At 69.8% G+C, this 53,061-nt stretch carries 64 protein-coding genes, 1 tRNA gene and 1 riboswitch (2 of these 66 cut by a window edge); of the genes, 19 read left to right on the plus strand and 46 right to left on the minus strand.

Annotation, left to right across the window (positions count from 1 at the left end):
* From CBF90_RS06740 to prmC, 12 genes are all read right to left on the minus strand, one after another.
* A protein-coding gene (locus CBF90_RS06740) for a F0F1 ATP synthase subunit epsilon (protein ID WP_023955192.1) crosses the window boundary here: on the minus strand, positions 1-98 show its beginning. 160 nt of this gene lie to the left of the window's left edge; 98 of the gene's 258 nt are visible here — the first part of the coding sequence; its start codon is at positions 96-98; its stop codon lies off the left edge, out of view.
* Position 99: 1 nt separating this feature from the next.
* Positions 100-1,545 (minus strand): F0F1 ATP synthase subunit beta, encoded by a 1,446-nt coding sequence (atpD, locus tag CBF90_RS06745; protein ID WP_023955194.1) that lies wholly within the window; start codon positions 1,543-1,545, stop codon positions 100-102.
* 21 nt (positions 1,546-1,566) lie between these two features.
* Positions 1,567-2,469, minus strand: coding sequence for a F0F1 ATP synthase subunit gamma (locus tag CBF90_RS06750; protein ID WP_023955196.1), 903 nt, complete (start codon positions 2,467-2,469; stop codon positions 1,567-1,569).
* Between the two features lie 19 nt (positions 2,470-2,488).
* Positions 2,489-4,129, minus strand: a complete 1,641-nt coding sequence (atpA, locus tag CBF90_RS06755) for a F0F1 ATP synthase subunit alpha (protein ID WP_023955198.1) — start codon at positions 4,127-4,129, stop codon at positions 2,489-2,491.
* Positions 4,130-4,202: 73 nt separating this feature from the next.
* Positions 4,203-4,991: a F0F1 ATP synthase subunit delta gene (locus CBF90_RS06760; protein WP_023955200.1), complete on the minus strand. Its 789-nt coding sequence runs from the start codon at positions 4,989-4,991 to the stop codon at positions 4,203-4,205.
* Positions 4,991-5,545, minus strand: coding sequence for a F0F1 ATP synthase subunit B (locus tag CBF90_RS06765; RefSeq protein ID WP_023955201.1), 555 nt, complete (start codon positions 5,543-5,545; stop codon positions 4,991-4,993). The genes CBF90_RS06760 and CBF90_RS06765 overlap by 1 nt, the downstream gene beginning before the upstream one ends.
* 31 nt (positions 5,546-5,576) lie before the next feature.
* Positions 5,577-5,816: an ATP synthase F0 subunit C gene (gene atpE, locus CBF90_RS06770; RefSeq protein ID WP_023955203.1), complete on the minus strand. Its 240-nt coding sequence runs from the start codon at positions 5,814-5,816 to the stop codon at positions 5,577-5,579.
* 43 nt (positions 5,817-5,859) lie between these two features.
* A complete protein-coding gene (gene atpB / locus CBF90_RS06775; protein WP_023955205.1) occupies positions 5,860-6,666 on the minus strand; it encodes a F0F1 ATP synthase subunit A in 807 nt (268 codons plus the stop codon).
* 141 nt (positions 6,667-6,807) lie between these two features.
* On the minus strand, positions 6,808-7,293 hold the full coding sequence (locus CBF90_RS06780; protein WP_088380207.1) for a hypothetical protein: 486 nt from the start codon (positions 7,291-7,293) through the stop codon (positions 6,808-6,810).
* Positions 7,290-8,447, minus strand: a complete 1,158-nt coding sequence (locus tag CBF90_RS06785) for an MraY family glycosyltransferase (protein ID WP_088380208.1) — start codon at positions 8,445-8,447, stop codon at positions 7,290-7,292. Before CBF90_RS06785 ends, CBF90_RS06780 begins: the two co-directional genes overlap by 4 nt.
* Positions 8,444-9,202 (minus strand): L-threonylcarbamoyladenylate synthase, encoded by a 759-nt coding sequence (locus CBF90_RS06790; protein ID WP_088380209.1) that lies wholly within the window; start codon positions 9,200-9,202, stop codon positions 8,444-8,446. The genes CBF90_RS06785 and CBF90_RS06790 overlap by 4 nt, the downstream gene beginning before the upstream one ends.
* 34 nt (positions 9,203-9,236) lie before the next feature.
* The gene (prmC, locus tag CBF90_RS06795) at positions 9,237-10,118 is read right to left on the minus strand and encodes a peptide chain release factor N(5)-glutamine methyltransferase (RefSeq protein WP_088380210.1); all 882 of its coding nucleotides are present in this window, start codon (positions 10,116-10,118) and stop codon (positions 9,237-9,239) included.
* A 126-nt stretch (positions 10,119-10,244) separates the two neighbouring features.
* Here prmC and cysK point away from each other — a divergent pair, with 126 nt between their 5' ends.
* Positions 10,245-11,198 (plus strand): cysteine synthase A, encoded by a 954-nt coding sequence (gene cysK / locus CBF90_RS06800; protein WP_023955215.1) that lies wholly within the window; start codon positions 10,245-10,247, stop codon positions 11,196-11,198.
* Positions 11,198-11,770: a serine O-acetyltransferase EpsC gene (gene epsC / locus CBF90_RS06805; RefSeq protein WP_023955217.1), complete on the plus strand. Its 573-nt coding sequence runs from the start codon at positions 11,198-11,200 to the stop codon at positions 11,768-11,770. The genes cysK and epsC overlap by 1 nt, the downstream gene beginning before the upstream one ends.
* Positions 11,771-11,875: 105 nt before the next feature.
* Here epsC and prfA read toward each other — a convergent pair whose 3' ends face one another.
* From prfA to CBF90_RS06840, 7 genes are all read right to left on the minus strand, one after another.
* Positions 11,876-12,952 (minus strand): peptide chain release factor 1, encoded by a 1,077-nt coding sequence (prfA, locus tag CBF90_RS06810; protein ID WP_088380211.1) that lies wholly within the window; start codon positions 12,950-12,952, stop codon positions 11,876-11,878.
* Positions 12,953-12,954: 2 nt separating this feature from the next.
* Positions 12,955-15,111, minus strand: a complete 2,157-nt coding sequence (gene rho / locus CBF90_RS06815) for a transcription termination factor Rho (RefSeq protein WP_172407798.1) — start codon at positions 15,109-15,111, stop codon at positions 12,955-12,957.
* A 152-nt stretch (positions 15,112-15,263) separates the two neighbouring features.
* Entirely contained in the window at positions 15,264-16,193 is a 930-nt protein-coding gene (thrB, locus tag CBF90_RS06820) for a homoserine kinase (protein WP_036305916.1), read from the minus strand.
* Positions 16,190-17,275: a threonine synthase gene (gene thrC / locus CBF90_RS06825; protein ID WP_088380213.1), complete on the minus strand. Its 1,086-nt coding sequence runs from the start codon at positions 17,273-17,275 to the stop codon at positions 16,190-16,192. Before thrC ends, thrB begins: the two co-directional genes overlap by 4 nt.
* 1 nt (position 17,276) lies before the next feature.
* A complete protein-coding gene (locus CBF90_RS06830) occupies positions 17,277-18,596 on the minus strand; it encodes a homoserine dehydrogenase (RefSeq protein WP_023955227.1) in 1,320 nt (439 codons plus the stop codon).
* Positions 18,593-20,002 carry a diaminopimelate decarboxylase gene (gene lysA / locus CBF90_RS06835; protein WP_088380214.1) on the minus strand — a complete coding sequence of 470 codons (1,410 nt, stop codon included), beginning with the start codon at positions 20,000-20,002 and terminating at the stop codon, positions 18,593-18,595. The genes CBF90_RS06830 and lysA overlap by 4 nt, the downstream gene beginning before the upstream one ends.
* Before the next feature lie 129 nt (positions 20,003-20,131).
* On the minus strand, positions 20,132-20,725 hold the full coding sequence (locus CBF90_RS06840; protein WP_071919283.1) for a YdeI family protein: 594 nt from the start codon (positions 20,723-20,725) through the stop codon (positions 20,132-20,134).
* Positions 20,726-20,763: 38 nt separating this feature from the next.
* On the opposite strand from CBF90_RS06840, the gene CBF90_RS06845 reads away from it, so the two are divergent.
* Complete coding sequence (locus CBF90_RS06845; protein ID WP_023955233.1) at positions 20,764-21,276, plus strand: hypothetical protein; 513 nt, start codon at positions 20,764-20,766, stop codon at positions 21,274-21,276.
* 19 nt (positions 21,277-21,295) lie between these two features.
* Here the strand turns inward: CBF90_RS06845 and CBF90_RS06850 are convergent, their stop codons facing one another.
* The 3 genes from CBF90_RS06850 to CBF90_RS06860 are packed head-to-tail and all read right to left on the minus strand — an operon-like array spanning position 21,296 to position 24,671.
* Entirely contained in the window at positions 21,296-22,111 is an 816-nt protein-coding gene (locus CBF90_RS06850) for a DUF2993 domain-containing protein (protein WP_023955235.1), read from the minus strand.
* A 5-nt stretch (positions 22,112-22,116) separates the two neighbouring features.
* A complete protein-coding gene (locus CBF90_RS06855; protein ID WP_088380215.1) occupies positions 22,117-23,784 on the minus strand; it encodes an arginine--tRNA ligase in 1,668 nt (555 codons plus the stop codon).
* 59 nt (positions 23,785-23,843) lie between these two features.
* Positions 23,844-24,671, minus strand: coding sequence for a transglutaminase family protein (locus tag CBF90_RS06860; protein WP_064955621.1), 828 nt, complete (start codon positions 24,669-24,671; stop codon positions 23,844-23,846).
* Positions 24,672-24,775: 104 nt separating this feature from the next.
* Here CBF90_RS06860 and CBF90_RS06865 point away from each other — a divergent pair, with 104 nt between their 5' ends.
* Positions 24,776-25,183, plus strand: coding sequence for a RidA family protein (locus tag CBF90_RS06865; RefSeq protein ID WP_023955241.1), 408 nt, complete (start codon positions 24,776-24,778; stop codon positions 25,181-25,183).
* A 5-nt stretch (positions 25,184-25,188) separates the two neighbouring features.
* Here the strand turns inward: CBF90_RS06865 and CBF90_RS06870 are convergent, their stop codons facing one another.
* A complete protein-coding gene (locus CBF90_RS06870; protein WP_023955243.1) occupies positions 25,189-25,641 on the minus strand; it encodes a GNAT family N-acetyltransferase in 453 nt (150 codons plus the stop codon).
* A 39-nt stretch (positions 25,642-25,680) separates the two neighbouring features.
* Here CBF90_RS06870 and CBF90_RS06875 point away from each other — a divergent pair, with 39 nt between their 5' ends.
* Positions 25,681-26,487: an SGNH/GDSL hydrolase family protein gene (locus CBF90_RS06875; RefSeq protein ID WP_240482592.1), complete on the plus strand. Its 807-nt coding sequence runs from the start codon at positions 25,681-25,683 to the stop codon at positions 26,485-26,487.
* A 9-nt stretch (positions 26,488-26,496) separates the two neighbouring features.
* Here CBF90_RS06875 and CBF90_RS06880 read toward each other — a convergent pair whose 3' ends face one another.
* The 4 genes from CBF90_RS06880 to CBF90_RS06895 are packed head-to-tail and all read right to left on the minus strand — an operon-like array spanning position 26,497 to position 28,233.
* Complete coding sequence (locus CBF90_RS06880; protein WP_064955624.1) at positions 26,497-26,865, minus strand: nuclear transport factor 2 family protein; 369 nt, start codon at positions 26,863-26,865, stop codon at positions 26,497-26,499.
* Complete coding sequence (locus tag CBF90_RS06885) at positions 26,862-27,461, minus strand: N-acetyltransferase (RefSeq protein WP_088380216.1); 600 nt, start codon at positions 27,459-27,461, stop codon at positions 26,862-26,864. Before CBF90_RS06885 ends, CBF90_RS06880 begins: the two co-directional genes overlap by 4 nt.
* Complete coding sequence (locus CBF90_RS06890) at positions 27,458-27,811, minus strand: transcriptional regulator (protein WP_023955251.1); 354 nt, start codon at positions 27,809-27,811, stop codon at positions 27,458-27,460. The genes CBF90_RS06885 and CBF90_RS06890 overlap by 4 nt, the downstream gene beginning before the upstream one ends.
* Positions 27,808-28,233 (minus strand): hypothetical protein, encoded by a 426-nt coding sequence (locus CBF90_RS06895; protein ID WP_088380217.1) that lies wholly within the window; start codon positions 28,231-28,233, stop codon positions 27,808-27,810. Before CBF90_RS06895 ends, CBF90_RS06890 begins: the two co-directional genes overlap by 4 nt.
* A gap of 88 nt (positions 28,234-28,321) precedes the next feature.
* On the opposite strand from CBF90_RS06895, the gene CBF90_RS06900 reads away from it, so the two are divergent.
* Positions 28,322-28,397, plus strand: a tRNA-Arg gene (locus CBF90_RS06900).
* Positions 28,398-28,452: 55 nt separating this feature from the next.
* On the opposite strand, the gene CBF90_RS06905 is transcribed toward CBF90_RS06900, so the two are convergent.
* The 4 genes from CBF90_RS06905 to CBF90_RS06920 all read right to left on the minus strand — a co-directional run bounded on the left by CBF90_RS06905 (position 28,453) and on the right by CBF90_RS06920 (position 32,419).
* A complete protein-coding gene (locus CBF90_RS06905; RefSeq protein WP_088380218.1) occupies positions 28,453-29,238 on the minus strand; it encodes an NAD(P)H-dependent oxidoreductase in 786 nt (261 codons plus the stop codon).
* Entirely contained in the window at positions 29,235-29,831 is a 597-nt protein-coding gene (locus CBF90_RS06910; protein ID WP_197690565.1) for a TetR/AcrR family transcriptional regulator, read from the minus strand. Before CBF90_RS06910 ends, CBF90_RS06905 begins: the two co-directional genes overlap by 4 nt.
* A gap of 132 nt (positions 29,832-29,963) precedes the next feature.
* The gene (locus CBF90_RS06915; RefSeq protein ID WP_023955260.1) at positions 29,964-30,992 is read right to left on the minus strand and encodes a CNNM domain-containing protein; all 1,029 of its coding nucleotides are present in this window, start codon (positions 30,990-30,992) and stop codon (positions 29,964-29,966) included.
* The gene (locus CBF90_RS06920; protein WP_088380219.1) at positions 30,989-32,419 is read right to left on the minus strand and encodes a hemolysin family protein; all 1,431 of its coding nucleotides are present in this window, start codon (positions 32,417-32,419) and stop codon (positions 30,989-30,991) included. Before CBF90_RS06920 ends, CBF90_RS06915 begins: the two co-directional genes overlap by 4 nt.
* Before the next feature lie 246 nt (positions 32,420-32,665).
* Between CBF90_RS06920 and CBF90_RS06925 the strand changes: the two genes are divergently transcribed.
* Positions 32,666-33,268, plus strand: a complete 603-nt coding sequence (locus tag CBF90_RS06925; protein ID WP_023955263.1) for a TetR/AcrR family transcriptional regulator — start codon at positions 32,666-32,668, stop codon at positions 33,266-33,268.
* Positions 33,269-33,285: 17 nt separating this feature from the next.
* On the opposite strand, the gene CBF90_RS06930 is transcribed toward CBF90_RS06925, so the two are convergent.
* Positions 33,286-34,440: a hypothetical protein gene (locus CBF90_RS06930; protein WP_088380268.1), complete on the minus strand. Its 1,155-nt coding sequence runs from the start codon at positions 34,438-34,440 to the stop codon at positions 33,286-33,288.
* A gap of 109 nt (positions 34,441-34,549) precedes the next feature.
* On the opposite strand from CBF90_RS06930, the gene CBF90_RS06935 reads away from it, so the two are divergent.
* Together CBF90_RS06935 and CBF90_RS06940 are read left to right on the plus strand one after the other, a co-directional pair.
* Complete coding sequence (locus tag CBF90_RS06935) at positions 34,550-35,629, plus strand: peptidoglycan DD-metalloendopeptidase family protein (RefSeq protein WP_088380220.1); 1,080 nt, start codon at positions 34,550-34,552, stop codon at positions 35,627-35,629.
* 15 nt (positions 35,630-35,644) lie between these two features.
* Positions 35,645-36,166: a hypothetical protein gene (locus CBF90_RS06940; protein WP_023955266.1), complete on the plus strand. Its 522-nt coding sequence runs from the start codon at positions 35,645-35,647 to the stop codon at positions 36,164-36,166.
* A 55-nt stretch (positions 36,167-36,221) separates the two neighbouring features.
* Here CBF90_RS06940 and CBF90_RS06945 read toward each other — a convergent pair whose 3' ends face one another.
* From CBF90_RS06945 to CBF90_RS06955, 3 genes are read right to left on the minus strand one after another with little or no spacing between them, the layout of a single operon-like run.
* A complete protein-coding gene (locus CBF90_RS06945) occupies positions 36,222-36,434 on the minus strand; it encodes a hypothetical protein (RefSeq protein ID WP_023955267.1) in 213 nt (70 codons plus the stop codon).
* A gap of 42 nt (positions 36,435-36,476) precedes the next feature.
* Positions 36,477-36,827: a hypothetical protein gene (locus CBF90_RS06950; protein ID WP_023955268.1), complete on the minus strand. Its 351-nt coding sequence runs from the start codon at positions 36,825-36,827 to the stop codon at positions 36,477-36,479.
* Positions 36,824-37,210: a hypothetical protein gene (locus CBF90_RS06955; RefSeq protein ID WP_023955269.1), complete on the minus strand. Its 387-nt coding sequence runs from the start codon at positions 37,208-37,210 to the stop codon at positions 36,824-36,826. The genes CBF90_RS06950 and CBF90_RS06955 overlap by 4 nt, the downstream gene beginning before the upstream one ends.
* Before the next feature lie 121 nt (positions 37,211-37,331).
* On the opposite strand from CBF90_RS06955, the gene CBF90_RS06960 reads away from it, so the two are divergent.
* Positions 37,332-37,844 carry a MarR family winged helix-turn-helix transcriptional regulator gene (locus CBF90_RS06960; protein ID WP_088380221.1) on the plus strand — a complete coding sequence of 171 codons (513 nt, stop codon included), beginning with the start codon at positions 37,332-37,334 and terminating at the stop codon, positions 37,842-37,844.
* 4 nt (positions 37,845-37,848) lie between these two features.
* Here CBF90_RS06960 and CBF90_RS06965 read toward each other — a convergent pair whose 3' ends face one another.
* Positions 37,849-38,649 carry a DNA-formamidopyrimidine glycosylase family protein gene (locus CBF90_RS06965; protein ID WP_036305919.1) on the minus strand — a complete coding sequence of 267 codons (801 nt, stop codon included), beginning with the start codon at positions 38,647-38,649 and terminating at the stop codon, positions 37,849-37,851.
* A gap of 118 nt (positions 38,650-38,767) precedes the next feature.
* On the opposite strand from CBF90_RS06965, the gene CBF90_RS06970 reads away from it, so the two are divergent.
* Positions 38,768-39,604: an alpha/beta fold hydrolase gene (locus tag CBF90_RS06970; protein ID WP_023955272.1), complete on the plus strand. Its 837-nt coding sequence runs from the start codon at positions 38,768-38,770 to the stop codon at positions 39,602-39,604.
* Between the two features lie 75 nt (positions 39,605-39,679).
* Here CBF90_RS06970 and CBF90_RS06975 read toward each other — a convergent pair whose 3' ends face one another.
* Positions 39,680-40,162 (minus strand): pyridoxamine 5'-phosphate oxidase family protein, encoded by a 483-nt coding sequence (locus CBF90_RS06975; protein ID WP_088380222.1) that lies wholly within the window; start codon positions 40,160-40,162, stop codon positions 39,680-39,682.
* A gap of 112 nt (positions 40,163-40,274) precedes the next feature.
* Positions 40,275-40,466 carry a hypothetical protein gene (locus CBF90_RS06980; protein ID WP_088380223.1) on the minus strand — a complete coding sequence of 64 codons (192 nt, stop codon included), beginning with the start codon at positions 40,464-40,466 and terminating at the stop codon, positions 40,275-40,277.
* A 159-nt stretch (positions 40,467-40,625) separates the two neighbouring features.
* Between CBF90_RS06980 and CBF90_RS06985 the strand changes: the two genes are divergently transcribed.
* A complete protein-coding gene (locus tag CBF90_RS06985; RefSeq protein WP_023955275.1) occupies positions 40,626-40,805 on the plus strand; it encodes a hypothetical protein in 180 nt (59 codons plus the stop codon).
* Here the strand turns inward: CBF90_RS06985 and CBF90_RS06990 are convergent.
* The 5 genes from CBF90_RS06990 to CBF90_RS07010 all read right to left on the minus strand — a co-directional run bounded on the left by CBF90_RS06990 (position 40,737) and on the right by CBF90_RS07010 (position 44,065).
* Entirely contained in the window at positions 40,737-41,150 is a 414-nt protein-coding gene (locus tag CBF90_RS06990) for a multidrug efflux SMR transporter (RefSeq protein ID WP_023955276.1), read from the minus strand. The two genes, CBF90_RS06985 and CBF90_RS06990, sit on opposite strands and share 69 nt — an antisense overlap.
* Before the next feature lies 1 nt (position 41,151).
* A complete protein-coding gene (locus tag CBF90_RS06995) occupies positions 41,152-41,466 on the minus strand; it encodes a multidrug efflux SMR transporter (protein WP_023955277.1) in 315 nt (104 codons plus the stop codon).
* A gap of 10 nt (positions 41,467-41,476) precedes the next feature.
* Positions 41,477-41,541, minus strand: a riboswitch (guanidine-III (ykkC-III) riboswitch).
* 17 nt (positions 41,542-41,558) lie between these two features.
* Positions 41,559-42,416 carry a CPBP family intramembrane glutamic endopeptidase gene (locus CBF90_RS07000; RefSeq protein ID WP_237049155.1) on the minus strand — a complete coding sequence of 286 codons (858 nt, stop codon included), beginning with the start codon at positions 42,414-42,416 and terminating at the stop codon, positions 41,559-41,561.
* A 16-nt stretch (positions 42,417-42,432) separates the two neighbouring features.
* Positions 42,433-43,182 carry a tRNA (guanosine(46)-N7)-methyltransferase TrmB gene (trmB, locus tag CBF90_RS07005; protein ID WP_023955279.1) on the minus strand — a complete coding sequence of 250 codons (750 nt, stop codon included), beginning with the start codon at positions 43,180-43,182 and terminating at the stop codon, positions 42,433-42,435.
* Positions 43,183-43,231: 49 nt separating this feature from the next.
* Positions 43,232-44,065: a DUF3097 domain-containing protein gene (locus CBF90_RS07010; protein ID WP_088380224.1), complete on the minus strand. Its 834-nt coding sequence runs from the start codon at positions 44,063-44,065 to the stop codon at positions 43,232-43,234.
* Positions 44,066-44,246: 181 nt separating this feature from the next.
* Here CBF90_RS07010 and CBF90_RS18760 point away from each other — a divergent pair, with 181 nt between their 5' ends.
* The 4 genes from CBF90_RS18760 to CBF90_RS07030 all read left to right on the plus strand — a co-directional run bounded on the left by CBF90_RS18760 (position 44,247) and on the right by CBF90_RS07030 (position 48,423).
* A complete protein-coding gene (locus CBF90_RS18760; protein WP_242435608.1) occupies positions 44,247-45,023 on the plus strand; it encodes a TPM domain-containing protein in 777 nt (258 codons plus the stop codon).
* A gap of 1,272 nt (positions 45,024-46,295) precedes the next feature.
* A complete protein-coding gene (locus CBF90_RS07020; protein ID WP_023955282.1) occupies positions 46,296-47,030 on the plus strand; it encodes a PspA/IM30 family protein in 735 nt (244 codons plus the stop codon).
* 83 nt (positions 47,031-47,113) lie between these two features.
* Entirely contained in the window at positions 47,114-47,962 is an 849-nt protein-coding gene (locus CBF90_RS07025) for an arginase family protein (RefSeq protein WP_088380225.1), read from the plus strand.
* A gap of 11 nt (positions 47,963-47,973) precedes the next feature.
* On the plus strand, positions 47,974-48,423 hold the full coding sequence (locus tag CBF90_RS07030; protein WP_088380269.1) for a Fe-S oxidoreductase: 450 nt from the start codon (positions 47,974-47,976) through the stop codon (positions 48,421-48,423).
* Between the two features lie 6 nt (positions 48,424-48,429).
* Here CBF90_RS07030 and CBF90_RS07035 read toward each other — a convergent pair whose 3' ends face one another.
* From CBF90_RS07035 to CBF90_RS07045, 3 genes are all read right to left on the minus strand, one after another.
* Positions 48,430-48,891, minus strand: a complete 462-nt coding sequence (locus CBF90_RS07035; protein WP_088380226.1) for an SIP domain-containing protein — start codon at positions 48,889-48,891, stop codon at positions 48,430-48,432.
* A 73-nt stretch (positions 48,892-48,964) separates the two neighbouring features.
* A complete protein-coding gene (locus tag CBF90_RS07040; protein WP_023955290.1) occupies positions 48,965-49,687 on the minus strand; it encodes a tyrosine-protein phosphatase in 723 nt (240 codons plus the stop codon).
* Complete coding sequence (locus CBF90_RS07045) at positions 49,684-50,160, minus strand: carboxymuconolactone decarboxylase family protein (RefSeq protein ID WP_071919264.1); 477 nt, start codon at positions 50,158-50,160, stop codon at positions 49,684-49,686. Before CBF90_RS07045 ends, CBF90_RS07040 begins: the two co-directional genes overlap by 4 nt.
* Positions 50,161-50,229: 69 nt before the next feature.
* Here CBF90_RS07045 and CBF90_RS07050 point away from each other — a divergent pair, with 69 nt between their 5' ends.
* The 3 genes from CBF90_RS07050 to CBF90_RS07060 all read left to right on the plus strand — a co-directional run.
* Positions 50,230-51,162, plus strand: coding sequence for an alpha/beta fold hydrolase (locus CBF90_RS07050; protein WP_242435609.1), 933 nt, complete (start codon positions 50,230-50,232; stop codon positions 51,160-51,162).
* A 180-nt stretch (positions 51,163-51,342) separates the two neighbouring features.
* The gene (locus tag CBF90_RS07055) at positions 51,343-52,854 is read left to right on the plus strand and encodes an ABC transporter substrate-binding protein (RefSeq protein ID WP_088380228.1); all 1,512 of its coding nucleotides are present in this window, start codon (positions 51,343-51,345) and stop codon (positions 52,852-52,854) included.
* A protein-coding gene (locus CBF90_RS07060) for an ABC transporter permease (RefSeq protein WP_088380229.1) crosses the window boundary here: on the plus strand, positions 52,851-53,061 show its start. The gene runs 740 nt beyond the window's last position; 211 of the gene's 951 nt are visible here — the first part of the coding sequence; its start codon is at positions 52,851-52,853; its stop codon lies off the right edge, out of view. Before CBF90_RS07055 ends, CBF90_RS07060 begins: the two co-directional genes overlap by 4 nt.

Here is a 53,061-nt window from a genome sequence, read left to right on the forward strand (position 1 = left end):
AAGCCGATCTCGCCCTCGACGGTCTTGGCCACGACGAGGGATGCCTCACCCGACCAGACCTCCGCCTCGGCGGAGACAAGCGTGACCGTCAGAGCCATGTCAGCTGTTCTCCTTCTGGATCTTCGCCCACTTCTCTTCGACGTCGCCGATACCGCCGACGTTGAAGAAGGCCTGCTCGGCCACGTGGTCGAAGTCGCCCTTGACGATCGCGTCGAACGACTCGATGGTCTCCTTGATCGGGACCGTGGAGCCCTCGACACCGGTGAACTTCTTCGCCATGTAGGTGTTCTGCGAGAGGAACTGCTGGATGCGACGTGCACGCGACACGACGATCTTGTCCTCTTCGGAGAGCTCGTCGACACCGAGGATCGCGATGATCTCCTGCAGTTCCTTGTTCTTCTGCAGGATCTGCTTCACGGCGGTGGCCACGCGGTAGTGGTCCTCACCGATGTAGCGCGGGTCGAGGATTCGGCTCGTCGAGCTCAGCGGGTCGACGGCCGGGTAGAGACCCTTCGACGCGATCTCGCGCGAGAGCTCGGTCGTCGCGTCGAGGTGAGCGAAGGTCGTCGCCGGGGCGGGGTCGGTGTAGTCGTCAGCGGGGACGTAGATCGCCTGCAGCGAGGTGATCGAGTGACCGCGCGTCGAGGTGATGCGCTCCTGGAGCACACCCATCTCGTCGGCGAGGTTGGGCTGGTAGCCCACGGCCGAGGGCATGCGGCCCAGCAGCGTGGAGACCTCGGAGCCGGCCTGCGTGAAGCGGAAGATGTTGTCGATGAAGAGCAGCACGTCCTGCTTCTGCACGTCGCGGAAGTATTCCGCCATCGTCAGGGCCGACAGGGCGACGCGCAGACGCGTCCCCGGCGGCTCGTCCATCTGGCCGAAGACGAGGGCGGTCTTGTCGAAGACGCCCGCCTCCTCCATCTCGTGGATGAGGTCGTTGCCCTCACGCGTGCGCTCACCGACACCGGCGAACACCGACACACCACCGTGGTCCTGCGCGACGCGCTGGATCATCTCCTGGATGAGGACGGTCTTGCCGACGCCGGCACCACCGAAGAGGCCGATCTTTCCACCCTGGACGTAGGGCGTGAGGAGGTCGATGACCTTGATGCCGGTCTCGAACATCTGGGTCTTCGACTCGAGCTGGTCGAAGCTCGGCGCCTGGCGGTGGATGCCCCAGCGCTCGGTGACCTCGATGGTCTCGCCCTCGGCGGCGTTGAGAACGTCGCCCGTGACGTTGAAGACCTTGCCCTTGGTGACGTCGCCGACGGGGACCGTGATGGGGCCACCGGTGTCGCGCACCTCCTGGCCGCGGACCATGCCGTCGGTCGGCTTCAGCGAGATCGCGCGGACGAGGTCGTCGCCGAGGTGCTGAGCGACCTCGAGGGTGATCTCGGTCGACGCGCCGTCGATCGTGATCGTGGTCTTGAGCGCGTTGTAGATGTCGGGGATCGAGTCGTGCGGGAACTCGATGTCGACGACGGGGCCGGTGACGCGCGCAACGCGGCCGACGACCGACGTGGCTTCGGCAGTGACGGTGGTCATGTCTGTCTCTTTCGGTTGGTCTTACTTGCCCGACGCCAGAGCGTCGGCGCCGCCGACGATCTCGGCGATCTGCTGAGTGATCTCGGCCTGGCGAGCGTTGTTGCGCAGGCGGGTGTAGTCGGTGATGAGCTTGTCGGCGTTGTCGCTCGCCGACTTCATCGCCTTCTGCGTCGCGGCGTGCTTCGCGGCGGACGACTGGAGCAGCGCGTTGAACACGCGGCTCTGGACGTAGACCGGCAGCAGCGCGTCGAGCACCGTCTCGGGGTCGGGCTCGAACTCGTACAGCGGATAGACCGGAGCCTGGTCCGCCGTCGCGGCATCGGCCTCGACGACCTCGAGGGGCAGCAGACGGACCGCTTCCGGCGTCTGCGTCATCATGCTGACGAAACGGTTGTACACGAGGTGGATCTCGTCGACGCCGCCGTCTTCGCCGCCCTGAGCGTAGGCGTCGAGGAGAGCCCCGGCGACCTGCTCGGCCGTGCTGAAGTGCGGCGTATCGGTGTCACCCGTCCACTCCCCCGCAGCCCGCATCCGGCGGAACTGGAAGTACCCGACGGCCTTGCGACCGATGAGGTAGTAGTCCACTTCCTTGCCCTGCGACCGCAGCAGCTCGGCCAGCTCGAGACCCTCACGGAGGATCTGCGAGTTGAACGCGCCGGCGAGGCCGCGGTCGGAGGCGAAGATGACGACGGCGGAACGACGGATCGTTTCGCGCTCGGTCGTCAGCGGGTGCTCGACGTCGGAGTGGGTCGCCACCGCGGAGACGGCACGCGTCACAGCCCGCGCGAAGGGAGAGGACGCGCGGACGCGTCCCATCGCCTTCTGAATGCGCGAAGCCGCGATGAGCTCCATCGCCTTCGTGATCTTCTTGGTCGTCTGAGCAGAACTGATCTTCTGCTTGTAGACCCGGAGTTGTGCGCCCATAAGTGTGTCGTCCTCCGCGTCAGCCGCGGCGGCCCTTGACGATCTGCTCCTGGTTCACGTCATCGGCCTCGGCGGCGGCGGTCTCCTCGTGGCCGGGCTTGTTGATGGCCTGGCCCTTTCCGCCCTGGAACTCGAGCACGAACTCGTCGACGACCTTCTCGAGCTCGGCGACGGTGTCGTCGCCCAGCACGTTCGTCTCACGCAGCGTGTCGAGGATCGACGTGTTGCGCTTGAGGTAGTCGAGCAGCTCGCGCTCGAAGGTCAGGACGTCCTCGACCTCGATGGTGTCGAGCTTGCCGTTGGTTCCGGCCCAGATCGAGACGACCTGCTCCTCGACGGGGTACGGCGAGTACTGCGGCTGCTTGAGCAGCTCGGTCAGACGCGCACCACGCGCCAGCTGACGACGCGACGCGGCGTCGAGGTCCGACGCGAACATCGCGAACGCCTCGAGCGAGCGGTACTGGGCGAGCTCGAGCTTCAGCGTTCCCGAGACCTTCTTGATCGACTTGACCTGAGCGTCGCCGCCGACGCGCGACACCGAGATGCCCACGTCGACCGCGGGACGCTGGTTGGCGTTGAACAGGTCGGACTGCAGGAAGATCTGGCCGTCGGTGATCGAGATCACGTTGGTCGGGATGTACGCCGAGACGTCGTTGGCCTTGGTCTCGATGATCGGCAGACCCGTCATCGAACCCGCGCCCAGGTCGTCCGAGAGCTTCGCGCAGCGCTCGAGCAGACGCGAGTGCAGGTAGAAGACGTCACCGGGGTACGCCTCGCGGCCCGGCGGACGACGCAGCAGCAGCGAGACGGCGCGGTATGCCTCGGCCTGCTTCGACAGGTCGTCGAAGATGATCAGGACGTGCTTGCCCTCGTACATCCAGTGCTGACCGATGGCCGAGCCGGTGTAGGGAGCGAGGTACTTGAAGCCGGCGGGGTCGGATGCCGGAGCCGCGACGATCGTCGTGTACTCCATGGCACCGGCGTCCTCGAGCGCGCCCTTCACCGAAGCGATGGTCGAGCCCTTCTGGCCGATGGCGACGTAGATGCAGCGAACCTGCTTGTTGACGTCGCCCGACTCCCAGTTGGCCTTCTGGTTGATGATCGTGTCGATCGCGATCGCCGTCTTGCCGGTCTGGCGGTCGCCGATGATCAGCTGACGCTGACCGCGGCCGACGGGGATCATAGCGTCGATCGCCTTGATGCCGGTCTGCATCGGCTCGTGGACCGACTTGCGCTGCATGACGCCGGGTGCCTGGAGCTCAAGGGCGCGGCGGCCGGTCGTGGCGATCTCGCCGAGACCGTCGATCGGGTTGCCGAGCGGGTCGACGACGCGGCCGAGGTAGCCCTCGCCGACACCGACCGAGAGAACCTCGCCCGTGCGGGTGACCTTCTGGCCTGCTTCGATGCCGGCGAAGTCGCCGAGGATGACGACACCGATCTCGTGCTCGTCGAGGTTCTGCGCGAGACCCTCCACGCCGTTGTCGAAGCGGACGAGCTCGTTCGCCATGACGCCGGGCAGACCCTCGACGTGGGCGATGCCGTCCGCCGCGTCGACGACGGTGCCGACCTCGGTCGCGGCGGCCCCGGTGGGCTCGTACGCGGCGACGAAGTCTTTCAGCGCGTCACGGATGACATCCGGGCTGATGGACAGTTCTGCCATGGTGTTCCTTCGGTCCTGAGTCTGAGGGTCCGGATGCATCCGGCCGGTGCGCCCCTGCGGGCGGTGAGGTGGGTCAGCCCGCCAGTCGCTGGCGGAGATCGGAGAGGCGGGAGGCGACGGTCGCGTCGATCACGTCGTCGCCGATCTCGATGCGCAGCCCGCCGACGACCGCGGGGTCGACGACGAGGTTGAGCGCGACAGGCGTGCCGTAGCGGTTCGAGAGGGTCTCGGCGAGGCGGGCGCGCTGCTGATCGTTGAGCGAGGTCGCCGTGCGGACGCTCGCGACGACGCGGCCGCGCTGGTTCGAGACGATGCGGATGGCCCGCTCGAGCAGCTGACGCACGCGGCGCTCGCGCGGACGCTGCACGATCGCCGACGCGATGAGCCGCGTGGCGGCACCGGCGCGCCCCTCGAGGAGACGATCGACGAGCGCTCCCTTGGCCGAGGCCTCACCCAGCCGGCTGCCGAGGGCGAGCTCGAGCTCGGGGTTGGCCGAGACGGTGTGCAGCACCCCGAAAAGCTCGTTCTCGAGGTCGCCCTGGTCGGCGACCGCCGCGGCGCGGATCGCCAGTTCCTCGACGGCGTCGACGAAGTCGTCGACCGAGGACCAGCGCTGCGCGACGGCGGTGCGCAGCAGCGACACGGTCTGCGGCGCGAAGGCCGGACCGAACACGTCGCCGACGACCTTGTCGCGGGCCTGCGGCGAGGCCGCGTTGTCCGTCAGCGCGCCGCTCAGCTGCGGCGAGTCCGCCAGAGCCCGCGCGGCGACGAACAGCTCACCGGACACGTCGAGCGTGAGCCCGGGGGTCTCGGCGATGGCCGCCGTCGTCGCGACGAGTGCCTGAGTGGTCGCGCTGCCCATCAGTTCGACGCCTTCTCGGAGGCCTCGAGCTCGCTGAGGAAACGGTCGACGACGGCCTGAGCCTTCTGGTCGTCGGACAGGGTCTCGCCGATGACGCCGCCGGCCAGGTCGAGGGCCAGCGTGCCGACCTCGCTGCGCAGCGAGACGACAGCCGCCTGACGCTCGGCCTCGATCTGCGTGTGCGCTGCCGCGGTGAGGCGCTCGGCCTCGGCCGATGCGTTCTGCTTCGCCTCAGCGACGATCTTGCGACCGTCCTCGCGAGCGGCGTCGCGGATCTCACCGGCCTCCTTGCGGGCCTCGGCCAGCTGAGCGGTGTACTCCTCGAGTGCCGCCTCGGCCTTGCGCTGGGCTTCATCGGCCTTGGCGATGTTGCCCTCGATGGCCGCGCTGCGCGCGTCCAGCACCGTGTTCAGGCGCGGCATCGCGTAGCGCACCACCACGAAGATGATGACGAGGAAGCAGACAGCCGACCAGATGATGTCGTAGACCGCCGGGAGGATCGGGACCTGGTTGGATCCCTCCTCCGCCGCAAGCGTGACAAGAGCGTTCAGCATCCTGTCTCCTTATCTGTGGGTCGCGTCGGGATCAGAGCGCGTTGAAGATGAACGGCGTGACGATGCCGATCAGCGCGAGGATCTCGATGAACGCGACACCGATGAACATGGTGCTCTGCAGGCGGCCTGCGAGCTCGGGCTGACGGGCGGTCGACTCGATGGTCTTGCCGATCATGATGCCGAGGCCGATGGCCGGGCCGATGGCCGCGAGGCCGTAACCCACGGTCGCGATGTTGCCGGTGACCTGGGCGAGAACCGTCGTTGCGTCCACTGGTGTTTTCCTTTCGTAGGGCGAGCAGCCGGTCAGCTGCTCGTCAGTGCTCTTCCGCGACCGCGAGCTGGATGTAGACCGCGGTGAGGATCGTGAAGACGTAGGCCTGGAGGATCGAGACGAAGATCTCGAAGAGGGTGAAGGCGAAGCCCATCGCGAGCGTTCCCGCCGCGAGCGGCGTGAAGGCGTTGAGGCCCAGGAGGAAGAACTGGGTCGCCGCGAAGAACAGCACGAGCATGAGGTGGCCGACCATCATGTTCAGCAGCAGTCGCAGGAAGAGCGACACCGGGCGCGCGATGAAGGTCGAGATGAGCTCGACGAGCGCGATGATCGGCAGCAGGTAGACCGGAACACCGCTCGGCACGAGCGAGTTCTTGATGAAGTGCCCGACGCCGTGCTTGCGGATGCCGGCGTAGATGAACATGACGTACGCCACGAGCGCGAACACCAGCGGCGCACCGGCCACCGAGGTTCCCGCGATGTTCATGCCGGGGATGACGCCGGTGAGGTTCATGAACAGGATCGTGAAGAACATCGCCGTCAGCAGAGGCAGGAAGCGGCGGCCGTCCTTCTCGCCCAGGACCTGGTACACGACCTGGTCGCGGACGAAGCCGAAGCCGAACTCGACCACGCTCTGGAACCGGCCGGGCACCACCGAGAGGCGGCGCGTGCCGACCACCAGGAAGATCACCAGCGCCACGGTCGCGATGACCTGGACCATGCTGATCCGGGTGAATTCGAAGGGCGTGCCTTCGAACAGCAGAGCCGGCGGGAAGAAGTCGGAGATGGACGGCGGGTGGAACTCGTTGTCCGATGCCGCCGCTGCGACAATCGTCGTCGCTTGAGTCAACGTATTGGCTCCAGCTTCTCGGGCCAGCCAGGACTAGCTCGGTGAGGGTTAGAAGGGGAACAACTCCAGCGGGGCCTCAGTGTCGCCACTGCACACCAGCCGCAGAGTGTAGTCCCACACTACCAAAGGTTACGGCTCGACCTAATCCTGGATCGTGTCGCGCGTCGGAAGCGCGACATCCGAGGCCCCCGAGAGCCGCATCCGGCTGAGCACGACCAGATCGACGACGAGCGACGCGATCGCCGCCACGATCACGGCGAGGGCGAAGATCCCCCGCTCGAGCCACTCCACCTGGAACAGCAGCAGCAGCGCGACGATCACGAGGACGAACTTCAGCAGCCACCCGCCGAGCACGACGGCGAAGAAGATCTGGAGCCACTGCGGGTGCCCGTACCAGTGGTTGCCGATCAGGATGCTGAGCGCGGTGAACGCCGGGAAGACGATGCCGACCAGCGCGCCCAGCACACCGCTCCACGCGCCCTCCGTGCCCGCGACGAGTCCGCCGACGAGCGCGAGCGCCGCCGCGACGACGACGCCGACGATCAATCCCCAGGTGAGCGCTGCGCGCAGGATGGGCGTGCTGGAGATGCGGCGGCGAGCGGCGGGATCGGGGGTGTTCGCAGTCACGAGGAGGGCTCTTTCACGGGGACGGCCGGGCGCTGAGGGCGCGCGGGGATGAAGGTCACGACGAGGCACGCGGCGACGCCGAGGACGAGGGAGCCGAGGCCGAAGAGGTAGTCCCCCGGCCAGGCGGCGGTGGTTCCGATGTACATCAGCAGCACCGAGAGGCTGACGACCGTCGTCCAGGCGTAGAAGATCAGCACGGCGTCGCGGTCGCTGTGACCCATGTCGAGCATGCGGTGATGCAGGTGCTTGCGGTCGGGCGAGAACGGCGACTTGCCCCGCGACATGCGGCGGATGACCGCCATCCCGAAGTCGAGCAGCGGCAGGAGGACCACGACGACCGGCAGCAGGATGGGGATGAACGCACCCAGCAGCTGCGATCGGCCGAACACGTCGTTGTCGCCCGTGGCCGGGACGAGGGTGCCCGTGACGAGAATGGCCGAGCAGCTCATGAGCAGTCCGATCATGAGCGCTCCGGAGTCGCCCATGAAGAGCTTCGCGGGGTTCCAGTTCAGCGGCAGGAACCCGGCGCACACGCCGAGGAGCACGACGGCGAGGAAGGATGCCAGGTTCGCGTAGCTGCTCGCGCCGAAGTCGCGCCCGAGCAGGTAGGTGTAGGTGAAGAAGACGCCGTTCGCGATCAGCGCGACGCCCGCCACGAGGCCGTCGAGACCGTCGATGAAGTTGACGGCGTTCATCACGACGACGATCGAGAACACCGTGATGGTGAAGCTCGCGGCGCTCGACACGACCGTCTGACCGCCGAGGGGGATCGTGTACATCTGCACTCCCCCGAAACCGACGACGATGGCCGCCGCGGCGAACTGCGCACCGAGCTTGATGAGCCAGTCGAGGTCCCACAGGTCGTCGGCGACCCCGACCACGACGATGAGGGCGGTCGCGGCGAGGATGGCCCAGATCGGTTCGGGTTTGGCCCAGAAGATCGCGAAGAACGGGATCTGCGAGGAGGTCAGGATGACCGCCGTGGCGCCGAGGAACATCCCGACGCCGCCGAGCCGCGGCGTCGGCGTCTTATGGACGTCGCGGTCGCGGATCTCGGGGTAGAGCTTGTACCGCAGGCTCACCTTGAGGACGAGCCACGTCAGCCCGAAGGTGACGAGGGCCGTGACCACGAAGGTGGCCAGGTAGAGCCTCACGCGACGCTGCCGCCGGCGGTCTCGCCGGTACCGCTCCCGGAGCCGGGCTCCATCGGCGTGCGGTTCGCCGCCTCGGCGTGCTCGGGCTCCGGGTCGGGCTCGAGCAGGTCTCCGAGCACGTCGCGCAGCGCCTCACGGCTGACAGCTCCCTCGCGCAGCACGCGCACGGGAGCGGGGTCGGAGCCGACCAGCGTCGTCGCGTCGATGATCGTCGAGGCGATGCCGGTCGCGGCCGGGCCGCCGTCGAGATAGACCGAGACGCTGTCGCCCAGCATCCGCACCGCGTCGTCGATCGTGACGGCGGCGTTCATCTTCGTGCGGTTCGCGCTCGAGACCGCCAGCGGCCCGCACTCCTCGAGAAGCTCGAGAGCGAAGCGGTCGGCGGGCATCCGCACGGCCACGGTCCCTCGGGTCTCGCCCAGATCCCACGACAGCGATGGCCGGGCCGGCAGGACGATCGTCAGGCCGCCGGGCCAGAACGCTTCGACGAGCCGTTCGACCGGTTCGGGCACCTCTGCCACGAGCGCGCGCATCGTGGCGATGCCGGCGACGAGCACGGGGGGCGGCGACTGCCGTCCCCGTCCCTTCGCGGCGAGCAGCTTGGCGACGGCCGAGGCACTGAACGCGTCGGCGGCGACACCGTAGACGGTGTCGGTGGGCAGGACGATGAGATCGCCGCGGCCGATGGCCTGGCGCGCCTGGCGCATGCCGGGGAGGACCTGGGTCTCGTCGCGGCAGTCGAAAACGGGAGACATGACCGCTCCAGTGTACGGCGGACCCCGGCCGCTCTCAGGAGCGGACGGCGGTCGTGGTGCGGTCGCGCATCGTGAGGTCGGGATGGGTGGCCGCTGCCGACCACCCGTCGGAGGCCAGGATGCTGCGGATCGCGGCCCCCTGCAGCTCGCCGTGCTCGATGACGATGCTGCCCCCGGGATGCACCAGGCGCAGCCCGACTCGCGACAGGGTCCGCACGACATCCAGGCCGTCGGCGCCGCCGTAGAGCGCCGCCGGCGGGTCCCACAGCCGCACTTCGGGGTCGCGCGGGATCGCGTCGTCGGGCACGTAGGGCGGGTTCGACACGAGCACCGAGACGGTGCCGTCGAGCTCCGCGAAAGCGCGCTCGAGGTCGATGAAGGCGAGGCGGGCGTTCGAAGCCCCGACGAGGGCGAAGTTCTCCTTCGTCCAGATGAACGCGTCGACGGAATTCTCGGCGGCGAAGACCCGGGCGTGCGGCACCTCCGTCGCCAGCGCCAGGGCGATCGCACCCGACCCGGTGCCGAGGTCGACGGCGACGGGCTCGGGGCCCGCGGCAGCACGCAGCAGGTCGATCGCGATCTGCGCGACCGATTCCGTCTCGGGACGCGGCACGAAGACGCCGGGACCGACGCGGAGCTCGAGGTGGCGGAACGGGGCGACCCCGGTCAGATGCTGCAGGGGCTCGCGCGCCGCACGGCGGGCCACGAGGTCGGCCAGTCGCGCGGCCTCTTCCTCGCCGATCGAGTCACCGCGGAAGACCGCGGCCGACAGCTCGCCCCGTCCGATGCCGAGGACGTGCGCGGCGAGGAGCTCGGCGTCGACCTGCGGGGTCGGGACGAAGGCGGCCTCGAGTTCGGCGGTCGCGGCACGCAGGACCTCGGTCAGGGTCGATGCGGGAGGGGGCGCGGTGCTCATGGCGCCGACAAGCCTAATCACGAGTGCGGATTCGTCACATTCGGCTCCCACGGCGAGGGGCGACAATAGGCTGGGGCGACGATCCCGCCGCGACGCGGCATCCGCTCGAAAACCCGAAAGGCAGACATGTCCGACCCGGTCACCCACGGCATCCACCCCGACATCACCACCGCGTACGGCAACACGCCTCTCGTGCGGTTGAACCGCGTCAGCGAGGGCCTGCCGGGCACGGTGCTCGCCAAGCTCGAGTTCTACAACCCGGCGTCGTCGGTCAAGGATCGCCTCGGCATCGCCATCGTCGACGCCGCCGAGAAGGCCGGCGCTCTCCAGCCCGGCGGCACGATCGTCGAGGGCACGAGCGGCAACACCGGCATCGCTCTGGCCATGGTGGGCGCAGCGCGCGGCTATCGCGTCATCCTCACGATGCCCTCGTCGATGTCGATGGAGCGCCGTCTGCTGCTCAAGGCGTACGGCGCCGAGCTCGTGCTCACCGACCCTTCGCTGGGCATGAAGGGCGCCGTCTCGGAGGCGGAGAAGATCGCCGCCGAGACGCCGGGAGCAGTCCTCGCGAAGCAGTTCGCCAACGAGGCCAACCCCGACATCCACCGCCGCACGACGGCCGAGGAGATCCTCCGCGACACCGACGGCCAGGTCGGCTACTTCGTCGCCGGCATCGGCACGGGCGGCACGATCACCGGCGTCGGCCAGGTGCTCAAGGAGCGCCTCGCCGATGTGAAGGTGGTCGCGGTCGAGCCGAAGGACTCCCCTCTGCTGACCGAGGGGAAGCCCGGCCCCCACAAGATCCAGGGCATCGGGCCGAACTTCATTCCGCCGATCCTCGACCAGGGCGTCATCGACGAGGTGCAGGATGTCACCTTCGACGACGCGATCCGCGTCGCGCGCGAGGTCGCGCAGAAGGAAGGCATCCTCGTCGGCATCTCGTCGGGTGCGGCCGTCTGGGCCGCGCTCCAGGTCGCAGCGCGTCCCGAGGCCGAGGGCAAGAACATCGTCGTGATCATCCCCTCGTTCGGTGAGCGCTACCTCTCGACCCCGCTGTTCGAGGACCTGCGCGAAGACTGATGGGATCGCTCCGAGCACGCATCCGCGAAGACCTGGCCGCCGCGAAGCTCCGCGACCCCGCGGCGCGCAGCGGCCTCGAGATCGCGTTGCTGTACCCGGGGCTGCACGCGGTCTGGTCGTACCGCATCATGCACCGGCTGTGGCTCCGGCGCGCGCGATTCCTCGCGCGCGCCGGGTCGCAGCTGACCCGCTGGCTCACAGGGATCGAGATCCATCCCGGAGCGCGGATCGGCAGGCGTTTCTTCATCGACCACGGCATGGGCGTCGTGATCGGCGAGACCGCCGTCGTCGGTGACGACGTCATGCTGTACCACGGGGTGACTCTGGGCGGTCGCACCCGTCACGCCGGCAAGCGGCATCCCACACTCGAGGACGGTGTCGCCGTCGGCGCCGGCGCGAAGATCCTCGGTCCGATCACGATCGGCGCCCGAAGCGTCGTCGGGGCCAACGCGGTCGTCACGAAGGACGCCCCCGCCGATTCGGTGCTCGTCGGCGTGCCCGCCCGTCCTCGTGTCCGCCGCGAGGGCGAGGACACCCGCGCGGTGCTGACCGCACCCGAGTACCACATCTGAGTCTGATCGCCGGCTCCCGTCGACTTGCCAGAAACGGCGGATGCGGGGGCCACCGGACCCGCCGATCCTGGCGAGTCGACGCGCCAGCGCGAGGAAGCGCGAGGGTCAGTCGTCGGCGAGAGCCGCCAGGCGGGCCTCTTCGTCGGCGGCGATGCAGCTGTCGATGACGGGTCCGAGGGCGCCGTCCATCACCTGATCGAGGTTGTAGGCCTTGTAGCCCGTCCGGTGATCCGCGATGCGGTTCTCGGGGAAGTTGTAGGTGCGGATGCGCTCGGACCGGTCCATCCCGCGGATCTGCGAGCGGCGGGCGTCGGATGCCGCGGCATCCCGCTCCTCCTGCTGCTTCGCCAGCAGCCGGGCGCGCAGCACGCGCATGCCGGCCTCGCGGTTCTGCAGCTGACTCTTCTCGTTCTGCATCGAGACGACGATGCCCGTGGGCACGTGCGTGATCCGCACGGCGGAGTCGGTCGTGTTGACCGACTGCCCGCCGGGGCCCGAGGAGCGGAAGACGTCGATCTTCAGGTCGTTCGGGTCGATCGTGATCTCTTCGGGCTCATCGACCTCGGGGAACACGAGCACGCCCGTCGTGGAGGTGTGGATGCGCCCCTGCGACTCGGTGGCGGGCACCCGCTGCACGCGGTGCACCCCGCCCTCGTACTTCAGGTGCGCCCACACTCCCTGCGACGGGTCGGAGGAGGATCCCTTGATGGCGACCTGAACGTCCTTGTACCCGCCGAGGTCGGACTCGTTGCGCTCGAGCAGCTCGGTCTTCCAGCCGCGCGAGGCGGCGTACTGCATGTACATCCGCAGCAGGTCGGCGGCGAACAGAGCGGATTCCGCTCCCCCCTCGCCCTGCTTGATCTCCATGATGACGTCGCGGGCGTCGTCGGGATCGCGCGGGATGAGCAGGCGACGCAGGCGCTCCTGCGCCTCGCGCAGCCCCTCCTCGAGGGCCGGCACCTCCGCCGCGAACGCGTCGTCCTCACGGGCGAGCTCGCGAGCCGCCGCGAGGTCGTCGGCTGCCGCGACCCACGCGTCGTGGGCCGCGACGATCCGCGACAGCTCGGCGTAGCGCCGGTTCACGCGCTTGGCGCGCGCGGCGTCGGCGTGCACCGCGGGATCGGAGAGCTCCTCCTGAACCGCGCGGTGCTCGTCGAGCAGCCCTCGGACCGACTCGAACACGATCAGCGGATGCTGTTGTCGTGCCCGCCCGAGTGCGTGGTCGGCGCCGGGATCGACTTCTGCATCTGAACGAGGAACTCGACGTTGGACTGCGTCTCCTTGAGCTTGTCGAGGATGACGCCGAGCGCGTGCTGCTGGTCGAGCCCGGCGAGGGCACGGCGCAGCTTCCAGGTGATCTTGACCTCGTCGGACGAGAGCAGCATCTCTTCGCGACGCGTCGACGAGGCATTGACGTCGACGGCGGGGAAGATGCGCTTGTCGGCCAGCTGACGCGACAGACGCAGCTCGCTGTTGCCCGTGCCCTTGAACTCCTCGAAGATGACCTCGTCCATCTTCGACCCGGTCTCCACCAGCGCCGTCGCGAGGATCGTGAGCGAACCACCGTTCTCGATGTTGCGCGCCGCGCCGAAGAAGCGCTTGGGCGGGTACAGCGCCGACGCGTCGACGCCACCGGTCAGGACGCGTCCCGACGTCGGAGCCGACAGGTTGTAGGCGCGGCCGAGGCGCGTGATCGAGTCGAGCAGCACGACGACGTCGCGGCCGAGCTCGACGAGACGCTTGGCGCGCTCGATCGCGAGCTCGGCGACCGTGGTGTGGTCCTCGGCGGGACGGTCGAATGTCGAGGCGATGACCTCGCCCTTGACCGTGCGCTGCATGTCGGTGACCTCTTCGGGACGCTCGTCGACGAGCACGACCATGAGGTGGACCTCGGGGTTGTTCTGCGCGATCGCGCCGGCGATCTGCTGCAGCACGATCGTCTTGCCGGCCTTGGGCGGCGCGACGATGAGACCGCGCTGTCCCTTGCCGATCGGGGCCACGAGGTCGATGATCCGCTGGGTCAGCTTCTCGGGGCCGGTCTCGAGGCGCAGGCGCTCCTGCGGGTACAGGGGCGTCAGCTTGCCGAACTCGACGCGGCCGGCGGCGTCCTCGACGGACAGGCCGTTGATCGAGTCGACCTTGACGAGCGCGTTGTACTTCTGCCGGCTCGACTGCTCGCCCTCGCGGGGCTGCTTGATCGCGCCGACGACGGCGTCGCCCTTGCGCAGGTTGTACTTCTTGACCTGGCCGAGCGAGACATAGACGTCCTGCGGGCCGGGGAGGTAGCCGGTCGTGCGGACGAAGGCGTAGTTGTCGAGGACGTCGAGCACACCGGCGATCGGGATGAGGACGTCGTCCTCGCTGATCTCGGTCTCGAACTCGTCGCCGCCCCCGCCCTGGCCACGCCGCTTGTTGCGCTGGCGGCCACGGCCGCTCTGGCCGGGCGCGTCGTCGTCGTCCGGGCCGTTGTTGCCGCCCTGGTTCTGACCCGCGCCCTGGTTCTGGTTGCCGCCCTGATTCTGGCCGGCCTGACCCTGGTTGCCCTGGGCGTTGTCCTTGTTGCGGTTGCGGTTGCGGCTGCGCGACCGGCTCCGCGAACGGCCGGACGACTCGCCGTCGCCCTCTCCGGACTCGGTCTTCGACGAGTCGTCGGAGGATGCCTCGGCGTCCGGCGCCTGCTCGGCGGGCGTCTCGGAAGCGCCCTCGGCAGCCGGAGCGTCGGCGGATTCGGCCGGGGCGTCGGTGCCCGGAGCGGCCTCGGTCTCGGCGTCCTTCTTCGCGTTGCGGCCGCGGCCACGGCCACGCGCCGGCTTCTTCGGCGCCTCGGTGGTCTCCGCCGGGGTGGTCTCTGCGTCGGCGGTCGCCTCGGCGGCATCGGCGGCCGGAGCCGTCTCGTCGGCGGTCGACGCGGCCTCTGCCGAGACGACGTCCGCGGCGGGCGCCTCCGCGTCGGACGCGGAGGTCTCCGCGGGCGCGTCGGACGCAGCGGTCTCCGCGGCGGGCGCCTCGTCGGTGGCCGGGACATCGGTGCTCTTGGCGCGGCGGGGCGCGCGCTTGCGCGGCGCCTTCGCCGGCTTCTCCGCGAGCGCTGCGGGCTCCGCGGGCGCTGCGGCCTCGGCGGGCGCCGCGGCCTCGGCGGTCTCCACGGCCTCCGCCGGGGCGTCCGCCTCGGCAGCAGCAACGTCCGAGGCGTCAGATGCCGCGGCTTCGGCGCGCGTCTCCTCAGCGGGGGCAGCCGCCTCAGTGGGCGTCTCCACGACGGCATCCTGCTGCTCGGCCGCTTCCTCGGTCGGGGCGTCGACGGTCTCGTCGATCGTCAGGTTCTCGGAGTTGGACTCCACGAGTGCTCCTCTTAAACGGTGGATATGTCAGAACCGCGTCCAGCGCCGTCCACGGCGGGCGCCATCCACCTGCCACACGCGTCCGGCCGACGGCACGGGGTATGGATCAGGGGTGTTCGCGGTGATTCGCAGAATTGCGACGGAGGCTCAGATCACAAAGGTGTGGAACCCTCCGTATGGTCCCTCACCATACCACCGCGCACATCGACCGCCAGCATCCGCGCGTCCCACGGGGTGTCTGTGGTATGCGCGGCGACCTCGGCGGCGGCGAGGCGCTGGCCCGGACCATCGGCGAGCACGAGGACGCTGGGGCCGGCACCCGACACGACCGCCGCGAACCCCTCGGCGCGCAGGGCGCGCACGAGCTTGTCGGTCTCGACCATCGCCTGCGCCCGGTAGGACTGGTGGAGCTTGTCCTCGGTGGCGGCCAGCAGCAGATCGGGGCTCTGCGTGAGGGCCGCGACGAGCAGCGCGGAGCGCGAGAGGTTGAAGATCGCGTCTTCACGGGTGACCTGGAGGGGATCGAATCCTCGGGCGACGGATGTCGACATCGTGAAGTCCGGCACGAACACCAGCGGCGCGACGCCGCGGTGGACGAGGAGCTTCTTGTGCTGCGGGCCGTGCTCGTCGACCCACGCGATCGTGAGGCCGCCGAACAGGGCCGGCGCGACGTTGTCGGGGTGCCCCTCGAGCTCGGTGGCCAGGCGCAGCAGCGCATCGGCGCCGATCTCGACGTCACCCGCGAGGAGGCCCTTCGCCGCGAGGAGGCCGGACACGACCGCAGCACCCGACGAGCCCATCCCCCGCCCGTGCGGGATCGCGTTGACCGCCTCGAGACGCACGCCGGGCATCGTCCGCCCGAACGCCTCGTAGGCGTAGGCCATCGCCCGCACGACGAGGTGCGAGGCATCGGTCGGGACGTCGGCGGCGCCCTCGCCCGCGACGGTGATCTCCAGGCCCGGGCCCGGCAGTTCCGTGACGATGAGTTCGTCGTAGACGCTGAGCGCGAGCCCCAGAGTGTCGAAGCCGGGGCCGAGGTTGGCGCTGGTCGCGGGAACGCGCACCTGGACCGACCGGGTCATGCCGTCGCCTCCGGCGCGAGATCGAGCACGGATGCCACCTCGGAGGTGGTCGCGTCGACGACGACCGGCTCGGCCTGACGGCCGTCCGCGTTGCGGAGAGCCCACTGCGGGTCCTTCAGGCCGTGACCGGTGACGGTCAGCACGACCGTCGAGCCGGCGGGGATGACGCCCGCTTCGGCACGGTCGAGGAGTCCTGCGACGGTGATCGCCGACGCGGGTTCGACGAACACGCCGGCCGTGCTCGCGAGGAGCTTCTGCGCCGCGAGGATGCGCTCGTCGTCGATGGCTCCGAACCAGCCCTGGGTCGCATCGCGCGCCTCGAGGGCGAGGTGCCACGACGCGGGGTTGCCGATGCGGATCGCCGTCGCGATGGTGTCGGGGTCTTTCACGACCTCGCCGCGGACGAGCGGCGCCGATCCGGCGGCCTGGAAGCCGAACATCCGCGGCACGCGCGTCGCTGCCCCGCGGGCGGCCTCCTCGCGATAGCCGCGAGCGTGAGCCGTGTAGTTGCCGGCGTTGCCGACGGGCACGAAGTGGAAGTCCGGCGCGTCACCCAGCTGCGACACGATCTCGTACGCCGCGGTCTTCTGTCCGTCGATGCGGTCGGGGTTGACGGAGTTGACCAGGTGCACGGGGTAATGGTCGGCCAGTTCGCGGGCGATCTCGAGACAGTCGTCGAAGTTGCCGCGGATCTGGATGAGACGCCCCCCGTGCGCGACGGCCTGGCTCAGCTTGCCCATCGCGATCTTGCCCTCGGGGACGAGGACGGCAGCCGTGATGCCGGCGTGCGCGGCGTAGGCCGCCGCAGACGCCGACGTGTTGCCCGTCGAGGCGCAGATGACCGCCTTCGCGCCGTGCTCGACGGCGCGCGAGAGCGCGACCGTCATGCCGCGGTCCTTGAACGAACCCGTCGGGTTCATACCTTCGAACTTCACCCAGACGTCGGCGCCCGTACGGTGCGAGAGCTCGCGAGCAGGGACGAGCGGCGTGCCGCCCTCCCCCAGGGTGACGACGGTCGAGGTGTCGGTGACGTCGAGGCGGTCGGCGAACTCGCGCAGCACTCCCTGCCAGACATGCGCCATGTCAGTCCCCCTCCACCCGCAGCACCGACACGACGCGCTTGACGACGCCGCTCTCGCCGAGCGAGGCGACGGCATCGCTGAGGTCCTGCTCGCGGGCGGTGTGGGTGCCGATGACCAGGCGGGCGGTCTGGACATCGCCGTCGGCGACGATCGTCTGCTCGAGCGTCGCCACCGAGACGTTGCCGTCGCTGAGGAGGCCCGCCACCGCGGCGAGGACGCCGGAGCGGTCGTCGACCTCGAGTGTGATCTGGTAGCGCGTCGTGACGTGTCCGATCGGGACGACCGGCAGGTTCGCCCGGGTGGACTCCCCCACGCCCACGCCGCCGGCGATGTGGCGGCGGGCGGCCGAGACGACGTCGCCCAGCACGGCCGACGCGGTCTGCACCCCGCCCGCGCCCGCGCCGTAGAACATCAGATCGCCCGCGGCCTCCGCCTGGACGAAGACGGCGTTGTTGGCTCCGTGGACGCTCGCGAGCGGGTGCTCGCGCGGGACGAGCGCGGGGTACACACGCACCGAGATCGTCTCGCCCGACGGCGACACCTCGGCGTCGGCGAGCCGCTCGCACACGGCGAGGAGCTTGATGACGTAGCCGGCCTTGCGTGCGGCATCCATCATGTCGGCGTCGATCTGGGTGATGCCCTCGCGGTGCACGGCGTTCAGCGGCACGGCGGTGTGGAAGGCGAGCGACGCGAGGATCGCGGCCTTCTGGGCGGCGTCGTACCCCTCGACGTCGGCCGTCGGGTCGGCCTCGGCGTACCCGAGCGCCTGCGCGTCGGCCAGGACGTCGGCGAAGTCCGACCCCTCGCGGTCCATGCGGTCGAGGATGTAGTTCGTCGTTCCGTTGACGATGCCCATGATGCGCTGCACCCGGTCGCCGGCGAGCGAGTCGCGCAGCGGGCGGATGATCGGGATGGCGCCGGCGGCCGCAGCCTCGTAGTAGATCGACGCGCCCACCTGGTCGGCCGCTTCGAACAGCTCGGGTCCGTGGGTCGCGAGCAGCGCCTTGTTCGCCGTCACGATGTCGGCTCCGGCACCGATCGCCTGGAGGATGCTCGTGCGCGCGGGCTCGATGCCGCCCATGAGCTCGATGACGATGTCGGAGCCGACGAGGAGCGGCTCGGGGTCGGTCGTCAGCAGCTCGCGGGGCAGCTCGACGTCACGCGGCGCATCGATGTCGCGCACCGAGATGCCCACGAGGTCGAGGGCGGCTCCGGCCCGATCGGCCAGTTCGTCTCCGTGCTTGAGCAACAGGGCGGCGACCTGCGAGCCGACGGCGCCGGCTCCGAGCAGGGCCACGCGCAGGCGGCGATAGTCCGTCATTCGGCTCCTTCTGTGGGGATGCCCGCGTCACGGGCGAGCAGGTCATCGATCGTCTCGCCGCGGACGATCACCCGGGCGACGCCGTCCGAGACGGCGACGACGGGCGGGCGGGGGACGTAGTTGTAGTTGCTGGCGAGCGAGTAGCAGTAGGCGCCCGTCGCCGGGACGGCCAGCAGATCACCCGGGGTGACGTCGGCGGGCAGGTATTCGGCATCGACGACGATGTCTCCCGACTCGCAGTGCCGCCCCACGACACGCGAGAGCGCAGCGGGCGCGTCACTGCGACGGTTCGCGACTCGTGCCGAATATGCCGCTCCATAAAGGGCGGGCCGTGCGTTGTCGCTCATGCCGCCGTCGACGCTGACATACAGGCGCTCGAGCTCGTCGCTGACGCGGACCGGCTTGGTGGTGCCGACCTCGTACAGGGTCACCCCGGCGCGGCCGACGATGGCGCGGCCGGGCTCGAAGGCGAGCATCGGCAGCGGGATGCCGTGGGCCTCGCACTCGCGGGCGACGGCCGCGACGATCCCGTCGGCCAGGTCTTCGATCGGGGTCGGGTCGTCGACGCTGGTGTAGGCGATGCCGAAGCCGCCGCCGAGGTTCAGCACCGGCACGTCGCCGCCGCCCAGAAGGCGGGCGTGGACGGCCACGAGCCGCGACGCCGACTCGGCGAAGCCCGCCGTACCGAAGATCTGCGATCCGATATGGCAGTGCAGCCCCACGAAACGCAGTGAGGGCAGCTCGCGGATGCGAGCGACCACGGCCTCGGCATCCGTGAGCGCGAAGCCGAACTTCTGGTCTTCGTGCGCCGTCGCGAGGAAGTCGTGGGTCTCGGCGTGCACGCCGCTGTTGACGCGGACGAGCACCGGCTGGACCGCCCCGCGTGCGGCGGCGATCTCGGCGAGCCGGTCGATCTCGACGAGGCTGTCGACGATGACGGACCCGACTCCGAGTTCGACGGCGCGCGCGAGCTCGAGGCGTGACTTGTTGTTGCCGTGCAGCCCGATGCGCGCCGGATCCGCTCCGGCCGCCAGCGCGACGGCGAGCTCGCCGCCGGTGGCGACGTCGACCGCGAGTCCCTCCGCCGTCACCCAGCGCACGATCTCGGTGCTCAGGAACGCCTTGCCGGCGTAGTAGACGCGCGCGGTCGTGCCGTGACGTGCGGCGGCGGCGTCGAATGCCTGACGGACGCGACGCGCCTGCGCCACGACGGCATCCTGGTCGAGCACATAGAGCGGCGTGCCGAACTGCGCGGCCAAGTCGGTCGCCGCGATACCGCCGATCGACAGCGCGCCGCTGTCGTCGCGGCCGGCGCGAGGCGGCCAGACGGCTTCGACCAGTGCGTTGACGTCGGCGGGAGGAAGCAGCCATTCCGGCACGGCAGGGCGGACGTCGGACGCGGACACGGGAACACCAATCGGGAGAGACGCTGACCGTCCGGCAGACGAGGCCGCGACGGTGCCGCCAGTCTAGGACACCCGCCGTGCGGGCTCCGCCGGTGTGACCGCCCGCGACAGACACGGCCGTGAGCCCGCTCACGAGAGCGACGAGGGCGTGTCCTCTTCCGCGAGCCGGGCGACGGCCCGGCGGATCCGTGCGGCCCGCGCAGCATCCGACGGCGCGCTCAGGACAGGATGCAGGATGGAGTACCGCTCGGCGGCGCGGAGCGCGGCGAACCGGCGGGATGCCGCGGGCGACGCCGCGAGCGCCGCCTCGAGGTCGACCGGCATCGCAGCCCCGGCCTGCCCGGCGTAGGCGCGCTCCCACCGTCCGTCGGCGCGCGCACGGTCGACCTCGATCTGCCCTCTCGGGCGCATGCGACCCTCCGCGACCAGCCGCTCGATGATCCCCACGTTGCGCAGCGACCAGATCGAACGGGCGCGGCGCGGTGTGAACAGCTGCAGGAAGGTGGACTCGTCTCGGGAGTTCCGCCGGCCGTCGATCCAGCCGCTGCAGAGCGCCTCGTCGAGCGCCTCGGCGTACGTCAGCGACGTCGGCTCCGTCACGTTCTTCTTCGCGAGCACCAGCCGCACGCCGTCGGAGTCGGACTCGTGGACATCGAGCCAGGCTCGCCACGCGGCCGCATCCGCGACGACGAGAAGAGGCGGACCGCCGGCATCCGCTGTCATGAGCACTCCATCCTTGTAGCCTGGCGCAGGAGGCGACCATGGGCAATCACACCGATGATGCAGCAAGACTCGACGAGCGCATCGGCGCGCTGAAGGAACGCATCTACGCCACCGTGACCGGATTGGCGATCCTCGCGGGCCTCTTCACCGCCGAGCACGTCACGGTCACCGAGTCGATCTTCGCCCTCGCGGTCGGCATCTTCGCCATCGCCGCCGCCGGCTTCGTCGCTGAAGTCATCGCCCATCAGATCGGGCATCGGCAGTTTCCGAGCGGACGAGAGCTGGCGGTCATGGCGCGGACGGCCGTGGTCGCCCTCGGAACCGCGTCGCTCCCCCTGCTCGCGCTGCTCCTCGCCCTGCTCGACGTCATCGACCTCGATACGGCGCTGATCATCGGGATCATCGCCGACGCGGCGGTGCTCGTCGGGGTCGTGCTGCTCGCCAGCGCGCGCACGGGTCTGACAGCGCTGCAGCGTCTGATCGCATCCGCGCTGCTGCTCGGGCTGGTCGCCGTGGTCGCCATCGCGCTGCTCCTCGCCCACGGCCACTGAGCGCGGCGAGGCGGCTGGCTCAGGCGCAGGTTCCGTCGGCCTGAAGCGCCGGATCGCGGATGATCGCTCCGTCGACGTCGACCTCGGCGACCAGTGCGCCGCGCTCGACGCGCACCTCGCGCAGCGTCAACCCGGCGGGAAGGCGATCGCGGATGCAGATCGGGTAGTCGCGCAATACCCCGTCGGTGGCCGAGCCGAACCGCTGACGGAGGTCGTCGCCGGTCAGTTCCGCACCGCCGAGCCGCACGGCGGCGGGCGTGAGAACGATGTCACCGTCCACGGCGCTCGGAGTCAGGTCGAGTCCGAGCGGGACGGAGAGCGCGAACAGCGGCATCTCGACCTGCACCGTCACGTTCGGCGGGTCGAGCTCGACCCCTGCTCCCGAGACCCCGGAGACCTGCGAGAGCAGGGTCTCCAGCTGGTCCTCCGCGAACACCACCGTCGCCTCGGCCGACCCGATGTCGCCCCCGTCGGCTCGGATGGGGACATCGGTCGCGCGCACCGACACGTCGGCCAGGACGTCGCCGAGCGGGATGCCGTCACTGGAAACGTCGAGACGGTCGAGCCGGCCCCCGATGACCTGCGGCAGCACCGGCTCGTCGAAGCCGACGTCGATCTGCTGGTCTTCGGGCAGCGCGAGGCGGGTGATGATCTGCTCGCGCACGGTGTTCGTGAGGATGCTGCGCGTGATGCTCTCGGCGACGAACCACGCGGCGATCGCGAGGCCGACGACCACGACGAGAGCGATGATCCACGGCAGTGCCCGCCGCCGTCGCTTCGGCGACACGGGGATCGCCTCGGGCAGCGGAACGGTGGGCTGCGTGGCACCGCTCACGTCGGTCACATCCGTTCGGGGGCGCTGACGCCCAAGAGGTCGAGCCCGTTGCGCAGCACCTGTCCGGTGGCGTCGTTGAGCCAGAGCCGGGTGCGGTGGAGGTCGGTGACCTCCTCGTCGCCGAGCGGCGTGACACGGCAGGTGTCGTACCAGCGGTGGTAGAGGCTCGCGAGCTCCTCGAGGTACCGGGCGACGCGGTGCGGCTCGCGCAGTTCGGCGGCGAAGGCCACGATGCGCGGGAACTCCTGGAGCGCGCCGAGGAGAGCCGACTCGGTCTCGTGGTCGAGCATCTCCGGAGCGAAGGCGTCGCGGGTGACGCCGGAGTCGGCGGCGTTGCGCGCGACGTTGTGCGTGCGGGCGTGCGCGTACTGCACGTAGAACACGGGGTTGTCGTTCGTGCGCTTCTGCAGGATCTCCGGATCGAGCGTCAGCGGCGAGTCGGCGGGGTAACGGGCGAGCGAGTAGCGCAGTGCATCGGTGCCGAGCCAGTCGCGCAGGTCGTCGAGCTCGATGATGTTCCCGGCGCGCTTGGACAGGCGGGCACCGTTGACCGAGACGAGCTGGCCGATCAGCACCTCGATGTCCTTCTCGGGGTCGTCACCGGCCGCGCCCGCGAGCGCTTTCAGACGGTGGACGTACCCGTGGTGATCGGCGCCCAGCAGGTAGATCTTGTGTGCGAAACCGCGATCGCCCTTGTTGAGGTAGTAAGCGGCGTCGGCGGCGAAGTAGGTGTACTCGCCGTTGGAACGGCGGATGACGCGGTCTTTGTCGTCACCGAAGTCGGTCGTCCGCACCCAGACGGCGTCATCCTGATCGAAGACGTGTCCCTGCGCTCGCAGGCGGTCGACGGCCTGGTCGACGAGGCTCGGTCCGCCGTCGGCGGGGGTCGCGTGCAGGAGCCGCTCGCTGAAGAAGACGTCGAAGTGCACGTTGAACTTCTCGAGCGAGTCCTTCAGGTCGGCCATCTGAAGCTCGTAGCCGAGGTCGAGTGCGACCTGCTCCTGCTCCTCGGGCGCGAGGGTCAGCAGATCGGGGCGCGCCGACAGGACCCGCCGCGCGAGGTCGTCGATGTACGCGCCCGGGTAGCCGTCTTCGGGCGTGGGCTCTCCCTTGGCGCTCGCGAGCACCGAACGCCCGAACCGCTGCATCTGCGCGCCAGCGTCGTTGATGTAGAACTCGCGAACGAGCTCGGCCCCGCTGGCCAGCAGCAGCCGGGCGATCGCGTCACCGAGCGCCGCCCACCGCGTGTGCCCGATGTGCATGGGCCCCGTCGGATTCGCGCTGACGAACTCGAGGTTGATCGAGTTGCCGGCCTGGCTGTCGTTGCGGCCGAAGGCGGCCCCGGCCTCGACGATCTCTCGTGCGAGCGCGCCGGCGGCGGCGGCATCCAGCCGGATGTTGATGAACCCGGGGCCGGCGACCTCGACGGATGCCACGCCCGGCGTCTCGGCGAGCGCCGCCGCGATCTCGGCGGCGAACTCACGCGGGTTTGTGCCGACGCGCTTGGCGAGCTTCATCGCCGCGTTCGACGCCCAGTCACCGTGGTCGCGGTTCTTGGGACGCTCGAAGACGAAGTCGGCGGCGGTGAGGCCATCGCTCGAGCCGGGGCGTCGCGCCTCGGCGAGAGGGGCGACGACGGACAGGAGGGCTTCGGCGAGAGCATCGGGATTCATAGCCCTCCGATTCTAGGCGGGCGGCCGCAGGCCCGATGCTGAACGTCTCGACGACGGCATCACGCGAGGGTGATGAACGCCTCGTGATCGTCTCGGGCGGGATCGTCGACGGTCGCGTCTCCCCCGGCGACCTCGGCATCGACGCGAAGATGCGTGAGCGCGACGTTGCCGCCGTAGTAGCTGAGGAACGCGCAGTCGGCGGCATCCCGGCCGGTCGCGATTCGGACGAGACCGCGGCGGTTCGACAGCCGGGTCGCGTCGATGACGTGCCAGGCCCCGTCGACATACGCCTCGGCGACCGCGTGAAAATCCATCGGACGCAGCCCCGGCGCATAGCAGGCGGCGTAGCGCGCGGGAACGTCCATCGCCCGCAGCAGCGCGATGACGAGGTGGGCGTAGTCGCGGCACACCCCCTGTCCGGTCGCGAGGGTCGTGACCGCGGAGTCGGTGCCGAGGCTGAGGCCGGGCGCGTAGGTCGTGTTCGTGGCCACGAAGTCGCCGATCGCCGAGACCAGTGCGGGCCCCTGCAGGCCACGGAACTGTCGGCGCGCGTGCGCGAACACCTCGTCGGACTGCGCATAGCGACTCGGCCGCAGATAGGCGATGGTGTCGAGTTCGCTCGTCGGCGACGGGGCGGCGGTGCCGTCGACGACCGCCCGGTAGCGGATGGCGATCGTCCCCGCCTCGCCAGCGACGCGGTGGATGCGGGTGCCGGTGGGAGAGGCGGGCGGGTCGACGATCTCGGAGACGGAGAGCGAGCGGCCGGCGAGCGTGATGCTCAGTTCTTCGTCGCGGAGAGACGCCGCGCGCGACGCGGCGATCTGCAGGATGACGTCGACGGGACCGGTCATCTGGAGGTCGAGTTCGGCCGTCAGGATGCGCTGCACCGGGTAATCCTCGCACGCGGCGAAGCGCCGTCGGGCCGCTCCCGGCGGTGATCGGATCGCCCACGATGGCAGGCTGGTGGTCGGCCACGAAACGAGGAGCCCTCATGTCGAAGACCGTCACCCTCATCCGCGCATCGTCTCTCTCGGATGCCGCTGAATACGCGTACGCCGCCACCGCCCCCGCGGACGCGCGCCTCATCTTCCTCGCCGGTTCCTGCCCGCTCGCCGCCGACGGGTCGACGGTCGGCGTCGGAGACTACGCCGCGCAGGCGGCATCCTGCATCGAGAACATGAGAGGGGCGCTCGCCGCTGCCGGCGCAGGGATCGAGAACGTCATCAGCACCCGCGTTCTCGTCGCCTCGAGCTCGCAGGCCGACCTCGTCACCGCCTGGGAGGTCGTGCGCGACGCGTTCGGCGACCACGACGTGCCCAGCACCCTGATGGGTGTGACGGTACTCGGCTACGACGACCAGCTGGTCGAGATCGAGGCGGTCGCCGCCGTCCGCGACTGAGGGAGTCAGGCCTCGGGCCGCACGGTCCGCAGAACCATGCTCATCCCCGTACGCGCCGGGGCGACGTCGGTGAACCCGCGCGACTCGTACAGACGGCGCCCCGGCGGATCGGCGGTGAGCGTGATGTACGCGCCCTCGTCCGCACGATCACGGATCTCGGCGAGCAGCTCGTCGAGGATGAGCGACCCGAAGCCGTTGCCCTGGTGCGCCGGAAGGGTGGCCATGTCTGCCACGAGGAAGTACCACCCGCCGTCGCCGACGATGCGCCCCATCGCGACGCTCCGGCCGTCGGCGTCCGCGACGCGTCGGAACGCCCATGTGCCCGCGATCGCAGCCGCAGCCTGCGCCGGCGTCTTGGGCGACAGCCCGCTCTCGGTGCGCAGAGCGACGTAATCGGCCACGCTCGGAGGCGTGGTGTGCAGCGTGTAGCCGGGGGGAAGCGGGCGATCGGGAGTCACCCGTCCTTCCTACCCGATCGGATGACGTACCCTCAGCGTGTGCGAACCCGAAACGCCCGTCCCCGCCGCAGAAGCGTGTGGGCCGTCTCGGCGATCTCGGCCGCGGTGGTCGCGCTGGCGCTGACGGCGTTCCTGCGCCCCTGGGCGGCGCCCACGGCGGCGCCGGTGGCAGCCGCCCCCGGCACGGTCGTCAGGGTCGAGGCGGCGCCGCTCGCGCTTCCCACGGGTGCGCGCGTTCTGATCTTCGGCGACTCGTGGACGTACGGCTCCGCGGCATCCGATCCGACGCTCGGGTACGCGTATGTCGTCGCTCAGCGAACGGGGTGGACGACGATCGTCGACGGCGTTCGCGGCAGCGGCTACCTCAAGCCGGGCATCGACGGGCCCTCGTTCGGTGACCGAATCGCCGCGCTCGACCCCGCGCTCGATCCCGACCTCGTGATCGTTCAGGGGTCGATCAACGACCGCAGGCAAGGTGCGGCCGGGTACCGCGACGCTGTGAACGCGGCGTGGGACGACCTCGCGGCGACCTACCCCGAAGCGCGCATCGTCGTACTCGGTCCGGCGCCGCAGGTGCTTCCCGTGGAGAGCGAGACGGCCCGCATCGACCGGGACCTCGCCGAGCTCGCCGGCGCCCGGGGCTGGTGGTACCTGTCCCCCATCGCCGAGGACTGGATCACCGAGGCCAACTACGGCGACGTCATCGACACGAGCGCCACGGGCCGCGACCACCCCTCGACGGCGGGGCACGCTTATCTCGCCGATCGCCTCGCGGCCGACGTCGCGGCGATCACCGAAGCACCGGTGGTCGCCGCCGAGCCCGCCCCCGAGCCGCTCGTCCCCTGAGCCGCTGGCCTACGAAGGCCCCGCACTGAGGTGCTCGTGCACGAGGCGCCAGCCCGAGCCGGTGCGGTGGAAGACGTTGGTCGCCCGACCGCGACCGCTTCGGGCTTGTCCGTCGATGTGTCCGCTCCACCGGTACGTGTAGACGGCCACCGCCGCGTCGGCGGCATCCACGACCCACTCGACGTCCTCCGCCCCGTAGACCTCATCGGGAATGAGCGCCCAGGTCCGCTCGAAGTAGGTACGGACCGCCGCGAGACCGACGCAGGTGGCATCGCCGAAGTAGTACACCGCGCTCGGGTCGAGCACCTGTTCGACCTCGTCGAAGTCGTGGGTGTTGGTCGCGGCGATGTAGCGCGCGAGAGTGTCGGATGCGGTCATGCCCGGGTCCTTTCGTTCATCGCGGCGGCACGGCCGACGCGGGTGCTCATGCTCCACACCGGTGGCGTCTCCGGCAGCTCGGTCCGCGACACCACCGAGAAGCCGTGTCGTTCGTAGAGCCGGACGTTGCGCTCGTCCGACGTGTCGAGCGCGAATCGGCTGGCGCCCCGCCGTGCGCCCTCCGCGAGCGCGAACCGGATGAGGTCGGATGCGAGACCGCGCCCCTGACGGGCGGGCATGACGCCGACCGTCTCGATGCGCCACGAGTCCGGCTCGCCCGGCTCGGAAGTGGCGTCACCGAGCCGCCCGAGCCGGTCGCCGTGCAACTGCACGATGCGGTCGACGACGCCCGGTGCCGGGTCCGGCGCATCCGACGGGAGCACGGCGATCACTCCGTCAGCGGGGCCCGTGATCCCGACGAAGCCGTGGACGTGCGCATGCCGAAGGTAGACGAGCTGCAGCTCACGGAGCCGCCACGCGTAGTCGTCCTCGGGGATCACGTGGCGTGTCCACGCGTAGTTCTCGAACGCTGCCGCGAGCGCATCGGCAGCAGCTTCCAGTTCGTTCTCGGTGACGAGGCGAGCGCGAGGTGTCATACGGGTGCGTCCTGGGGTTGCTTGTGATCGGATGCCGGTGCTACCGGCGTCGCCGACCCGGATTCGACGATCGCCTGCAGCGTCGCCAGGTGACGGGCGAACGCCTCGCGACCGGCATCCGTGATGCCGACCCACGTCCGCGTCCGCCGGCCGACGGCTTCTTTCCGCACCTCGACGAGCCCCGCGTCGGCCAGCACGGTGAGCGTCTGCGAGAGGGTCGAGTCGCTCACCTCGAGCAGGTCGGCGAGGAAGCGGAAGTCGACGTCCTCGAGATTGCGGAGGGCAGCCAGCAGCGAGAACCGCACAGGCGAGTGGATGAGGGCGTCGATGTCCTTGCGCGGATGACTCATCGGCGTGAGCTCGGGAAGAGGCAGGCGAGGATCGGAGAGACCGACACGACTCCCGCGAGAACCCACCACCACGGCGAAGAGAGCTGCAGCAGTTGGAGCGCGGGGTCGAGCATCAGGGTGTACAGCGCGAACCACGTCGCGATCGCGATGCCCATATTCCGCAGTCCGTTACGGGGCACCGACCGCTGGTAGCGGAACGCGATGATCCAGATGCAGAGCGTGGCGAGGAGGAAGGGCGCGAACGCCTTCCAATAGCCGACGCCGGCGACGTCGATCGACAGGGTGAACGCGAGCGCGTACGCGGCTTGCGCCACGACGAAGACCCGGAACCATCGCGTGGCGCGACGCGCATCCCTCTCAGCCTTCGTGCCGACGGCGACCATGCGGGCTGCGTCATCGTAAGCGAAGTTGTTTTGCGTCATGCAACGACTTTAACACTTGTAAAGTGAGCGTCGCCACCTCCCCCACGGTCGTTTCGGTCGCCTCCGCGGTGATAGTCTCGATCGGCACGCCTCCGTAGCTCAGGGGATAGAGCGTTGGTTTCCGGTACCAAAGGTCGCAGGTTCGATTCCTGTCGGGGGCACCAGTGCGAGAAGGGGCAGTCGACTGATCGACTGCCCCTTCTGCGTCCGCGGCGACGGTCAATCGGCGAGGTGGATGCCGAGATCGGTCCGACCGGGATGGATGTCGCCGCGCAGCGACCGGGTGCCGCGGTAGTCACCGTCGCGGAGCGCTCGGTACCGGCGCGGCGTCTCGCTGTCGAGCCCGGCGATGCGGGCACGCAGCCGCTCGGCCTCGCGGTCGACGCCCGCGGCATCCAGCCCGTCGGCGTCGTAGACGACATGGAGGTCGAGGGTTTCGATCCCGACGTACCAGAGCGCGCCGTGGGTCAGCGGGAACAGGAGCGAGTCGAGGTCGCCGCTGATTCCGCGCTCCCCGATCGAGCGCTCGTCCTCTCCCACCGTCACGACGACGAGCGCACGCCGGCCGGCCAGCCCGCCGTCGCCGTAGCGCCGCGGGACACCGAGCTCCGGGTCCATGTCGCCGTAGGCGAAGCCGTTGGTGAGCACGCGGTCGATCCACCCCTTGAGGATCGCGGGCGGCCCGTACCACCACAGCGGGAACTGCAGCACGAGCAGCTCCGCGGCCGCGAGCTTGCGCTGTTCCTCGATCACCTCGTCCGGGAAGGGGACGCGCCCGTACTCGCCTCCGGCGGGTCCCGATGCCCGCCCGAGCGTGACGTCGAGCTCGCTGTCGGGGAAGACCGGGTTGAATCGCTGGGCGTACAGATCGGATGTCTCGACACTGCGGGTCCGCGACAGCTCGGCGACCCCGTCACGGAAGAGCCGGGCGTTGAACGAGGTCGATCGCGGATGGGCGAGCACCCAGTGAGCGGCGCCCGGCGTGGGCTGGTGCGAGATGGTCATGATTCCTCCGGTTCGGTGGCTGGTGTCACGAGGGCGTGCAGGACGCGCGTGAGGGTGGAGCGCGCCGCCGAGGGACTCACGCGTTCGTCGAGCGCTGCTCGCGTGAGGGCATCGCCGGCACCGACGAGGGCCTGCGCGCCGGCGTCATCGAGACGAACGCCGCACGAGGCGAGCACGTCGTCGCACAGCGCGAGGTAGGCCGCCTCCGCCTCGCGGCGCACCTCGACGAGCGTCGCAGATCCATCGAGCGCCGAGACCACGTCCGCCAGCTCGCGCCCCTCGGCGATCGAGCAGTCGATGTAGGCTCCGGCGATGGCGCCGCACACGGCATCGAGCGTGAGCGACGCGTCGGCGAGCGCCGCGACGAGGGCCGCCCGCTGCTGATCCTCGAATTCTCGGTAGAGCTCGGCCAGGGCGCCGGCACGATCGCCGAAGTGGTCATACACGACGGGCTTGGTCACCCCCGCGCGCTCGGCGAGCCGGCCCAGCGTGAACTCATCGGTGCCCCGCTCGCGGATCAGCTCGCGAGCGACCGCCAGCAGCTGCGCGCGACGCTCGTGCCGCAGCATCCGCCGCCGCGTGCCCTCGCTCATGATGCCTCCCTCTAAGTTACCAACAGTAGCTTAGAGGGATTCTGCGACGCTGGGCGTTCATCTGGCGGTCCCCGCCGCCTCAGCAGGTGAGAGGCGGCGGGAACTGTCAACTGAGCGAGCTCGAGCCCCGATTCAACTCGCCGGCGCCACCAGCTCGGCCTCGGCGGCGCCGGGCAGCACCTCTCGCAGCAGGTCATCCAGGGTGACGACACCGAGCAGCCGGTCGCCGTCGACGACCGTCGCGAGCTGAACATGACCCCGACGCATGCGCGCGAGCGCGTCGTAGGCCGACGCATCGGGCGCCAGCACGAGCGCCTCACGGGCGATTTCGAGCGCCGGAGTCTCTGGAGCGACCGCGAGCGTGTCACGAACGTGCGCGACGCGGCTCGACGCCCCCTCCCCCACGAGGATGCGCAGGTGCGCGGAGGATGCCGCGACCGCCTGCACGTCGGCGGCGGTGGCCGTCGCCGACACCGCGGTGGGGACGCGGTCGGAGCGCACGATGTCGCCCACGGTCAGCGATCCGAGCGCGATGGCGCGCGCGATCGGCTCGGAGTACTGCTCCTCGAGCGTCCCCGCGGCACGCGAGTGCGCGACGATCTCGCGAATCGTATCGGCGTCCTGCCCGCCCGCGGCAGCCTTCTCGACGGGCTCGACCCCCGAAGCCCTCACGAGCCGGTTCGCGATGTGGTTGATCCACAACAGGAACGGACGCAGCGGCCAGGTCAGCGCACGGGCGGTGATGCCCGTCGCCTTCGCTGCGACCTCGGGGTGGGCGATCGCCCACGACTTGGGCGCCATCTCACCGATCACGAGGTGCAGGAACGTCACCACGATGAGGGCCAGCATGAACGCGATGATGTCGGCGAGAACGTAGGGAAGACCCCACTGCTCGAACACCGGCGCGAGCGCGTAGTCGATCGCCGGCTTGGTGATGGCACCGAGCAGGAACGTGCACGCCGTGATGCCGAGCTGCGCGAACGCGAGCATGACGGTCAGCTCGTTGACGCCGCGGAGCGCCGCCCGCGCCGATGCGCTGCGGTCGGCCTCTTCTTCCAGACGGTGACGCCGGGCCGCGAGCAGCGCGAACTCGACGATGACGAAGAACGCGCTCGCCACGATGAGCGCGATCGTGATGATCGTGACGACCCACCAGCTCATCGGGCGACCTCCTCATCTGCGGCACCAGCAGCGACGACGGCATCGCCGTCACCCGCGGGTCCCGCCTCAGCGGCATCCAGGTCCACCTCGTGCAGACGCACGACGAGCTCGGACGGAACGAGCCGGGCGACCTCGACGACCTCGACATCGAGCCAGCGCTGCATCCGCAGCCCCTGAACGGTCTCGGACGCACGTTCGGGCAGGTCGATGCGCACGACCGCGCCCTCGGGCAGCAGGTCGCCGTGTTCGCTGATGATGAGTCCGGCGATGGTCTCGGCGTCGTCGCGGGGCAGGTCGAAGCCGATGAGGCGCTCGACCTCGTCGAGGTGGATGTCGCCGGGCAGACGCCAGTGGTCGTCGCCGACGTTCACGATCTCGTGGACTTCGAGATCGTGCTCATCCGAGATCTCGCCGATGACCTCTTCGGTCAGATCCTCGATCGTGAGGATGCCGTCGAAGTTGCCGTACTCGTCGACGACGCAGGCGAGCTCGTTGCGCGTCTGCCGCATGCGGTCGAGGGCGACCGGGAGCTGCATCGTCGTCGGCAGCACGACGGCCTCGCGCATCATCGTCGAGACGGGTACGTCGTCGGCGTAGCTGCCCCGCAGCAGGTCGATCAGCTCGACGACACCGACGGGCTCGTCCTCGTCGCCGATGACCGGATACCGGGTGTGCCCGGTCGCCATGAGCGCGCGCACCTCGCCTACCGTCGTATCGGGCGAGATCGAGTCGACGCGTGAGCGCGGGACCATGGCGTGCTCGACGTCGCGCTGCGGGAAGTCGAGGATGCGGTCGATGATGATCGACAGATCGTCGGGCAGGTCGCCGCTCGCCCGGGACTCCTCGATGATCGCCTCGAGGTCGCGCGCGGTCGCGCTCTCGTCGACATCCTCGAGCGGCTCGATGCGAAGCAGCCGCAGCAGAGCGTTCGCGGCGACGTCGAACACCGTGATGAGCCAGCCGAAGAGCATCAGGTAGATGCGGGTGGGCACGGCAAGCGCGCGGGCGAGCGGCTCAGGGCTCGCGATGGCGAGGTTCTTCGGATACAGCTCACCGAAGATCATCGTCACGATGGTGGCCAGCAGCAGCGCGCCGACGGTTCCGATGAGCACCGAGACGGCGGGGTCGATGCCGACGCCGCCCAGCAGCGTCCCGATCGACTCGCCGATGAGGGGCTCGGCGACGTAACCGATCAGCAGACCGGTGACGGTGATGCCGAGCTGCGCACCCGAGAGCATGAACGACGTGCGCTTGGTGATCGCGAGCACGCGGGCGGCCTGCGCATCGCCCTTCTCGGCGCGAGCGGCCATGCGGGAGCGGTCCACGGACATGTACGCGAACTCCTGCGCGACGAAGAAGCCGCAGGCGGCGATGATCGCCAGCGTCAGCAGGATTCCCAACAGCAGCGTCAGGACTGCTTCGATCATTCGGATTCACCCCCTCTCTCAGCGAGGGGGTACGAAGATCGACCCTCCTGGTCGGTGGAGGAATGGCGATTGCTCACGGGTGTTCTTTCTCGATAGGGCACGGGTGGGCACTCACAGAATAGCGGGCCGTCGTCGACCCGGGGCCGGTGCCGACGCTCGGCACGAAAGGTACCGGAACCTGCGGCGACGATCCGCACCACGAAGGGTCCTGAGCGTGCGCGAAGACGCCGCAGCTACAGTGACGGCATGTCCGGGAAGAGGGTCGGTCGTCCGCGCGCGCAGGACATCACCGAAGACCTTCTCCGGGAGGCGGAGCAGGTCCTCGCCGAGGACGGCTTTTCCGCTCTCACCGTCGACGGGCTCGTGAGCCGGGCCGGCTCGACGCGCCCCACCTTCTATCGGCGGTTCCGAAGCGCGGCCCACCTCGCCGTCATCGTGCTGGCTCGCCGATTCGGGCCCGGCCAGGCACCCGATACCGGCTCGCTCGCCGGCGACCTGCGGGCGCTCCAACAGGAGGGCATCGCAGTGCTGTCGGATCCAGTCGCCCGAAACAGCCTGGTCGACCTCGTCGGGGTCGCGAGGACGGACGACGACCTCTCGGCACTGCTTGACGCCGAGTTCATCCGACCGCGCCGGGTGCGCGTCAAGAACGTCATCGACGCCGCGGTCGCGCGACGAGAGATCGAGCGGCCCGATATGGACGCCGATCAGGTCTACGACCTGCTGATGGGGCCCCTCATCACACGGATGTTCTTGCCGCCGCACACCCTGCCCGACGACGCGCTCGTCGAGAGCAGCCTCCGTTCCGCGCTGACTCGCCTTGGGTCCAACGACGCGGCCCGCCCGTAAGTCGCGGGGACTGCAGGTCAATCGCGGCTGAGCCCGCTCCCGTCAGCCGACATCCGGAAGGACGCGCTCTCGTAGTCGTTCTCGAGTGAGAAGTTGATCTCGACGGGCCCCGACTTCTCACCGGATGACACCGCTTCGGCGCCGCCCCGCGTTCGCCCGGCCGTCGCCCCCGCGTCGCCGACCGGGAGCCCGCTCTGTGCAGCGGCATCCTCCATGGTCGGAAGGATGCGTGCGAGATCGACGTCGTCCCACGAGAAGGCCTCGGTGGCCGACTTCGGCTGGATCGACGCCGCACCGGAGTGCTCGACCTGACCGCCTCGGTACATCCACCTGTCGGTATGCGTGGTGCCGGGGGTCACCGGGGCCTCGACGACGACGAAATCCGGGGTGACGTAGATCGAGCTCACGCGATCGTGGCCGATCTCGCGTTCGAGAGCGGCCTGGGCCTGCGCGAGCGGTCCGGGCTGGCGCAGGTCGACGTGCGCCCTGCCGTCGAGCATCGCATCGACGGTCTGCGCAACGGCCTCGCGATAGGGCGCGACGACAAGGACGGCCACCGCGACGGCGACAGCCGCGAACACGAGCCGGCGCAGCGGCCGGCCGCGTTGCCCCACGCCGATCAGAGGCCCCTTGCGGCGCCCGCCGGAGATTCGGGTGTGGCTCGCGATGGGGACGAACCGAACCGACGAACGATCGGGGATCGTGAGGTTGCCGGCCTCGGCCGGTGAGAGCTCACCATCGACGAATGCGACCTCGGGTCCGCCATCGAGGAGGATGGCGACCTGACGCCGGATTCCGGGCTGGAACGCGGGAAGCTCCGTCAGGGCGACGACGGTGCGCAGGGTGGTCGCGTACGCCTCCCCCTGAATCGGGCGCACGGTCAGGTCGATCTCGCACAACGGCTGATCGTTGATCTGGGTTCCGGTCTGCCGGATCGCATCGACGCGCGCGAGGCCGAGCCGTCGAGAGTCGAGGGCTCGACGGAGGTCGTCCGTCGACACCGCCACTCCCCCGGCCATCGAGCGGCCGATGAGGATGAAGGTCCCGCTGATGATCGCGACCGGGAGCGCGATGCTCATGATCGCCCAGCCGGCATCCGGCGGCCCCACATACTCGACCACGGCGCCCCCCAGGAGCGCGCCGACAGCTGCGAAGAAGACCAGACGGAGCACCATCCGACCCTATCGACGTGCCCCCTTCACGAAGAGAAAGGTCCCGGCCACCGAGAGCGGCGGGTGACCGCCCCTCGGCAGGATCCCGACATCCTGTTAGGTTCTTCACGTGTCGACGGACGAGAACGAGACCCCGCGAGCGCTCAGCCGCCGCACGGTGCTGCTCGGATCCGTCGCGGCCGGTTCTTTGGTGCTCGCCTCAGCGGCGCCCGCTCGAGCCTTGACCTACACCGTGAAGACGCCTGCCGAGCATGCCGCGCTTCCCATCGTCTGGGGGTATCCCTTCGCCAGCCGCGCCACGCGCGGATCGGGCGTCGACGGCTACCCCGGGCAGACGTACAGCGGGCACATCGGCGCCGACTACTACGTGAACCCCCGCATCGGGACCACGATCCTCGCAGTCGCCGACGGCACCGTGACCGCTGTCGGTGACGACGGCGACGTGAGCCGCGGCGTGTTCGTGGTCGTCCAGCATGCCGCAGGCGTGCGTTCGGAGTACCTGCACATGCAACGCGGCAGCCCTCTGGTGAGCGTGGGCCAGCGGGTCTTCCGATGGACTCCGCTCGGGCGAACCGGGAACACGGGAGACGTTCGACCGCGCACGGAGGCCAACGCCCATCTCCACCTGGCGATCTTCTCGGGCCCCCACCGCACCGGTACCGTCTGGAACCCCGCGTGGCTCATCGAGGGAGCGCCGCTCCCCCCGAGCTCGGCGCTGGAGGCCACTCCGGTGTATCGGTTCTGGAGCAATCGATACCAGGGACACTTCTACACAGCAGATCTGGAGGAGCGAGATCTCGTCGCCGCACGCTGGCCCCAGATCTGGTCCTACGAAGGCATCGCCTACCGCGCGTTCGCGACCAGCGCCCCCGGCACCGTACCGGTCTTCCGATTCTGGAGCGCGCTGTACAACGGTCACTTCTATACGGCAGATGCCACCGAACGTGACAACGTCATAGCGCGCTGGGCAGGCATCTGGGCTTACGAGGGCGTCGCATTCAACGTGTACCCCACCGATTCGCCGGTGCCGAACACGGTTACGGTGGCACGGTTCTGGAGCCCATCCGCGCGGCATCACTTCTACACCGCGAGCGCCGAGGAGAGGGATCGCGTGATCACGCGGTGGCCGGACGTGTGGCAGTACGAAGGCCCGAGCTTCCGCGTTCCTGCCACGGGCATTGAGACCTGAGACCGAGGAGAACCCATGACTGGAATCGACCTTCGGCGTCGCATCGGCGTGCCCGCCGTCCTCATGTTCTCGCTGCTCACCGCGGGTTGCGCCACCCCGGGCGTCGGCGGTGCGGTGACCTCGACGCCCTCACCCTCATCGACCGCGAGCGCCACCCCGTCGCCGACGCCCCCGCCGGAGCCGTCCGTGACACCGGACCCGACGACGCCTTCGGCCTCGTCGGAGCCGACACCGTCATTGTCGACGTCCGATCTGCTCGACGCATGCCTACTCGCGGTCAGAGACGGCAATGTCCCAGCGTCCGAGCAACTCGATCGCTCCGAGATCGAGAGGGGGAATGCGCGATCCGCGTTCCGCCCCGACGGCCTCTGGTACGTCGTCGTCCCCGTCGTCGATCCCACGGTCGACGCGCCGCTCGAATACGCATGCCTGCTGAACGCCGACATGACCGTCGATGCGAGCTGGGGTCGAATCGCCCCGGACACGGACGACTTCGAGCAGTGGTCCACCGCTACGGAGCCGGCTGACGGCGTATGACGCCGTGAGGCGCGAAAGGCCCGGAGCACCTGTCTCCGGGCCTTTCTCGCGCACGTCAGGAAGACTTCTCGTCCTCTTCCGGCTCGAAGGTCGACGCAGTCCCGGTGTGCCCGGCCGCGACACCGTCCGGGTTGCTCGGGATGGTGCCGTCCTTGCCGAGACCACCCGGCTCACGCGTGCCGTCGCTATCCGTGTCGGTCGTCGAGACCTCGACGTCCGGACCCTCGTAGGCGTTCTCGTCGGTCTGACGACGGGTGTCGTCGCTCATGTCGTCCTCCTTCTCTTCGTCGACGGCTTCTGCCGTCCGGTCTCAGATGAACGGGGCGAGCGCTCCCGCCGTCAGAGCGAGCGCACCGGCCAGCGCGCCGGACGCGGTGGCGGCCGTACGCAGATTGCGGCGTGCGCGGGACTTCCGCGCACGATTGCCCGGCGCCTCCGTCGTCAGAAGTGAGCGCTGCGCCTCCTTGAGCGTCGCGTAGCGTCCGATCGGAGTGGCCTGGCCGTCGAGAGCGATGTAGTGCCCGTCGGAAGAGGTGTCGACCGACCCGACGAACTCGCCGTCGGTCGAGGCGACGTAGAAGCCGGGTGCGACCGTCGACCAGGTGATGTTCCGGGCGCTCAGGATGCGGGTCGGTGCAGGGGCGTGCTGGAGAAGGCTCATGCTGCGGTCGCCAGTTCGCCCGGAACGGGTGCGATGTCGCCGCTTGTCGGCAGAGCGGGCGCGACCGGAAGCGCGGGAGCGACGTCGAAGTCGGCGAAGTCGACGACGAGGCCGGTGGACGAGGTGGCGGCACGAGCCATCTCCGTCAGCAGCGCGGAGTCGAGCTTCTCCGCCTCGAGCCCGTCGAAGACGAAGCGGAGCGGGATGGACGGCTGCAGCCAGATCGTCTGTCGTCCCGCGGCGGCGTCGGCCCCGTGCCGCCAAGTGAGCGTGAAGCTCTCCGATCGGCGGAGCTTGGTCGCGGCGAGCACCTTGAGGTGCGCGAGCAGGCGGTCGGGGACCTCGATCGACTCGGACGTGTTCCCGTAGAACAGCTGGCCCATGATTGCTCTCCTCACAGATGCTGGATGACTTGTTCGGAACGCTACTAGGTGGGCAAGTATCTCGTCAAGTTAGATATCTGCTAAGGTAAAACTCACCAGCCATGAACGCGGAGGTGTGCAGATGACCGGCTTCTTCTACAACGACGGGCGTCGGCGTGCGACCAGCGCGCTCGAGGCGTTGCGCCTGTACCAGGCCGCGGAGGCGGCCATGCGCCGCCGGACCCGCGAGTCGATGTCTATGGGCGAGAACGAGTTGCTGGTCATCCGACAGCTTCTGCGCGCGCAGTCGCGCAACATTCCCGTGAAGCCGGGGGATGTCGCGAAGTACCTCGGCATATCTTCGGCCAGCACCACGAGCCTGCTCGACCGCCTGGAGTCTGCGGGCTACCTCCGTCGTGTGCCGCATCCGAGCGATCGCCGCAGCGTCTACCTGGAACCGACGGAACGCGCAGACGACGAGGTCCGCTCCACGTTGTCGGCCATGCACGACCGTATGCATCAGGTGGCCGACGAGACCACGCCCGAGGCGACCGCAGCCGTGATCGACTTCCTCTCGCGCATGCAGGACGCCGTCGACTCCGTCGAGCCGGCACCCCGTCTCCAGGGTCAGCGCGGAGCAGCGCCCACCGGCTGATCCTTCAGCTTCGGCGGGGCTGGCAGGCGGGGCACCACCACGTGCGTCGCCGTTCCGGATCACCCGACACCTCGGCGCGTACGAGGATGCGCGTCCCGCACCTGAGGCACGGCCTGCCGGCGCGGCCAGCCACCCAGTGGGCGCTGCCGCGCCGCGTGGAGCCGGTGGTCACCTGGTACATGCCGGGCACTGTCGCGGAGAGGCGCAGAGCACGCGCGGCACGTGCGACGAGCGAATCCAGGTCGGCGGTGGCGACGGGATCGAACGGGTGGACGCCCGAGAGGAAGGCCAGCTCGTTGGCCCAGAGGTTTCCCAGACCCGCGATGTTGCGCTGATCGAGGAGCGCGCCGACGAACGCTCGATCCGGACGGGCGCCGAGCCGCCGCACGGCCTCCACAGCGTCCCAATCATCGCGCAGCGGGTCCGGCCCCAGGTGACCGAGCGCGGTCGCCACGCTATTGGCACGCAACAGCTCGACGACGGGCATGTCGATGCCCCAGAGCGTCACACCCCCCTCGAACTCGGCTCGCACTCGCACGGCCGACTGCACGCGCACCGGAACCGTGCGTCCCGAACGGGTCACCGTCCACGACCCCTGCATCAGAAGATGCGTGTGGAGTGCGAAACCGGGATCGAGCCAGGTGATCAGATGTTTGCCACGGGTCTCGAGCCCCGCGATCCGCCAACCGGCCAGGGATGTCCCGGCAGCCGAGCCCGAGCGGAGCTCTCCGGACGAGATCATGCGACCCACGACCTGCGGCCGCAGCCGGGCCGCCATCCGGAAGACGCTGTCACCTTCCGGCACGGATCGCCCCGGGCGTCATGCTGACCTCATTCCCCCCAGTCTGCCGCAGGGCCCTAGCCTCGGCTTTCTGAACCGTCAACGGGTCGAGAAAAACTCCCGACGCGATGACGATGTCGTCATGACTGAGATCACTGCGCACAAGGGCATCTTCAACGACATCGAGCTGCACGTCGACGACACCGGCGGCTCGGGCCGCCCCGTCGTCCTGATCCACGGCTGGCCGCTGTCGGCGCAGTCGTGGTCCGAGCAGATCCCCGCCCTCACCGCGGCCGGGTACCGCGTCGTCGCCTACGACCGCCGCGGCTTCGGTCGCAGCGACAAGCCGCGCTCGGGCTACGACTACAACACGTTCGCCCAGGACCTGGCATCCGTCCTCGACACCCTCGATCTGCGCGACGCGACCCTGGTCGGCTTCTCGATGGGAGGCGGTGAGGTCGCGCGTTACGTCGCGAACCACGGCCAGGACCGGTTGCACAGTGTCGTATTCGCCGCCGCGGTGCCGCCGTACCTGGCGCAGACGCCCGACAATCCCGAGGGCCCGCTCACGCAGGAGGCCGCCGACGAGATGGAGAACGGGCTCCGAGCGGATGAAGCGACCTTCTACGACGACTTCACGACCGCCTTTTTCTCCGTCGACGGCGAGCTCAAGGTCACGGAGGAGCAGCGCCAGGAGGCCCTCGCACTCGCGCGCCAGGCCGACCACCACGCGGCACTGAAGTCGATGGAGGCGTGGGCGACGACCGACTTCCGCCGCGATCTGGCCGCGGTGACCGTGCCCGCGCTGATCATCCACGGCGACGGCGACGGCACCGTCCCCTTCGAAGGCTCGGGCAAGCGAACCCATGAGCAGCTTCCGGGCAGCGAGCTGGCGCTCATCGAAGATGCGCCTCACGGCCTCAACGTGAGCCACGCCCGCGAGTTCAACGACGCCCTGCTCGCCTTCCTCGCGAAGTAGGACTGCTCCGCACGACGACGATGGGCCGTCCCGCAGCAGCGGCGACGGCCCATCGTGGCGTAGAGGCCCGGAGACTCAGAGGTCCAGCTTCTCGTTGCGGCCCTCGTAGGTCTCACCGGTGATCTTCGACTTGATCAGGCCGATGGCGGTCGCGATGCGTCCGCCGGCGCTGCTCCAGTACTCCCCCGAGATCGCGTCGACCCGCAGCAGCGTGATGCGAGGGTCGTCCGGGCCGTCGGGGAACCAGGCCTCGAGAGTGCTCGACCAGTAGTGTTCGAGGCGAGCGCGGTCGTCGACGATGGTCGCCTCACCGGCGAGCGAGACCCATGCGTCGTCCTTGCTGAGGGCGACGCCGACGGCGGGCCGCGAGGACACGTGGGTCGCGACGGACGATCCGCGGTCGACGACGAACCAGAGGTCTCCGTCGAACTCGGCCTCCTGCACCGTCAGCGGGCGCGCTGTGAGCTTCCCCGATTCGTCGACCGTCGTCACCATGGCGAACCGGAACTCGGGCAGCAGCTCCGCCAGGATGGCGCGGGGGTCTTCGTTGTCACTCATCGTTTCTCCTTCGATCTGGCGTGGTCGTCATCCGTGGGTCCAGGCTCGCACCGGGACCAGCCCTCGGTCGCCGTCTTGACAGCCGACTCGATGGCGACAGTCGCGCGACCCCTCAACCGCCCGAGGGGTTGTCGAGCGGCTGACCGTCGCCATCGGTCGTCGTGTCGGCATCGCCGCCATGACCCTCCGGCGCGGGCTCGTCGGGCGCCGCGCTCGGAGCCCCGGGAAAGGCCGATGCCCCGCCGGTGGCGGTTCCGGTCTCGATGTCGTCGCCCGGGATGTCGGGGCGCTCTCGCTCGCTCATGTGTTCGTCCTCTCGTCGTTGCGTGACCGCGACGCTACGCACCGAGCCGGCGCGGACCGAGGGTATTGACACGCGTGAGGCACGGATCATCCCGCAGGGGGATGCTTCTCAGCCGATCGACCGACGCCTCGCAGGGCCACCGCTTCGTAGCGTCGAACCGTGACCGCCGCTCCCCTCTCTCCCCTCGACCGCATCCACCTCGCCGCCGGCCGCGGTCGCGCCCTGGTCGGCTCGATCCTGGGCAACATCGCCATCCTCGGCATCATCGCCCTAGCGGCCCTCGTCGTGCCGATCGCCGCCGCTCTCGTCTTCGGTCCCGCGCTCCTCGCTCGGCTGTGACGCTCGCGCCGCAGTCCTGCTCGTGGCCGGAACGAGCTTCAAGCCGATGACAGCGACCACGATGCCAGCGATGAAGACCACCTTGCCCGGAGCGAACGCCTCAGCGCCCGTCGCGATCGACCAGGTCACGGTCAGCGCTGCGCCCACCCCCACCCAGACCGCATAGGCCGTACCAATGGGAATGTGCTTCATGGCGCGTCCGAGCCCGAGCATGCTGAGCAGCAGACCGATGGCGAACACGACACTCGGCACGGGGTGGCGTAGCCCGTCCGATTCGCCCAGGGCCGTCGCCCAGACAGCCTCGCAGACCGCGCTGGCGAGCAGGATCGTCCATGCACGTGTCATGTCAGCTCACCACCTTGAGGCCGACGACGCAGGCGACCAGGAGCAGAAGCAAGAGGATGCGCGCGGTCGACGCGCGCTCGCGACGGGTGACCATCGCCCACACGACAGTGAGCGTTGCGCCGACACCGACCCACACGGCGTAGGCGGTGCCGGTCGGCAGCTCCGTCATCGCGAACGCGAGTCCCGCCATGCTCGCGGTGAGCGCGAGGGCGAACAGCAGAGCCGGTCGTTTCCGCCGGAATCCCTCGGATGCCGCGAGCGCGGCGGCCCACACCGCCTCGAGGACGCCGGATGCGATCAGGATCACCCATGCCATGACAGACCTGTCCGAGTCAGTCTTGTCTGGTGCGGGTACTGCTCCCTCGTCCGCGGGCCCGGCCGGGGCCCCGTCTTCCAGCGTAGCTCGCGTCAGGGCGCAGGGACGAGGAAGAGGACGTCCAGAAGCCCCGGATTGTGCGCGTGGACGAGGACGCCGAAGACGACGGCGTCGAAGAGCAGGTGCACCGTCACGACGTAGGTGAGCGACCGCGTGCGCAGGAAGATGTAGCCCTGAAGGAGCGCGAACGGGATCGTCAGCACCGGACCCCAGGCGCGGTACCCGAGCTCCCAGAGGAAGGAGACGAACACGATCGTCTGCAGAGCGTTCGCCGACACGTCGGCGAAGTGCCGCCGGAGAAGCGCGAAGCACGTGCAGATGAAGAACAGCTCGTCCCAGATGCCCACGGCACCGACGCCGATGAAGAGGCGCGCGATGAGATCGGGGGTGTCGACGACCGGCCAGTTCGTGTAGACGCCCGAGGTGATGAAGTAGAAGGGCAGGATGAGCCACCCGAGCACGAGCACGGCGGCGAGCCAGACCCACTGGAACGTCGTCCAGCGCCCTCCGCCACGCCAGGGGAAGCGGATCGCGTGATCGCGGTAGACGAAGCGAGACACGAGGTACGGCAACAGCACCGCACCTCCCAGCGCGAGGGTGAAGCGCAGCATCGCGAGGTTGTCGAGCTCGGCCTTCAGATCGATCAGGCTCACGACGACGAGACCGAGGGCGATGAGCGAGAGATCGCGCGCCAGCGAGGGCCGCGTATCCTCGCCCACGCGCCACCGGTCGACACCGAGGGCGGCGATGAGGCCGAGCACGAGCAGCGTCCAACCGAGCCAGGGCTGCAGCAGCACGAAGAAGGCGGGTGCAGCCAGACACACCAGAAGCGCCGGCACGGTGCTCGCCGAGACGATCGGACGAGCGGCCAGTCCCGGGTGCGTCTTCACGGCGTCCGCCCTCCCGTCAGGCCGCGTCGATGCGGCGGTAGGCGAGGTCGCGGATGTCGCGCCCCTTCGCGATGCCCTTACGCTCGAAGGCCGTCATCACGCGTCCCTCGAAGCGCGGCGCCCACTCTCCGTCGAAGGCGGGGGCGAAGCCCGCGGCATCCCCCATCACCTCGCGCATCTGTCGGGCGTAGTCCTCCCAGTCGGTCGCCAGACGCAGCACGCCGCCGGGCTTGATCACCCGCGCGGCCAATGGCGTGAAATCCGGCGAGATGAGGCGCCGCTTCGTGTGACGCGTCTTGTGCCAGGGGTCGGAGAAGAAGATCCAGAGCTCGTCGACGGATGCCGCCGGCAGCAGGTGCTCGAGCACCTCCGGCGCGTTCGCCTCGACGAGGCGCAGGTTTCGCACGCCGGCACGATCGGCGTCGAGCATGGTGCGGGCGAGCCCGGCCCGGAACACCTCGACGGCGAGGAAGTCGGTCTCGGGCGCGGCTTGCGCGGCCGCGACGATGGCGTGCCCCTGCCCGGAGCCGATCTCGACCACGAGCGGCGCGCTGCGGCCGAACAACGCCGCAGGATCGACCTCCGAGCCTGGGCGGACGCTCAGCACGGCCTGATCGCGCTCGACGGGGATGTTGTAGAAGTCGCCGAGCTGGTTCCAGGCTCGCTCCTGTCCATCGCTCATCCGTCCGCTGCGACGCGCGAACGACACGGGCCGCTCACGGTAGCGGGGTTCGTCACCGGTGTCGGGCGCGTCGGTCTGCGGCATGAGTCCAGGGTATCGACCGGCCGGGGCGGCGCCGAGCCGGCGCGTTCGGTCAGGCCGTGACGAAGTCGATGAGCTCCTCGACCCTGCCCAGCAGCGCAGGATCGAGGTCGCGGTAGGTGCGAACAGATCCGAGGATGCGCTGCCACGCGTGCGCGATGTCGGCCTGGTCCTCGGCGGGCCAGCCGAGGGCACGGCAGACGCCGGTCTTCCACTCGATGCCGCGCGGCACCTGAGGCCACGCACGGATGCCGACGGCCTCGGGGCGGACGCACTGCCAGACGTCGATGTGGGGGTGCCCGACGATCTTGAGATGGGCGCCGTGCGGACCGCGCAGGATCTGCTCCGCGATGCGGGTCTCCTTCGAGCCCGCGACCAGATGGTCGACGAGCACTCCGTAGCGACGCTCGGCGGAGGGCGGCTCGTCTCGCAGGAGGTCCGCCAGCAGGTCGATCCCCTGCAGATACTCGACCACGACGCCTTCGACGCGGAGGTCGGCACCCCACACCTTCTCGACGAGCTCGGCGTCGTGTCGCCCCTCCACCAGGATGCGCGACGCCCGTGCCACGCGCGCCCGCTGCTGCGGAGCCACGAACGAGCCCGAGGCGGTCCGCAGCCGGCCGGCCGGCTGCGCCGCCTTCGGCGCCACGAGCTTGACCGGCTCGCCGTCGACGAGGAAGCCGCCCCCGAGCGGGAACAGGCGCACCTTTCCGAGGCGATCCTCGAGCTCGACGTTCCCGCCGCGCACCGCCACGACGGCCCCGCAGTAGCCGTCCGACGCGACCTCGACGACGAGATCGGGATCGGCGGGCACCTCGGGCACGACCTTGCGTCCGGCGTCCCGCCATCCGCTCGCGAGCACATCGGTGCCGTATCTGTCGTCCATGATTCCTCCCGCCTCGTGCCCCGTCGGGCCGCCGGTCAGCGTAACCGCGGCCGTTCCCGTCGCCGGGTATCCGCGCCGCGATTCCGCTGCCCGCTGATTCACAGTCCCGGCATAGGCTCGGACACGACGCCCTCAATAGAGTGGAGACGAGGCCGGTTCTCCGACCTCGGAAGGGGAACGGATGCGCGTGCTCCGAGCGGTGACGCTCTCGATCGTGGCGAGCCTGATGTTCGTCGTGGGCGGCTCCGCCGCGGCCTGGGCGACCGACCCGGTCGACCTCGGCTCGGGACGCGTCGTCGATCAGGCCGATGCGCTCTCGTCGAGCGAGGAGCGTGCCGTCGACGAGAGGCTCACCGCGTTGAGCTCCGAGGCGGGCGTCGATCTGTGGGTCGTCTACGTCGACGCCTTCACCAGTCCGTCCGACGCCGAAGGCTGGGCCAACGCGGTCGCCGAGCGCGGCGGTCTCGGCACGACCCAGTACGTGCTGGCGATCGCGACCGAGCAGCGCAACTTCTACCTGTCGGGCGACACCAACGGCCCGGTCGACGGCGACACCCTGGGCACGATCGAGACCCGCGACATCCTTCCGGAGCTCCGTGCAGAGGATTGGGGCGGCGCAGCGTTCGCCGCAGCCGGAGGGCTCGCGGCTGCGGTCGGTGGATCCAGCGGTGGACCCGGCGGCGCGTCGGACGGCTCGGGCGTTTCGAGCCTGACGATCGTCCTCGGGATCCTCGCCGTGGGCGCCGTGATCGCGGTCATCGTCGTGTTCGTCCGCCGTCGGCGCGGCGGCCGAGCCGATCGAGCAGCTCGCCCGGCGCTCCGCCAGCGCGCTCGTGGCAGCCGACGACGCCATCCGCACCAGCGAGCAGGAGCTCGGATTCGCGACTGCGCAGTTCGGCGACGACGCAGCCGCTGCGTTCGCCGAGACGCTGGCTCAGGCGCGACGCGACCTCGATGAGGCGTTCTCGCTGCAGCAGCGCCTGGACGATGACCAGTCCGACACCGAGGCCGATGTCCGCGCCATCCACACGCGGATCCTCGAGCTGTGCGCGCACGCCGACTCCGAGCTGGACGCGCGTGCCGACGAGTTCGACCGTCTGCGCGACCTCGAGCAGAACGCTCCCGAGGCGCTCGCGCGCATCCAGCAGGAGCGCAACGCCGCCGGGGCCGGGCTCGACGGGGCGGTCACCTCTCTCGAGCGGTTGCGATCGGCGTACGCCCCCGAGGAGCTCGCGACCATCGACGACAACCCCGAGCAGGCTCGCAGCCGCCTGACCTACGCGGATGAGCAGCTCGCGTCGGCGCAGCAGTCGATCGCGGCGGGCGACGGCGCCGCCGCTGCCGTATCGCTGCGCACAGCCGAGGGAGCTGTCGCTCAAGCTGCTCAGCTGGAAGCCTCGGTCGAGAAGGTCGCAACCGACCTCGCCACCGCCGAGCGCGACGCCGCTGCGCTCATCACCGACCTCGAACAGGATGTCGCTGCAGCGGTCGGCGTCCCCGACCCCGACGGCGCACTCGCCGCGGTCGCTTCCGCCACGCGGCAGCAGATCGATGCCGCGCGCGCTCAGCTGACGGGCGAGCACCGCCGCCCGCAGGCGGCACTGTCCGCGCTCCTGGGTGCGAACTCCGCGATCGACGCTGCGCTTGCCGGCGCCCGGGATGCCGCGCAGCGGGCCGCCCGCGCACGGCAGACGCTCGAACAGCAGCTGCAGCAGGCCCGCGCCCAGGTCTCCGCCGCGGAGGACTACATCGGTACGAGGCGCGGCGCCGTCGGCGCGACCGCCCGAACGCGCATCGCCGAAGCACGCGCCTCGCTCGACCGCGCCGAGGCGACCGCGCAGATCGAACCCGAGCGGGCACTGGCCGATGCAACGCGTGCGACGCAGCTGAGCGGACTCGCGATCGACGCGGCGCGCAGTGATGTCGGCGGCTTCGCAACAGGGTCGTCCGGCTCGAGCTCCAACGGCATGATGGGTGCCATGATCGGCGGCATGGTGCTGAACTCGCTCCTCGGAGGCGGGTCGTCCGAACGCCGCTCGTCGGGCTTCGGCGGCAGCGGCTTCGGCGGCGGCCTGGGCGGCGGGTTCGGCGGATCGCGCGGCGGGTTCGGCGGCGGTTCCCGTGGTCGCAGCGGCGGCGGAGGTTTCGGCGGCGGAGGCCGCTCTCGCCGCGGCGGCGGCCGCTTCTGACGACTTTCTCCTCTTCCAGACCACCCACGAAAGGAACCCCGATGGCAAAGCAGTCCATCTTCGGTCGCATCTCGACGCTTGTGAAGGCGAACATCAACGCCCTCCTCGACCAGGCCGAGGACCCGCAGAAGATGCTCGACCAGCTCGTGCGGGACTACACCAACTCGATCGCGGACGCGGAGTCGGCGATCGCCGAGACGATCGGCAACCTGCGCCTGCTCGAACGCGACCACCAGGAAGACGTCCAGGCCGCGGCTGAGTGGGGCAACAAGGCCCTGGCAGCGAGCCGCAAGGCCGACGAGCTGCGCGCGGTGGGCAACACCGCCGACGCCGACAAGTTCGACAACCTCGCGAAGGTCGCGCTGCAGCGGCAGATCAGCGAGGAGAACGAGGCTCGCGCCATCGCGCCGACCATCGCGACCCAGACCGAGGTCGTCGAGAAGCTCAAGGACGGCCTCAACGGCATGAAGGTCAAGCTCGACCAGCTGCGCGCGAAGCGCTCCGAGCTGCTCGCGCGCGCCAAGACCGCCGAGGCGCAGAACCGCGTCCACGACGCCGTCAAGTCGATCGACGTGCTCGACCCGACGAGCGAGCTCGGTCGCTTCGAAGACAAGGTGCGCCGCCAGGAGGCGCTCGCCGCCGGCAAGCAGGAGCTCGCCGCCTCGAGCCTCGACGCGCAGTTCGAGAGCCTCGAGGATGTCGGTCAGCTCACCGAGGTCGAGGCACGGCTCGCCGCGCTGAAGACGGGCGGGGCCGCGGGCGCCATCGAGCGCTGAGCGCCGATATCGACGCCCGGGTCGGCGCTGCCACCCGGGCGTCGACGTCCACCCGCTGAGAACGCCCGACGAAGGACGAAGGAATGACCCGATTCATCGTGGTCCCGCAATGGCAGGGCTCGCCCTCGACACGATCGATGACCCTCATCGACGGTGCTGAGGCGATCGCGGGCGACCTTCCCCGCAGCGCGACCGTCCGGGTCGATGTGCCCGTCGAGGCCGGTGAGGCCCTCGGCAGCGGCATCCGCCGCTTCAGCTCGCTCCAGCGCACCCGCGACCTGATCACGGCTGCCCTCGTGGAGGCCGATGACGTCGCGGCCGACTCGAGCGGCGGGGGTCAGAGCGGGCACGCGGTGGTCGTCGGCGGCGACTGCGGAGTGGCCGTGCCGGCGATCGCGCACGCGGCCTCGCTGCATCCCGACACGACCGTCGTCTGGTTCGACGCGCACGGCGATCTGCACACTCCCGAGTCATCGCCCTCGGGAGCCTTCGGCGGCATGGCCCTGCGCGCGGTGTTCGATGCGACCCCGTTGTCACCGGATGCCGCGGTGCCCGCCGATCGCATCGTTCTGGCGGGCGCCCGCGAGTTCGACGATGCAGAGACCGAGGTCATGCGTTCGACGGGTCTGACGCATCTCGGCGTCGACGAGCTGGCCGATCCGGCCCGCCTGGCCGATGCGGTGGCGGCCACCGGCGCGGCATCGGTGTACGTCCATGTCGATCTCGACGTGCTCGACCCCGCGGCGATCACGGGAGTGAGCGCGGCCGTGCCGTTCGGGCTCGACATCCCGACCCTCACGAACGCGATCGGCGTCTTGCGCGGACGCCTCCCGCTCATCGGCGCATCCGTCTCGGGGTTCGCCCCGCCGCATCCCGAAGCCGTGGTGGACGACATGGGTTCCGTGCTCCGGGTCGTCGGAGCCCTGGCGTGAGCGGTGTCCGCATGCCGCCCGACGGATGGCGGCAGCGAGCTGACGCGGCGGTCGCACGCGGCGAGTCGCTGGATCGGCTCATCCCTCGGGTGCTGCTCGACTCCCCCATCAGCCAGTTCGGCGCCCGAATCGGCACCGCCTTCGGATTCGCCTGGGGAACGCTGTGGTCGACCGGCCGCGTCGAGCGCCGCCACGGGCTGTGGGTCTTCCGCGGGATGCCGGGCTGGACGTTCGGTCGCGGCGGCGTCTGCGTCGGATCGTGCTTCCTCACCGGCGACCGCGAGCCGAGCGAACGGATCCTCACGCACGAGGCCGTGCACGCGCGGCAGTGGCGGCGTTACGGGATGCTCATGCCGCTTCTCTACCTGATCGCAGGACGCGATCCCCTGCGCAACCGATTCGAGATCGACGCGGGACTGGCCGACGGCAACTACATCCCACGGCGCGCCGAGAGCCGCTGACAGACCTCAGCGGGCGGTCGCGAGCCCGAAGCGCTCGGGCGTGTGGATCGACGCGGCGGCCATTCCGCAGCGCGCGGTGAGGTGATCGACGATGTCGGCCGTGCCGAGGAACCCGCCCAGCAAGTGCACGCGCGTCGCCTTCGCAGCATCCGTGCACAGCATCTCGTCGGCCCACGCGGTGACGGCGCGAGAGAGCGCCTCACCCGACCCGCAGCCGCGGCCCGAACCCGGGGCGCCGGTTCGGCGCGAACGGTCGAGCCAAGTCACGACCATGCGGGCGGGCGCCGATACGGTTCCGATCCACGCGGCGTCGGGCACTTCGACGAAGACCCGCCCGGTCGAGCACAGCGGCAGCGTTGCGAGGAGCACCTCGAGCTCGGCGAGCGAGTGCTCGTCGGCCGTCACCAGGTGCTGCACCCGGACGTGCTTCGAGGCGCGACAGGCGGCGGCGCTGTGGAGCTCGGTCATGATGACTCCACTATACCCGCGGTGTAGGCATGCCTTACCTACCCAGTCGAAACCCCACGCCTCCTCCGAGGTCTCACATCAGGATGATGCGGCGCAGTTCGGCGAGCTCGTCGTCGGCGAGTCCGTGCGACCGGAGGTAGTCGGCCGGGGAACCGAATCGCTCGCGCAGGTCGGCCAGGAGCCCGCGCATCACCGGCGCCGGCGAGCGCGTCGCCAGATCGACGAGCTGCGGGGCGTCGGGGTGGTGCGCGCGGAGATACGCGAGGATCGGCGCGTTGCGCTCGGCCGGCAGCATCGTCTCCGTGCGGGCGTAGTCGTCGACGACGGCATCCTCGTCCACTCCCGCTGCCGCGAGGATCATCGCGATCGTCACTCCGGTGCGGTCCTTGCCGATCGTGCAGTGCACGAGCACCGGCTGATCGGCGATGACCCCGCGGACGACCTCGAGCACGCGCGGAGCCGAGTCGTCGACGAGCGAGCGATACATCGACTCGAGCGACATGTCGGCGCGGAACAACGAGGCGACCGACCCCAGGAACAGCGGCACCCGCTGGGTTGCGATGACGAGATCGCCGAGAACCGTGGGCTCGGAACGCACCTCGTCGTCGTCGCGGAGGTCGATGATGCGGCGCAGCCCGAGATCGCTGAGAGCGCGGCGCCCGGCGTCGTCGACACGGAAGAGGTTTCCCGACCGATAGAGCACGCCCGACCGGGTCGAGGTGCTACCTGCCCGCAGGCCACCGGTGTCACGGAAGTTCAGGGCTCCCGGTACCGAGAGCGATGCCGCGCCGCTCATCCGGCGGGACGCGGGAGCGGCGGCACCGGGTACCGGCCCGCGATCGTCAGGCGATTGAACGCGTTGATCGAGATGAAGAGCCAGCTCAACGCGACGTACTCCGCCTCGGAGAAGACCCCGCCCACGCGGTCGTACAGCTCGTCCGATACGCCCTCGTCGGCGATGTGCACATACGCCTCGGCGAGCTCAAGAGCCGTGCGCTCGCGTTCGTCGAAGACCCCCGACTCGCGCCAGGTGGCGAGCTGGGCGATCTCGTCGGCCGTCACACCGGCGGCCACCGCCCGGCCCACATGCACACGCACGCAGTAGGCGCAGCCGTTGAGCTGCGAGCTGTGGACGAGCACGAGCTCTTTCAGACGCTCGTCGATGCCGGCATCCTGCGCGATGGTGCCCACCGTGCGGGCGAACGCGTCGAGCGCGTCGTAGGCCGGACGAGCCGCCTTGGCGAGATGGATGCGCCGCTCCGGATTCATGCGTCAACCCTATCCACCGCCCTCCCCCGTCGCGCGAGAATGGTCCCCTCCCCAATGCGAAGGATCACCGTGCACGACGACACGTTCGACGAGTTCTCGTTCCTGCCCGTCCAGGCTGCGGAAGCCGGTGTGCCGGCGCCCGTGGCCGAGCGGCTGTTCACCTTCGCATCCGACGGGCGCCCGATCAGCGCGCTGCGACTCGGCGACGGCGAGCCCGAGGTGACCCTTCTCCACGGGGCCGGCCTCAACGCCCACACATGGGATCGCACCGTCCTCGCGCTCGGGCGGCCGGCGCTGGCGTTCGACCTTCCGGGCCACGGCGACTCCGGCTGGCGCAACGACGCGGACTACACGGGCCGGACCCTCGCGGCCGACATCGCTCCGGCGCTCGCGCAGTGGACGACGACGCCGCAGGTCGTGGTCGGGCAGTCGCTCGGCGGCCTGACGGCCGCAGCCCTCGCCGCGATGCACCCCGAGCTCGTGCGTGCCCTCGTGATCGTCGACATCGCGCCCGGGCTCGACCCCGCCGGAGCGGCGTCGCAGATCCGGCGGTTCTTCGCCGGACCGACCAGCTGGGCCTCTCGCGCGGAGATGGTCGAGCGTGCACTGTCGTTCGGGCTCGGCGGAGACCGCACCGCGGCCGAGCGCGGCGTCTTCCTCAACTCGCGCGTGCGCGACGACGGCCGCGTGGAGTGGAAGCACCACTTCGCACGCATCGCCAACCAGCTTGCCGCCGACCCCGGCGCCGCGGCCGCGGCATCCGAGCGGCAGGATGCGCTGGCGCCCACCCTCGCGGCATCCGGCTGGGAAGACTTCGCCGCCGTGGCGGCGCCCATCACGCTCGTACGCGGCACACGGGGCTATCTGACCGATGCCGACGTCGATCGGTTCGGCGAGCGCGTTCCCGCAGCGCGCATCGTCACGGTGGAATCGGGCCACAATGTGCAGGAGGAGCTCCCGACCGAGCTCGCCCGCATCATCCGCGACGCCACCACCACCTGACACCGCTCAGCCTGCGCACCGCCCGCTCTCGATGAAATAGGGAGTCGCCGTGCGACGCTGGACGTCGGTAAATGCGTCTCGCGGTCGCGGCGGACCCTAGGCTGTATGCCGCACTGAGTTCGCGGACGCGCATCGGACAGCAACGATGCCACCGCCCTTGCGAAAGGAACCCTCCTCCACATGCTCCGCCGCACCACCGTGACCGCCGCCGCACTGCTGGCTGCAGGCACCCTCCTCCTCGCCGGCTGCACCGGGTCGACCGAGCCCGGGCCGTCCGCCACCATGGGCGCCCCTGACCCGGACGCCAGCGTCAACATCCGCCTGGTGCTCGAGCCCTCGAACCTCGACATCCGGCAGACCGCGGGCATCTCGCTCGATCAGACGCTCATCGACAACGTCTATCAGGGCCTCGTCGCCCGCACCGCGGAGGGCGAGATCGTCGACGCGCTCGCCAGCGCCCACGAGGTTTCCGCAGACGGCTTGACCTACACGTTCACGTTGCGTGAGGGAGTCATCTTCCACGACGGCCAACCCCTCACTCCTCAGGATGTCGTCTCGTCGCTGACCACCCGGCAGGCCACCGCCGAATGGGCAGACAGCGAACGACTCGCCAACGTCACGTCGGTCACCGCCGACGGGCAGAAGATCGTGCTGACGCTGTCGCAGCCCGACTCGTCGCTGCTGTGGAACCTCACGGGCCGCGCGGGGATCATCCTCAAAGAGGGCGACACCGTCGACTACAACACCGCCACCAACGGCACCGGGCCCTTCCGGCTGGCGAACTGGCGCCAGGGCGCCAGCCTGACGCTCGAGCGGAACGAGGCGTACTGGGGGGATGCGGCTCAGGTAGCCGACGTCACGTTCGACTTCATCCCCGACAACCAAGCAGCCATCAACGCCGCTCTCGCCGGCGAGATCGACGTCGTCGTCGGCTTCGACGCGAACCTCGCCGATCAGGTCGAGGGCGGCGGCGACTTCGTCGTCGAGACCGGCAGCGCGACCGATAAGAGCGTGCTCGCGATGAACTCCACGTCGGGGCCCCTGGCTGATGTCCGGGTGCGCGAGGCGATCCGAACCGCCATCGACCACGACGCCATCGTCGAGGCCGTCGGTGCAGGGCAGACGCTCTACGGTCCGATCCCCGAGGCCGACCCCGGATACGAGGACCTCTCGGATGTCGTCTCCTACGACCCCGAGGCAGCCCGGGCGCTGCTGAGTGAGGCCGGTGTAAGCGATCTCGCGCTGACCCTGACCATCCCGTCGGCCTACGGCACGACGCTCCCGCAGATCCTGGTCTCGAACTTCAACGACGTCGGGATCGACCTCAAGGTCAACCCCGTCGACTTCGGCACCTGGCTCAGCGACGTGTACACGAATAAGGACTACGAGCTCAGCGTCGTCAACCACGCCGAGCCGCGCGACTTCGAGAACTGGGCGAACCCCGACTATTACTTCACCTACGACAACGCCGAGGTGCAGGATCTCTACGCGCAGTCGCTGCTCGCAACGGACGAGCAGTCTGCCGATGACCTCTTGAAGAAGGCTGCGCGGATCGTGTCCGAGGACCACGCCGCCGATTGGCTCTACAACTGGGCTTCGGTGGTCGCGGTCGCCACGAACGTCTCGGGTATGCCCATCGACAACGTGAACGCCCGCATCAACCTCGCCGAGATCGCCAAGAGCGACGGGTGATCCGCTACGCGGTGACGCGACTGGCCCTGCTCCTGCTGGGCCTGGTCGTCGCCAGCGTGCTGATCTTCGTGACGTTGCGGGTCCTTCCCGGCGACGTCGCACAGCAGATCGCGGGAACCACCTCGACGCCGGAGCAGGTCGCCGCGCTTCGTGAGCGCCTCGGCCTCGACGTGCCGCTGCCGACGCAGTATCTCGAGTGGATGGCGG

Origin of the sequence: Microbacterium sp. AISO3 (genome assembly GCF_002204305.1) — a bacterium.
Lineage (GTDB): Bacteria > Actinomycetota > Actinomycetes > Actinomycetales > Microbacteriaceae > Microbacterium > Microbacterium arborescens.

What these genes read in the sequence shown, in the direction of transcription:
- cysK (WP_023955215.1), top strand. Translation starts at nt 10,245, where the DNA reads ATGTCCGACCCGGTCACCCACGGCATCCACCCCGACATCACCACCGCG.
- CBF90_RS06945 (WP_023955267.1), bottom strand. Translation starts at nt 36,434, where the DNA reads ATGAGCGACGACACCCGTCGTCAGACCGACGAGAACGCCTACGAGGGT.
- CBF90_RS06955 (WP_023955269.1), bottom strand. Translation starts at nt 37,210, where the DNA reads ATGGGCCAGCTGTTCTACGGGAACACGTCCGAGTCGATCGAGGTCCCC.
- atpA (WP_023955198.1), bottom strand. Translation starts at nt 4,129, where the DNA reads ATGGCAGAACTGTCCATCAGCCCGGATGTCATCCGTGACGCGCTGAAA.
- CBF90_RS06790 (WP_088380209.1), bottom strand. Translation starts at nt 9,202, where the DNA reads ATGTCTCCCGTTTTCGACTGCCGCGACGAGACCCAGGTCCTCCCCGGC.
- CBF90_RS06880 (WP_064955624.1), bottom strand. Translation starts at nt 26,865, where the DNA reads ATGACCGCATCCGACACTCTCGCGCGCTACATCGCCGCGACCAACACC.
- CBF90_RS06765 (WP_023955201.1), bottom strand. Translation starts at nt 5,545, where the DNA reads ATGCTGAACGCTCTTGTCACGCTTGCGGCGGAGGAGGGATCCAACCAG.
- CBF90_RS06950 (WP_023955268.1), bottom strand. Translation starts at nt 36,827, where the DNA reads ATGAGCCTTCTCCAGCACGCCCCTGCACCGACCCGCATCCTGAGCGCC.
- CBF90_RS18760 (WP_242435608.1), top strand. Translation starts at nt 44,247, where the DNA reads ATGCGCGTGCTCCGAGCGGTGACGCTCTCGATCGTGGCGAGCCTGATG.
- CBF90_RS06830 (WP_023955227.1), bottom strand. Translation starts at nt 18,596, where the DNA reads ATGACGGACTATCGCCGCCTGCGCGTGGCCCTGCTCGGAGCCGGCGCC.
- CBF90_RS06980 (WP_088380223.1), bottom strand. Translation starts at nt 40,466, where the DNA reads ATGAGCGAGCGAGAGCGCCCCGACATCCCGGGCGACGACATCGAGACC.
- CBF90_RS06970 (WP_023955272.1), top strand. Translation starts at nt 38,768, where the DNA reads ATGACTGAGATCACTGCGCACAAGGGCATCTTCAACGACATCGAGCTG.
- CBF90_RS06925 (WP_023955263.1), top strand. Translation starts at nt 32,666, where the DNA reads ATGTCCGGGAAGAGGGTCGGTCGTCCGCGCGCGCAGGACATCACCGAA.
- CBF90_RS07035 (WP_088380226.1), bottom strand. Translation starts at nt 48,891, where the DNA reads ATGACCGAGCTCCACAGCGCCGCCGCCTGTCGCGCCTCGAAGCACGTC.
- CBF90_RS06890 (WP_023955251.1), bottom strand. Translation starts at nt 27,811, where the DNA reads ATGAGTCATCCGCGCAAGGACATCGACGCCCTCATCCACTCGCCTGTG.
- CBF90_RS06855 (WP_088380215.1), bottom strand. Translation starts at nt 23,784, where the DNA reads ATGAATCCCGATGCTCTCGCCGAAGCCCTCCTGTCCGTCGTCGCCCCT.
- CBF90_RS06885 (WP_088380216.1), bottom strand. Translation starts at nt 27,461, where the DNA reads ATGACACCTCGCGCTCGCCTCGTCACCGAGAACGAACTGGAAGCTGCT.
- thrB (WP_036305916.1), bottom strand. Translation starts at nt 16,193, where the DNA reads ATGACCCGGTCGGTCCAGGTGCGCGTTCCCGCGACCAGCGCCAACCTC.
- CBF90_RS06760 (WP_023955200.1), bottom strand. Translation starts at nt 4,991, where the DNA reads ATGGGCAGCGCGACCACTCAGGCACTCGTCGCGACGACGGCGGCCATC.
- CBF90_RS07030 (WP_088380269.1), top strand. Translation starts at nt 47,974, where the DNA reads ATGCCGCCCGACGGATGGCGGCAGCGAGCTGACGCGGCGGTCGCACGC.
- CBF90_RS07045 (WP_071919264.1), bottom strand. Translation starts at nt 50,160, where the DNA reads ATGAATCCGGAGCGGCGCATCCATCTCGCCAAGGCGGCTCGTCCGGCC.
- prmC (WP_088380210.1), bottom strand. Translation starts at nt 10,118, where the DNA reads ATGAGCACCGCGCCCCCTCCCGCATCGACCCTGACCGAGGTCCTGCGT.
- trmB (WP_023955279.1), bottom strand. Translation starts at nt 43,182, where the DNA reads ATGCCGCAGACCGACGCGCCCGACACCGGTGACGAACCCCGCTACCGT.
- CBF90_RS06990 (WP_023955276.1), bottom strand. Translation starts at nt 41,150, where the DNA reads ATGACACGTGCATGGACGATCCTGCTCGCCAGCGCGGTCTGCGAGGCT.
- CBF90_RS07055 (WP_088380228.1), top strand. Translation starts at nt 51,343, where the DNA reads ATGCTCCGCCGCACCACCGTGACCGCCGCCGCACTGCTGGCTGCAGGC.
- CBF90_RS06840 (WP_071919283.1), bottom strand. Translation starts at nt 20,725, where the DNA reads ATGACAGCGGATGCCGGCGGTCCGCCTCTTCTCGTCGTCGCGGATGCG.
- CBF90_RS06915 (WP_023955260.1), bottom strand. Translation starts at nt 30,992, where the DNA reads ATGAGCTGGTGGGTCGTCACGATCATCACGATCGCGCTCATCGTGGCG.
- CBF90_RS06920 (WP_088380219.1), bottom strand. Translation starts at nt 32,419, where the DNA reads ATGATCGAAGCAGTCCTGACGCTGCTGTTGGGAATCCTGCTGACGCTG.
- CBF90_RS06995 (WP_023955277.1), bottom strand. Translation starts at nt 41,466, where the DNA reads ATGGCATGGGTGATCCTGATCGCATCCGGCGTCCTCGAGGCGGTGTGG.
- CBF90_RS06960 (WP_088380221.1), top strand. Translation starts at nt 37,332, where the DNA reads ATGACCGGCTTCTTCTACAACGACGGGCGTCGGCGTGCGACCAGCGCG.
- epsC (WP_023955217.1), top strand. Translation starts at nt 11,198, where the DNA reads ATGGGATCGCTCCGAGCACGCATCCGCGAAGACCTGGCCGCCGCGAAG.
- CBF90_RS07040 (WP_023955290.1), bottom strand. Translation starts at nt 49,687, where the DNA reads ATGAGCGGCGCGGCATCGCTCTCGGTACCGGGAGCCCTGAACTTCCGT.
- atpD (WP_023955194.1), bottom strand. Translation starts at nt 1,545, where the DNA reads ATGACCACCGTCACTGCCGAAGCCACGTCGGTCGTCGGCCGCGTTGCG.
- CBF90_RS06895 (WP_088380217.1), bottom strand. Translation starts at nt 28,233, where the DNA reads ATGACGCAAAACAACTTCGCTTACGATGACGCAGCCCGCATGGTCGCC.
- CBF90_RS07025 (WP_088380225.1), top strand. Translation starts at nt 47,114, where the DNA reads ATGACCCGATTCATCGTGGTCCCGCAATGGCAGGGCTCGCCCTCGACA.
- CBF90_RS07010 (WP_088380224.1), bottom strand. Translation starts at nt 44,065, where the DNA reads ATGGACGACAGATACGGCACCGATGTGCTCGCGAGCGGATGGCGGGAC.
- CBF90_RS06865 (WP_023955241.1), top strand. Translation starts at nt 24,776, where the DNA reads ATGTCGAAGACCGTCACCCTCATCCGCGCATCGTCTCTCTCGGATGCC.
- thrC (WP_088380213.1), bottom strand. Translation starts at nt 17,275, where the DNA reads ATGGCGCATGTCTGGCAGGGAGTGCTGCGCGAGTTCGCCGACCGCCTC.
- CBF90_RS06940 (WP_023955266.1), top strand. Translation starts at nt 35,645, where the DNA reads ATGACTGGAATCGACCTTCGGCGTCGCATCGGCGTGCCCGCCGTCCTC.
- CBF90_RS06845 (WP_023955233.1), top strand. Translation starts at nt 20,764, where the DNA reads ATGGGCAATCACACCGATGATGCAGCAAGACTCGACGAGCGCATCGGC.
- CBF90_RS06910 (WP_197690565.1), bottom strand. Translation starts at nt 29,831, where the DNA reads ATGAGCGAGGGCACGCGGCGGCGGATGCTGCGGCACGAGCGTCGCGCG.
- CBF90_RS07020 (WP_023955282.1), top strand. Translation starts at nt 46,296, where the DNA reads ATGGCAAAGCAGTCCATCTTCGGTCGCATCTCGACGCTTGTGAAGGCG.
- CBF90_RS06750 (WP_023955196.1), bottom strand. Translation starts at nt 2,469, where the DNA reads ATGGGCGCACAACTCCGGGTCTACAAGCAGAAGATCAGTTCTGCTCAG.
- CBF90_RS06905 (WP_088380218.1), bottom strand. Translation starts at nt 29,238, where the DNA reads ATGACCATCTCGCACCAGCCCACGCCGGGCGCCGCTCACTGGGTGCTC.
- CBF90_RS06975 (WP_088380222.1), bottom strand. Translation starts at nt 40,162, where the DNA reads ATGAGTGACAACGAAGACCCCCGCGCCATCCTGGCGGAGCTGCTGCCC.